The 57,671-nt window shown below is 66.7% G+C and carries 51 protein-coding genes and 1 pseudogene (1 of these 52 running past the window's edge); 18 read left to right on the top strand and 34 right to left on the bottom strand.

Annotated features, from left to right (window positions below):
• The 3 genes and pseudogenes from ABD243_RS03460 to ABD243_RS03470 all read left to right on the top strand — a co-directional run.
• Positions 1–330 (top strand): annotated as a pseudogene (locus tag ABD243_RS03460) (lipoyl synthase); the annotation flags it as partial.
• Between the two features lie 91 nt (positions 331–421).
• On the top strand, positions 422–1,171 hold the full coding sequence (locus tag ABD243_RS03465; protein ID WP_344362124.1) for a DUF4191 domain-containing protein: 750 nt from the start codon (positions 422–424) through the stop codon (positions 1,169–1,171).
• 174 nt (positions 1,172–1,345) lie between these two features.
• Entirely contained in the window at positions 1,346–1,921 is a 576-nt protein-coding gene (locus tag ABD243_RS03470; protein ID WP_344362126.1) for a DUF3817 domain-containing protein, read from the top strand.
• Here ABD243_RS03470 and ABD243_RS03475 read toward each other — a convergent pair.
• A complete protein-coding gene (locus tag ABD243_RS03475) occupies positions 1,911–2,348 on the bottom strand; it encodes an RDD family protein (RefSeq protein WP_091255170.1) in 438 nt (145 codons plus the stop codon). The genes ABD243_RS03470 and ABD243_RS03475 overlap by 11 nt on opposite strands.
• Before the next feature lie 283 nt (positions 2,349–2,631).
• On the opposite strand from ABD243_RS03475, the gene glnA (ABD243_RS03480) reads away from it, so the two are divergent.
• Positions 2,632–4,056, top strand: a complete 1,425-nt coding sequence (gene glnA / locus ABD243_RS03480; protein ID WP_091255168.1) for a type I glutamate--ammonia ligase — start codon at positions 2,632–2,634, stop codon at positions 4,054–4,056.
• A gap of 345 nt (positions 4,057–4,401) precedes the next feature.
• A complete protein-coding gene (locus tag ABD243_RS03485; RefSeq protein WP_344362132.1) occupies positions 4,402–5,442 on the top strand; it encodes a sialate O-acetylesterase in 1,041 nt (346 codons plus the stop codon).
• An 82-nt stretch (positions 5,443–5,524) separates the two neighbouring features.
• On the opposite strand, the gene ABD243_RS03490 is transcribed toward ABD243_RS03485, so the two are convergent.
• From ABD243_RS03490 to glnA (ABD243_RS03505), 4 genes are all read right to left on the bottom strand, one after another.
• Positions 5,525–6,040 carry a GNAT family N-acetyltransferase gene (locus ABD243_RS03490; RefSeq protein WP_344362135.1) on the bottom strand — a complete coding sequence of 172 codons (516 nt, stop codon included), beginning with the start codon at positions 6,038–6,040 and terminating at the stop codon, positions 5,525–5,527.
• A gap of 61 nt (positions 6,041–6,101) precedes the next feature.
• Positions 6,102–6,518: a VOC family protein gene (locus tag ABD243_RS03495; RefSeq protein WP_116767488.1), complete on the bottom strand. Its 417-nt coding sequence runs from the start codon at positions 6,516–6,518 to the stop codon at positions 6,102–6,104.
• Positions 6,519–6,593: 75 nt separating this feature from the next.
• The gene (locus tag ABD243_RS03500; RefSeq protein ID WP_116767489.1) at positions 6,594–9,605 is read right to left on the bottom strand and encodes a bifunctional [glutamine synthetase] adenylyltransferase/[glutamine synthetase]-adenylyl-L-tyrosine phosphorylase; all 3,012 of its coding nucleotides are present in this window, start codon (positions 9,603–9,605) and stop codon (positions 6,594–6,596) included.
• A 9-nt stretch (positions 9,606–9,614) separates the two neighbouring features.
• Positions 9,615–10,955, bottom strand: coding sequence for a type I glutamate--ammonia ligase (gene glnA / locus ABD243_RS03505; RefSeq protein ID WP_018772372.1), 1,341 nt, complete (start codon positions 10,953–10,955; stop codon positions 9,615–9,617).
• Positions 10,956–11,218: 263 nt separating this feature from the next.
• Between glnA (ABD243_RS03505) and panB the strand changes: the two genes are divergently transcribed.
• From panB to ABD243_RS03520, 3 genes are all read left to right on the top strand, one after another.
• On the top strand, positions 11,219–12,145 hold the full coding sequence (gene panB / locus ABD243_RS03510) for a 3-methyl-2-oxobutanoate hydroxymethyltransferase (protein WP_344362142.1): 927 nt from the start codon (positions 11,219–11,221) through the stop codon (positions 12,143–12,145).
• 170 nt (positions 12,146–12,315) lie between these two features.
• Entirely contained in the window at positions 12,316–12,705 is a 390-nt protein-coding gene (locus ABD243_RS03515) for an SHOCT domain-containing protein (protein WP_344362145.1), read from the top strand.
• A 53-nt stretch (positions 12,706–12,758) separates the two neighbouring features.
• Complete coding sequence (locus ABD243_RS03520; RefSeq protein ID WP_344362147.1) at positions 12,759–13,517, top strand: MBL fold metallo-hydrolase; 759 nt, start codon at positions 12,759–12,761, stop codon at positions 13,515–13,517.
• A gap of 92 nt (positions 13,518–13,609) precedes the next feature.
• Here ABD243_RS03520 and ABD243_RS03525 read toward each other — a convergent pair whose 3' ends face one another.
• Both ABD243_RS03525 and ABD243_RS03530 read right to left on the bottom strand, forming a co-directional pair.
• Positions 13,610–15,643, bottom strand: coding sequence for a phage holin family protein (locus tag ABD243_RS03525; RefSeq protein ID WP_344362150.1), 2,034 nt, complete (start codon positions 15,641–15,643; stop codon positions 13,610–13,612).
• Positions 15,644–15,833: 190 nt separating this feature from the next.
• Positions 15,834–15,998, bottom strand: a complete 165-nt coding sequence (locus tag ABD243_RS03530; protein WP_116767494.1) for an SPOR domain-containing protein — start codon at positions 15,996–15,998, stop codon at positions 15,834–15,836.
• Positions 15,999–16,178: 180 nt separating this feature from the next.
• Between ABD243_RS03530 and map the strand changes: the two genes are divergently transcribed.
• A complete protein-coding gene (map, locus tag ABD243_RS03535) occupies positions 16,179–17,057 on the top strand; it encodes a type I methionyl aminopeptidase (RefSeq protein ID WP_116767495.1) in 879 nt (292 codons plus the stop codon).
• A gap of 95 nt (positions 17,058–17,152) precedes the next feature.
• Positions 17,153–17,956: a polyphosphate--glucose phosphotransferase gene (gene ppgK, locus ABD243_RS03540; RefSeq protein ID WP_116767496.1), complete on the top strand. Its 804-nt coding sequence runs from the start codon at positions 17,153–17,155 to the stop codon at positions 17,954–17,956.
• Positions 17,957–18,155: 199 nt separating this feature from the next.
• Here the strand turns inward: ppgK and nrdR are convergent, their stop codons facing one another.
• From nrdR to ABD243_RS03555, 3 genes are all read right to left on the bottom strand, one after another.
• Complete coding sequence (gene nrdR / locus ABD243_RS03545; protein ID WP_091255145.1) at positions 18,156–18,659, bottom strand: transcriptional regulator NrdR; 504 nt, start codon at positions 18,657–18,659, stop codon at positions 18,156–18,158.
• 126 nt (positions 18,660–18,785) lie between these two features.
• Entirely contained in the window at positions 18,786–20,171 is a 1,386-nt protein-coding gene (gene hisD / locus ABD243_RS03550; RefSeq protein ID WP_344362155.1) for a histidinol dehydrogenase, read from the bottom strand.
• 121 nt (positions 20,172–20,292) lie between these two features.
• Positions 20,293–20,874 carry a hypothetical protein gene (locus tag ABD243_RS03555; protein ID WP_344362158.1) on the bottom strand — a complete coding sequence of 194 codons (582 nt, stop codon included), beginning with the start codon at positions 20,872–20,874 and terminating at the stop codon, positions 20,293–20,295.
• Positions 20,875–21,070: 196 nt separating this feature from the next.
• On the opposite strand from ABD243_RS03555, the gene ABD243_RS03560 reads away from it, so the two are divergent.
• The 4 genes from ABD243_RS03560 to ABD243_RS03575 all read left to right on the top strand — a co-directional run bounded on the left by ABD243_RS03560 (position 21,071) and on the right by ABD243_RS03575 (position 23,957).
• Positions 21,071–21,529 carry a flavin reductase family protein gene (locus ABD243_RS03560; protein ID WP_202615888.1) on the top strand — a complete coding sequence of 153 codons (459 nt, stop codon included), beginning with the start codon at positions 21,071–21,073 and terminating at the stop codon, positions 21,527–21,529.
• 126 nt (positions 21,530–21,655) lie between these two features.
• Positions 21,656–22,372, top strand: coding sequence for a DUF4397 domain-containing protein (locus ABD243_RS03565; RefSeq protein WP_344362161.1), 717 nt, complete (start codon positions 21,656–21,658; stop codon positions 22,370–22,372).
• Positions 22,373–22,555: 183 nt separating this feature from the next.
• A complete protein-coding gene (locus tag ABD243_RS03570) occupies positions 22,556–23,128 on the top strand; it encodes an RNA polymerase sigma factor (protein ID WP_344362331.1) in 573 nt (190 codons plus the stop codon).
• Positions 23,115–23,957: a hypothetical protein gene (locus tag ABD243_RS03575; RefSeq protein ID WP_344362163.1), complete on the top strand. Its 843-nt coding sequence runs from the start codon at positions 23,115–23,117 to the stop codon at positions 23,955–23,957. Before ABD243_RS03570 ends, ABD243_RS03575 begins: the two co-directional genes overlap by 14 nt.
• 94 nt (positions 23,958–24,051) lie before the next feature.
• Here ABD243_RS03575 and dnaE read toward each other — a convergent pair whose 3' ends face one another.
• The 23 genes from dnaE to dinB all read right to left on the bottom strand — a co-directional run bounded on the left by dnaE (position 24,052) and on the right by dinB (position 52,102).
• Positions 24,052–27,609, bottom strand: coding sequence for a DNA polymerase III subunit alpha (dnaE, locus tag ABD243_RS03580; protein WP_116767502.1), 3,558 nt, complete (start codon positions 27,607–27,609; stop codon positions 24,052–24,054).
• A gap of 54 nt (positions 27,610–27,663) precedes the next feature.
• A complete protein-coding gene (locus ABD243_RS03585; protein WP_272914151.1) occupies positions 27,664–28,638 on the bottom strand; it encodes an RluA family pseudouridine synthase in 975 nt (324 codons plus the stop codon).
• 7 nt (positions 28,639–28,645) lie between these two features.
• Positions 28,646–29,224 carry a signal peptidase II gene (gene lspA / locus ABD243_RS03590; RefSeq protein ID WP_344362168.1) on the bottom strand — a complete coding sequence of 193 codons (579 nt, stop codon included), beginning with the start codon at positions 29,222–29,224 and terminating at the stop codon, positions 28,646–28,648.
• Between the two features lie 182 nt (positions 29,225–29,406).
• Positions 29,407–30,111 (bottom strand): DivIVA domain-containing protein, encoded by a 705-nt coding sequence (locus ABD243_RS03595; RefSeq protein ID WP_344362171.1) that lies wholly within the window; start codon positions 30,109–30,111, stop codon positions 29,407–29,409.
• Between the two features lie 187 nt (positions 30,112–30,298).
• Complete coding sequence (locus tag ABD243_RS03600) at positions 30,299–30,586, bottom strand: YggT family protein (RefSeq protein WP_116767505.1); 288 nt, start codon at positions 30,584–30,586, stop codon at positions 30,299–30,301.
• Positions 30,587–30,723: 137 nt separating this feature from the next.
• Positions 30,724–31,254 (bottom strand): cell division protein SepF, encoded by a 531-nt coding sequence (locus tag ABD243_RS03605; protein WP_344362173.1) that lies wholly within the window; start codon positions 31,252–31,254, stop codon positions 30,724–30,726.
• Positions 31,255–31,341: 87 nt separating this feature from the next.
• Positions 31,342–32,142, bottom strand: coding sequence for a YggS family pyridoxal phosphate-dependent enzyme (locus tag ABD243_RS03610; protein WP_344362175.1), 801 nt, complete (start codon positions 32,140–32,142; stop codon positions 31,342–31,344).
• Positions 32,135–32,920: a purine nucleoside phosphorylase YfiH/LACC1 family protein gene (locus ABD243_RS03615; RefSeq protein WP_344362178.1), complete on the bottom strand. Its 786-nt coding sequence runs from the start codon at positions 32,918–32,920 to the stop codon at positions 32,135–32,137. The genes ABD243_RS03610 and ABD243_RS03615 overlap by 8 nt, the downstream gene beginning before the upstream one ends.
• A 114-nt stretch (positions 32,921–33,034) precedes the next feature.
• The gene (ftsZ, locus tag ABD243_RS03620) at positions 33,035–34,252 is read right to left on the bottom strand and encodes a cell division protein FtsZ (RefSeq protein ID WP_344362181.1); all 1,218 of its coding nucleotides are present in this window, start codon (positions 34,250–34,252) and stop codon (positions 33,035–33,037) included.
• Positions 34,253–34,474: 222 nt separating this feature from the next.
• On the bottom strand, positions 34,475–35,437 hold the full coding sequence (locus ABD243_RS03625; protein WP_344362183.1) for a cell division protein FtsQ/DivIB: 963 nt from the start codon (positions 35,435–35,437) through the stop codon (positions 34,475–34,477).
• Positions 35,430–36,830 carry a UDP-N-acetylmuramate--L-alanine ligase gene (gene murC, locus ABD243_RS03630; RefSeq protein WP_344362185.1) on the bottom strand — a complete coding sequence of 467 codons (1,401 nt, stop codon included), beginning with the start codon at positions 36,828–36,830 and terminating at the stop codon, positions 35,430–35,432. The genes ABD243_RS03625 and murC overlap by 8 nt, the downstream gene beginning before the upstream one ends.
• A 4-nt stretch (positions 36,831–36,834) precedes the next feature.
• Positions 36,835–37,989: an undecaprenyldiphospho-muramoylpentapeptide beta-N-acetylglucosaminyltransferase gene (murG, locus tag ABD243_RS03635; RefSeq protein ID WP_344362187.1), complete on the bottom strand. Its 1,155-nt coding sequence runs from the start codon at positions 37,987–37,989 to the stop codon at positions 36,835–36,837.
• 9 nt (positions 37,990–37,998) lie between these two features.
• Entirely contained in the window at positions 37,999–39,519 is a 1,521-nt protein-coding gene (gene ftsW, locus ABD243_RS03640; RefSeq protein WP_344362189.1) for a putative lipid II flippase FtsW, read from the bottom strand.
• Positions 39,520–39,521: 2 nt separating this feature from the next.
• Complete coding sequence (gene murD / locus ABD243_RS03645) at positions 39,522–41,123, bottom strand: UDP-N-acetylmuramoyl-L-alanine--D-glutamate ligase (protein WP_344362193.1); 1,602 nt, start codon at positions 41,121–41,123, stop codon at positions 39,522–39,524.
• Positions 41,105–42,214, bottom strand: a complete 1,110-nt coding sequence (gene mraY / locus ABD243_RS03650; protein ID WP_116767513.1) for a phospho-N-acetylmuramoyl-pentapeptide-transferase — start codon at positions 42,212–42,214, stop codon at positions 41,105–41,107. The genes murD and mraY overlap by 19 nt, the downstream gene beginning before the upstream one ends.
• Complete coding sequence (locus ABD243_RS03655; protein WP_344362196.1) at positions 42,211–43,821, bottom strand: UDP-N-acetylmuramoyl-tripeptide--D-alanyl-D-alanine ligase; 1,611 nt, start codon at positions 43,819–43,821, stop codon at positions 42,211–42,213. The genes mraY and ABD243_RS03655 overlap by 4 nt, the downstream gene beginning before the upstream one ends.
• A gap of 6 nt (positions 43,822–43,827) precedes the next feature.
• Complete coding sequence (locus ABD243_RS03660) at positions 43,828–45,501, bottom strand: UDP-N-acetylmuramoyl-L-alanyl-D-glutamate--2,6-diaminopimelate ligase (RefSeq protein WP_344362198.1); 1,674 nt, start codon at positions 45,499–45,501, stop codon at positions 43,828–43,830.
• Positions 45,502–45,633: 132 nt separating this feature from the next.
• Entirely contained in the window at positions 45,634–47,436 is a 1,803-nt protein-coding gene (locus tag ABD243_RS03665; RefSeq protein ID WP_116767516.1) for a peptidoglycan D,D-transpeptidase FtsI family protein, read from the bottom strand.
• Positions 47,437–47,477: 41 nt separating this feature from the next.
• Positions 47,478–48,188, bottom strand: coding sequence for a cell division protein FtsL (ftsL, locus tag ABD243_RS03670; RefSeq protein ID WP_116767518.1), 711 nt, complete (start codon positions 48,186–48,188; stop codon positions 47,478–47,480).
• On the bottom strand, positions 48,185–49,183 hold the full coding sequence (gene rsmH / locus ABD243_RS03675; RefSeq protein ID WP_344362203.1) for a 16S rRNA (cytosine(1402)-N(4))-methyltransferase RsmH: 999 nt from the start codon (positions 49,181–49,183) through the stop codon (positions 48,185–48,187). Before rsmH ends, ftsL begins: the two co-directional genes overlap by 4 nt.
• A 209-nt stretch (positions 49,184–49,392) precedes the next feature.
• A complete protein-coding gene (gene mraZ / locus ABD243_RS03680) occupies positions 49,393–49,821 on the bottom strand; it encodes a division/cell wall cluster transcriptional repressor MraZ (protein ID WP_116767521.1) in 429 nt (142 codons plus the stop codon).
• A gap of 402 nt (positions 49,822–50,223) precedes the next feature.
• Positions 50,224–50,589 carry a DUF3040 domain-containing protein gene (locus ABD243_RS03685; protein ID WP_344362208.1) on the bottom strand — a complete coding sequence of 122 codons (366 nt, stop codon included), beginning with the start codon at positions 50,587–50,589 and terminating at the stop codon, positions 50,224–50,226.
• 292 nt (positions 50,590–50,881) lie between these two features.
• The gene (gene dinB / locus ABD243_RS03690) at positions 50,882–52,102 is read right to left on the bottom strand and encodes a DNA polymerase IV (protein ID WP_344362213.1); all 1,221 of its coding nucleotides are present in this window, start codon (positions 52,100–52,102) and stop codon (positions 50,882–50,884) included.
• Between the two features lie 139 nt (positions 52,103–52,241).
• Between dinB and ABD243_RS03695 the strand changes: the two genes are divergently transcribed.
• Entirely contained in the window at positions 52,242–52,775 is a 534-nt protein-coding gene (locus ABD243_RS03695) for a hypothetical protein (protein WP_344362215.1), read from the top strand.
• A complete protein-coding gene (locus tag ABD243_RS03700) occupies positions 52,772–53,866 on the top strand; it encodes a polyprenyl synthetase family protein (protein ID WP_344362218.1) in 1,095 nt (364 codons plus the stop codon). Before ABD243_RS03695 ends, ABD243_RS03700 begins: the two co-directional genes overlap by 4 nt.
• A 204-nt stretch (positions 53,867–54,070) precedes the next feature.
• Here ABD243_RS03700 and ABD243_RS03705 read toward each other — a convergent pair whose 3' ends face one another.
• Positions 54,071–54,424 carry an Rv2175c family DNA-binding protein gene (locus ABD243_RS03705; RefSeq protein ID WP_091255100.1) on the bottom strand — a complete coding sequence of 118 codons (354 nt, stop codon included), beginning with the start codon at positions 54,422–54,424 and terminating at the stop codon, positions 54,071–54,073.
• 411 nt (positions 54,425–54,835) lie between these two features.
• Between ABD243_RS03705 and ABD243_RS03710 the strand changes: the two genes are divergently transcribed.
• Together ABD243_RS03710 and ABD243_RS03715 are read left to right on the top strand one after the other, a co-directional pair.
• Entirely contained in the window at positions 54,836–56,239 is a 1,404-nt protein-coding gene (locus ABD243_RS03710) for a LysM peptidoglycan-binding domain-containing protein (RefSeq protein WP_344362221.1), read from the top strand.
• A 106-nt stretch (positions 56,240–56,345) separates the two neighbouring features.
• Positions 56,346–57,671, top strand: the 5' portion of a protein-coding gene (locus ABD243_RS03715; RefSeq protein WP_344362223.1) for a Stk1 family PASTA domain-containing Ser/Thr kinase. It continues 843 nt past the right edge of the window; the window shows 1,326 of its 2,169 coding nt (coding positions 1–1,326); its start codon is at positions 56,346–56,348; the stop codon falls past the right edge of the window.

Genomic DNA, 57,671 nt, shown 5'->3' on the forward strand with positions numbered 1-57,671 from the left:
GACGAGATTTCCGAGGCCCTGCGGGACCTGCACGAGGCCGGCTGCGACCTCATCACGATCACCCAGTACCTGCGCCCGTCCGAACGGCACCTTCCGGTGGACCGCTGGGTCAAGCCGCAGGAATTCGTGGACCTGCAGCAGGAAGCGGACGAGATCGGCTTCCTGGGCGTCATGTCCGGACCCCTGGTGCGCTCCTCCTACCGCGCCGGCCGGCTCTGGGCCACCGCGATGCGCAAGAAAGGCTGGGAAATCCCGGCCCAACTCGCCCACATCGAAAGCTCCGGCAGCACCCGCCAGGAAGCCAGCTCCATCCTCGCCGCGCATTCCTGAATCCTGTTCTAGAACCCTTCCACTTAGGGGCCGGCACCGGATGATTCCGGCGTCCGGCCCTTAGCCATGAATCACGTAGAATTAAGGCACTATGGCGAATTCCCCTGACTCCAGCAGCTCCAGCCCGGCTTCCGATGCTCCGAAGCGCGGTCTTTTCTCCCGCAAGCCCAAGGAAGCAAAGGCCAAGAAGCCGAGCCGGCTGAAGCAGATCGGCGAGGTCTTCCAGATGACGCGCCGCCACGATCCCATGGTTCCGTGGCTCATGCTGCTGGCGTTCCTGGGCGTTGTCGCCGCCAGCCTCCTGGTTGGCTTCCTGCTCGATAACTGGATCACCGGCCTGATCATCGGCATCGCGCTGGGCGCCATTGCCGCAACCTTGATCCTGTCCCGCCGCGCCGAGCGCGCCGCGTTCGCGCAGATCGAGGGCCAGCCGGGCGCCTCAGGTGCCGCGCTGGGCACGCTTAAGCGCGGCTGGATCACCGAGGATCAGCCCGTTGCTGTCAACCCCCGCACGCAGGACGCCGTCTTCCGCGCCATCGGCCGTCCCGGCGTCGTGCTCGTCAGCGAAGGTCCCAGCAACCGGGTCAAGCCGCTGGTCGACGCCGAACGCAAGCGGCTCTCACGCATCCTGCCCAACGTCACAATCCACGTGATCGAAAGTGGCCGCGGCGAGGGCCAGGTGCCGCTCAGCCAGCTCGCCAAGAAGATGAACAAGCTCAAGGGCGAACTGACAAAGACCGAGATCAGTGCCGTGTCCAAGCGTATTTCCTCGCTCGGCGGTCGCCTCCCCATCCCCAAGGGCATCGATCCCTACAAGGCCCGCCCGACCCGCGGACGCTAGGCCCTGCCCGCAGCCTCATAGGCAGCACTGCACGCCGGCTGTACAGGATCGCCCCGGTTCGCGCCCCCTTCAGGCCGCCAGCCGGGGCTTTTCCATGACCGCCCGACGGCGACCGGCCACGACGCCCGCAACACGACCGTCAGCACCAAGCACTTCAGGATCCAGGAGACCCGCATGAAACTTCCATCGACCGCCGCCATGATCCGCGTTTTCCGGTGGCTGGCGATTGCCGAAGCGTTCAGCTGGGCCGCACTGCTGACGGGCATGGTCCTCAAGTGGGTGACGCGGACGACGGAACTGGGCGTGGAGGTTGCTGGTCCGATCCACGGGGCGTTCTTCATCGGCTATGCCATCGCGGTGTTGAGTCTGTGGGCGATGCTTCGCTGGCCGTTCAAGGTTGCCGTGCTCGCGGGCGTCTCCGCCGTCTTCCCGTTCGCGACGGTCTGGTTTGAACGCTGGGCCGGGCGCCGCGGCCACCTGGGGGTGCAGGTCGGCGAGGCTGCGAGGACGCCGGCCCAGGAGACGGCGGGCGTATGGTTCCGCCCGGGACCTCGGGTTCTATGCGCCCTGGCAACATCTCTGCGCCCATCTGACGCATATGGCCGCTATCCCGGGAAGTTTGACGGCCATTCGTGGAGAACCGCAGCCAAGAGGTGGCGGCCGACCGGCCATACGTCGCAAACGACGAGGGAACGCCCCGCACTGACAGCCTGGGACCGCCGTCGGACGCGGGCAGGAGCTACATCCTGACGAGCACGGTATTCATGGCTTTGTCGTGCAGTCCGCGCTGGTCCGGGTCGAAGATGACGGCCGGAATGACGAGGCACAGCAGAAGGGTGCGCACCAAGGCCGCGAGCGGGCCCGCCGGGCCGCCGCCCAAGCGCAGCACGTGGATGCTTACGATCCGGTGGCCGATGCTGTAGCCGAGGGTGCCGACGAGCAGGATCTGTTCGACGGCAAACACGGCCAGCGTGGCCCAGGAGTCGCCAGCGAAGGCGAAATTGCTGATCAGCAGCGCGATGCCCCAGTCGATGCAGATCGCCAAAATGCGGCGTCCCGCGCGGGCGATCGAGCCTGGCCCGGCCTCGGGCAGTCCAAGCCGTTCCCCCGGGTACTTGGAGATGCCGGATGTGTCCGGCCCGCTGAGCCATGAACCGATGTCTTTGCGATCTACCACCGTCCAAGCTTATCGGGTCAGGGCCGTCCACAGTGTGGGCGGCCCTGTGTCACACTGTGGAACTGGATAGGTCACACTGTGGACCGGCGACTAGCGTTTACCTGTCAGGGCGTTCTGTAACCTCCCCGAAACAATACGGACACTGCGGGGAAACCCCATGTCCTTAGGGTGGTAACAGTTGCTAGCGGTTCAGAAGCGGGGATGCTTTTTTGCCTTCCCGCTGTTGGACTGCCCTGGACCAATGTGCCTGACGGCCAGATCTTTCATATGCGTAAGGAGCATAATGTTCAAGACTGCGGACGAAGTCCTCAAGTTCATCAAAGACGAAGACATCAAATTCGTCGACATCCGCTTCACCGATCTTCCTGGCGTTCAGCAGCACTTCAACGTGCCCGCCAAGAGCGTTGATGCCGACTTCTTCGTCAATGGCCAGCTCTTCGACGGGTCTTCGATCCGCGGCTTCCAGGGCATCGCCGAGTCTGACATGCAGCTCATCCCGGACGTGACCACGGCATTCCTCGACACGTTCCGCATGGAAAAGACCCTTGCGCTGAACTTCTCGATCGTGAACCCCCGCACTGGCGATCCGTACCACCGCGACCCCCGCGGCGTGGCCGAGAAGGCCGAAGCCTACCTCGCCTCCACCGGCATCGCCGACACCGCCTTCTTCGCCCCCGAGGCCGAGTTCTTCGTGTTCGACAACGTCCAGTACCAGTCCTCCCCGCAGGGCAGCTTCTACAAGATCGACTCCGAGGAAGCCCACTGGAACACCGGCCGTGAGGAAGAGGGCGGCAACCTCGGCTACAAGACCCCGGTCAAGGGCGGCTACTTCCCCGTGTCCCCCACCGACAAGCAGGCCGACCTCCGCGACGCCATGTGTGTTGCGCTGGACGAGGCCGGCCTTGAGGTCGAGCGCAGCCACCACGAGGTCGGTTCCGCCGGCCAGGCTGAAATCAACTACAAGTTCACCACCCTGACCCACGCGGCCGATGACCTGCAGAAGTTCAAGTACGTCATCAAGAACACTGCCGACGCCTGGGGCAAGTCCGTGACCTTCATGCCCAAGCCGGTCTTCGGTGACAACGGCTCGGGCATGCACTGCCACCAGTCGCTGTGGACCGGCGGCGAGCCGCTCTTCTACGACGAGAAGGGCTACGCCGGCCTGTCCGACACCGCCCGCTGGTACATCGGTGGCCTGCTGAAGCACTCCTCCGCAGTGCTCGCCTTCACCAACCCGACGGTTAACTCCTACCGCCGCCTGGTCAAGGGCTTCGAAGCCCCGGTCAACATGGTCTACTCGCAGGGCAACCGCTCCGCCGGTATCCGCATCCCGATCACGGGCTCCAACCCGAAGGCCAAGCGCATCGAGTTCCGCGCTCCGGACCCCTCCTCCAACCCGTACCTGGCATTCGCTGCCCAGCTGATGGCCGGCATTGACGGCATCCGCAACCGGATCGAACCCCCGGCTCCGATCGACAAGGACCTCTACGAGCTCCCCGCCGAAGAAGCCAAGGACATCCCCAAGGCTCCGGGCACCCTCGAGGAAGCCCTGGAGGCACTGGCCGAGGACAACGAGTTCCTGCAGGCCGGCGGCGTCTTCACCCAGGACCTGATCGACACCTGGATCGAGTACAAGTATGAGAACGAGATCCGTCCGCTCTCGCTGCGCCCGAACCCGTACGAGTTCGAGCTCTACTACGGCGTCTAGCCAGATCACAGGGCTAGACAGCGTTTAGCCCGCAAGGGGTCCGCAAGACCCTGGACACATCAAAGGCCGGCACCAGGTTCACCACCTGGGGCCGGCCTTTTGTTGCGTGAGCTCTGCGGCGGTCCACAGTCGGCGTTGCCGGGAGGTTCAAGGAAAGCCGAAGGTTCTTGGGCCACAATGGCCTTCCCGGCTGGCCCGGGTCGCGTCGCTGTTGCCGAACGGTGGCTAGTTGTCGGTGCTGGCCGTCCCTGCCTAGCGTGGGAAGTGAGATCCGTGAAAAGACTTACAACCTGGATTCAAGGACTACTGGTCGGCCTCACAGTTTCTGCCCTTATGCTCGCGGGCGTGACGCCTGCGCAGGCAGCGACCAAGGTCACCGTCCTGGATGTGTTCTTAGCTGTCGGGCAGTCAAACGTGTCCGGCCGCGGCCTCCCCAGCGGCACCACAGATGATCCGGCGGACCCGAGGATATTCCAGTACGGCGCGAAGCTACGCACATTCCGGAATGCCACTATCCCCTTGGACATGCTCGACGTCGCCAAAGGCATCTCCCCCGCAACGACCTTTGCCCGCGGGTACGTGAAGAACCAGCCCGCCAACGTCGGAGTTCTCATCATCCCCGCGGCGCGCGGCGCCACTGCGTTTACCAACAGCGTGGGAACCCCGACCTGGAATGTAGGCACCGCCTCCGCCCCGGAATTCGACCTCCCCGCGCTGGCAGTTACACAGACCCGCGAAGGGATCGCGGCGGCCGTGGCGGCGGGCTACACCGTGAAGCTCAAGGGCATCCTCTGGCACCAAGGCGAAGGCAACTGGTGGATGTCGACCTCGGCATACAGTGCGAAGCTTGACGAGCTCATAGGGTACTTCCGATCCCAACTGGCCGCCCCTCAACTGCCCTTTGTGGTGGGGGGCCTGGCGCCGGAGGGAATCACGGCCCAACCGGGTTTGGCCAACGTTGACAAGTCACACAAGGGAACCCCCTCACGAGTCGCTTACACCGCGTTCGCACCGTCCATGGCCGGGGGTGTGAACGACGGTGACGCGTTCCATTTCTCCCGGACCGGCGACGAGTTCCTGGGGAGAACGTACCTCACCGCCTTTTGGCGGGCAGCCAAAATCACCTACGGCCCGGTACCGATCATCACCGGTACCGCGAAGGTGGGTTCCACCCTCACCGCCGTGCCCGGCGCTTGGGCCGTGTCCCCGGTTACCCTGAGCTACCAGTGGTACCACTCCGGGACTGCGGTCGTTGGCGCCACGGCTGCCACCTATGTGGTCCCCTCCGGCGATCTGGGACGGACCATCACCGTCAAGGTCACCGGCGCCAAGACCGGCTACACCACGACCTCCAGGACCTCCGCCGGCACCAAGGTGGCGCAGTAGCATCGTGCGGGGTGCGCACTCCCCAAATCAGCGCTTTCGATCAACTGACGCACCCGGCGTACCGGTCAAGGTGCGCTTCCGGTCAGAACGCCCGGTACATGATGCGTTGCGGGCCGGCGTCGCCGCCGTCGTAGCGGCCGCGGTCCTCGAAGCCGGCCTTGCGGTAGGCGGCGAGGCCGCCGGGGTTCCCTTCGTTGACGGAGAGCACGACGCCGGCCTGGCCGGTTCCGAGGCCCGCCGTCAGTTTGGCTGCCTCCCGCACGGCGGCATCGGCTGCGAGGGTGCCCAGCCCCCGGCCCTGATGTTGCCGGCCAATCAGGAAGCCCCGCAGGAGCCAGACAGAGTCGTCGTCGGGCCAGCCCGCCAGGGTCGCGGCGCCCCGCTGGAGCGTGAGCACGCCCACGGCCGTTCCGTTGACGTCCACGGCGAACGGGTACCGGGACTCTTCTTCCAGCGCAATCAGCATCATCCGCAACGGGTCGCCAACAAATTTTCGCTGGCCTTCGCCGAGTTCCAGCAGCGCGATCTCCCCCAGCTTGACGGCCCGGGCGTCGTCATCGAGGTTCTTGATGGGCAGCAGCCACACGTGTTCAGCCATGTAGCCAGCGTACCCATGCCGGCAGCGCCTGCCGCCTCGAGCGGCTTGCGGCTGAAGTCAGCTACAGTGCGGCGTCCTTCGGCGGGCCGGCCGGATCCATCCAGAAGACCTCCCAGAGGTGGCCGTCCGGGTCCTGGAAGCTGTGCGTGTACATGAAGCCGTAGTCCTGGGCCTCCTCCGATGCCTTGCCTCCGGAGGTCAGCGCCGTCCGGATGACCGCATCCACGGCCTCACGGCTCTCCAAGGAGAAGGACATGATGACCTCGGCGGCGTCCGCCGTGGGGGCCACCGACTTGGAGGTGAAGGTCTTGAAGTAGGACTCGACGAGCAACATCACGTACGCGCCGTCGTTGACGATCATGCAGGTGGCGTTCTCATCGGTGAAGTCCGGGTTGAAGGAGAAACCCAGTGCGGTGAAGAACTCAACGGTCGTATCGAGATTCCGGACGGGGAGGTTCACAAACAGTTGCCTGGCCATCCGCCCAAGGTAGCACCGGGCGGCGGCATGTGTCAGTACGGCGTGTGTCAGTGACCGGGAGGCCGCCGATCGGCGCTACTGACCATAGAAGGTCCGTTCGAAAACCGACCGTGCACGCCGGCTCAGCCGCAGGTAATCCTCTTCGAGCTCCGCGGCGTTGCCTTGCCCATAGCCGCACCACCGTGCCACGGCTTCGAGGTCGCGGCGGGAGGAGGGCAGCAGGTCCGAGGTCCGGCCGGTCCAGATGACATTGGCCGAACGGATCCGACTCGCCAGCCGCCACGCCCGGAGCAAAATCACGACGTCGCCGGCGTCGATCAGGTCCAGGGCCGCGGCCGCTTCGAGGGCCTCCACGGTGGAGGTGGTTCGCAGTTCCGGGTGTTTGCCGGCGTGCCGAAGCTGGAGCAGCTGGGCCAGCCATTCGACGTCGCTCAGGCCGCCGCGGCCCAGCTTCAGGTGCCGGGCCGGGTCGGCGCCGCGCGGCAGGCGCTCCGCCTCGACCCTGGCCTTGACCCGCCGGACCTCCCGCACGTCCTGGTCCGACAACGACTCCGGGTAGCGGATCGGATCGATCAGGGCGATGAAGTCCTCCGCCAGGGCGTCGTCGCCGGCCATCGGGCGCGCCCGCAGCAGCGCCTGGGCCTCCCAGACGAGAGACCACCGGCGGTAGTACTCGGCATAGGACTCCAGGGACCGCACCATGGGCCCGCTCTTGCCCTCCGGGCGCAGGTCCGCGTCGACGGACAGCACGCGTTCGGCCAAGATCGCCGGTTTGAGCGGCTGGGTCAGCAAGCTTGAGAGCTTGCCCACGATCTGCGAGGCCTGCGCCTGCGCTTCCTCTTCCGGGACGCCGGGCAATCCCCGGTGTACGTACATGACGTCGGCGTCTGAGCCGTAGCCGATCTCCCGGCCCCCTTGCCGGCCCATCGCCACCACCAGCACGTGCGTCTTAAGCGGTTCCTCGGCAGTGATGATCGTCTCCGCCACGCGCAGCGCCCCCAGGACGGCTGCCCGGTCGGTGTCGGCGAGGGCTTCGCCCACCTGGTCCTGATCCAACAGTCCGGCACTGTCCGCGATGGCGATGCGGAGGATTTCGCGGCGCCGGATCAGCCGGATCAGCCGCATGGCGCTCTCCGGGTCCGCGTGCCGGGACATCTTCGAGGCGATCTCGAGCCACTGCGATTCGAAGCTAAGCGGGACAAGCTCTTTGTCGGTACCGAGCCACGCCACAGACTCCGGCGAGACCTCCAGCAGGTCCGCGATCAACCGGGAGTTGGCGAGCACATGGCAGAGCCGCTCTGCCGCCGCCGTCGAATCGCGGAGCATGCCCAGGTACCAGTGCGTCGTGCCGAGCGCCTCGCTGACGCGCCGGAAGGCGAGCAGACCGCCGTCGGGATCCACGCCGTCGGCGAGCCAGTCCAGGAGGATCGGCAGCAGTTGGCGCTGGAGCGCCGCGCGGCGACTGACCCCGGCGGTGAGGGCCTCGATGTGCCGCATGGCGCCGCGGGGATCGAGGTAGCCCAGGGCCGCGAGCCGGCCTTGGGCGGCTTCCGGAGTGAGGCGGGCCTCTTCGCTGCTCAGCGTCGCAACCGTGTTGAGCAGGGGGCGGTAGAAGATGCGTTCGTGGAGTTCGCGGACGGAGCGCTTGGTCTTTCGCCACGCGCCTACGAGGGCGTCCGGTTTGGGCCGCTCGGTGGAGAACGGACCCAACACGGCCTTGGCAAGGGAGCGCAGCGACGCTTCATTGACCGGCATGAGGTGTGTCCGGCGCAGCTGGAAGAGCTGGATCCGGTGCTCGAGGAGCCGCAAGTAGCGGTAGTCGCGGTCGAATTCCGCGGCGTCCGAGCGGCCGATGTACCCGCCGGCGGACAGCGCGGCGATGGCGGACGTGGTGTCCCGGCAGCGCAACGATTCATCGGACTTGCCGTGCACAAGCTGCAGAAGCTGCACCGTGAATTCGACGTCGCGCAGTCCCCCGCGGCCCAGCTTGATCTGCCGCTGTTCTTCATCGGCCGGGATGTGCTCGGTGACGCGGCGGCGCATGGCACGGACGGATTCGACAAAGCCTTCCCGGCCGGCCGAGGACCAGATCAACGGCGTCACGGCGGCCTCGTAGCGTGCCCCCAGCGCGGCGTCGCCGGCAATGGTCCGGGCCTTCAGCAGGGCCTGGAATTCCCAGCTCTCGGCCCAGCGCGCATAGTAGCTCTCGTGCGAGGCCAGCGTCCGGACAAGTGGGCCGGACTTGCCCTCGGGCCGCAGGTTCGCGTCCACTTCCCACAGCCCTGGTTCGCGGCTCGTGGACATGATCGCCCGCGAAATACCCGAGGCGAGGGCCGTGCCGATCATGGTTGCCCGGACGTCCTCCAAAGTGCCGGAATCGATCACGTAGATGACGTCGACGTCGGAAATATAGTTCAGTTCGCGGGCGCCGCACTTGCCCATGCCGATCACGGCAAGCCCGACGTCGGCGACCTCCTTGGCGTCGAACTTCTCCGCCGCCTCGGCCCGGGACACGGCGAGGGCCGCCTCCAGGGCGGCGCCGGCAAGGTCCGCGAGTTCCGCACCGGCAGCCGGCATGAAATCGAGGGGATCGGCCGCGCACAGGTCCTTGATGGCGAGTTCCACGAGCCCGCGCCGGTATGCCGTCCGCAGGGCGGCGTAGGCTTCCTGCCCGCTGAGGGCCGCCACCGGCCGGGCAGACTTCGGATCCGCCCGCACTGACTGCAGCAGCCGGGCCCGGAGGGCTGCCGGGTCCGCGGCCAGCGGTTCCGGGCTGACACGGGCGGCGAAGGCGTCAAGGTGCTCGGGGTGGCGGATGAGGAATTCGCCCAGCGCCTCGGAGGCACCCAACACCCGGTACAGCGGTTCGCTGGCTTCCGGATCCGCGACGGCGAGCTTGCGCAGCTGCGGGTGCTTCTCGATCAGCCGGACCAGGGACTGCAGGGCCGTGTCCGGGTTAGCCGCCAGCTGCAGCCCGGCAAAGAGGGCGTCCTGGTCGAGCCCCTCCAGTTCCCGGGCTGCCAGGAACCGTTCCCCCTTGTCGAGATCACTGAAGCCGGCGGCTATGAGGCGTCGTGCCAGGCTCACCGGGGCCGCCTACAGAATGCCGAGATTGCGCTGCAGCTCGTAGGGCGTGACCTGGAGGCGGTAGTCCTGCCATTCCGCACGCTTGTTGCGCAGGAAGTGCTCGAAGACCTGCTCGCCGAGGATCTGCGGCATGAGTTCGGAGTCTTCCATGGTCCGGATGGCGTCGTGCAGGCTCGCCGGCAGCGGATCGTGCCCCATGGCGCGGCGCTCGGCCGAGCTCAGCGACCAGATGTCGTCCTCCGCCGCGGCGGGGAGCTGGTAGCCCTCTTCGATGCCCTTGAGGCCGGCGCCGAGGAGCACGGCGTAGGCCAGGTAGGGGTTGGCGGCGGAGTCGATGCCACGGTATTCGATCCGCGCGGACTGGCCCTTGCCGGGCTTGTACAACGGGACGCGGACCAGCGCGGAGCGGTTGTTGTGGCCCCAGCTCAGGTAGCTCGGCGCCTCACCCCCGCCCCACAGCCGCTTGTAGGAGTTCACGAACTGGTTGGTGACGGCCGTGAATTCGGGCGCGTGCTTGAGGATGCCGGCAATGAACTGGCGCGCGGTCTCGGAGAGCTGGAACTCGGAACCGGCCTCGTAAAAGGCGTTCGTGTCGCCTTCGAAGAGCGAGAAGTGTGTGTGCATGCCGGAGCCCGGGTGGGCCGTGAACGGCTTGGGCATGAAGGTGGCATAGGTGCCCTGCTGCAACGCGACTTCCTTGATTACCGTCCGGAACGTCATGATGTTGTCCGCGGTCTGCAGGGCGTCCGCGTAGCGGAGGTCGATCTCGTTCTGGCCCGGGCCGGCCTCGTGATGGCTGAATTCCACCGAGATGCCCACGGATTCGAGCATGGTCACGGCGGTCCGGCGGAAGTCCTGGGCGACGCCGCCCGGGACATGGTCGAAGTACCCGCCCTCATCCACCGGGACGGGAGAGCCATCGGGGCCCGGTTCCTGGGACTTGAGCAGGTAGAACTCGATTTCGGGGTGGGTGTAGCAGGTGAAGCCCATGTCCGCGGCCTTGGCGAGGGTGCGCTTGAGGACGTTGCGCGGATCCGCGGCGGAGGGCTCGCCGTCGGGCGTCAGGATGTCGCAGAACATCCGCGAGGTCGCCTCCGTCTCACCGCGCCAGGGCAGGATCTGGAACGTGGCCGGATCAGGCTGGGCGAGCATGTCCGATTCAAAGACGCGGGCCAGGCCCTCGATCGAGGACCCGTCAAAGCCGAGTCCTTCTTCGAAGGCGCCTTCCACCTCGGCCGGGGCAAGAGCCACGGACTTGAGCGATCCCACGACGTCGGTAAACCACAGACGCACAAACCGCACATCGCGCTCTTCGATCGTCCGCAGGACAAACTCTTGCTGGCGGTCCATACTGGCCTCTTTCCGGTTCTTCCATCCGTGCCCCAGGCCCGCCTTTCATGGGCCCCGCGGCTGCTCACGGTTCACTTTACTAAGCATTGGCACCGATTGCTGAAGCCGGCCCTCCGCGTAACACGCCGTTAACACAAAGTCGGAGAATTTGGCGCCGCCTGGCGGGAGTGCGCAGTCGCCACGGCGGCCCGTGTGACGTGATTCACCGGCGTCGGCCGGTTGCCCGGTAGCTGTGGTGCCCGGTATCGCATTACGCTCGTGGCATGGCCACCAGCAACAGCTCCGATTCCAGCACGCCCGCAGAACTTCCCGCCCCTTACGGCAGCGGCCCGACGGCGGCTTCCGCGGGCGCCGCGGCCGGCGTTGCCGGGGCACCGGAGGTTTCCCGGAAGCCGGTGGCACGGATCCGCATCCACCATCTGCACCAGGCCAAGGCCAAGGGTGAGCATTTCGCCATGCTCACCGCCTATGACCAGTACACCGCGGAGATCTTTGACCAGGCGGGCATCGAGGTCCTGCTGGTGGGCGATTCGGCGTCCAACAACGTCTTCGGCAACGAGACCAGCCTGCCCGTGACGGTGGACGAGCTCCTGCCGCTGTGCCGGGCCGTGGCCCGCTCCGCGCGGCGCGCCCTGGTGGTCGCGGACCTGCCCTTCGGCAGCTACGAGGTCTCCGCCCAGCAGGCCGTCGCCACCGGCGTGCGGTTCCTTAAGGAAGGCCTGGCCCATGCCGTCAAGATTGAAGGCGGAAAGTTCTACGCCGACACCGTCCGCGCCATGGTCCAGGCAGGGATCCCGGTCATGGCCCATATCGGTTTCACCCCGCAGAGCGAGCACGCCCTCGGCGGCTACCGGGTCCAGGGCCGCGGCGATGACGCCGCACGCCTGATCGAGGACGCCGTCGCGCTGGCCGACGCCGGCGCGTTCTGCGTGCTCATGGAAATGGTCCCCGCCGCCACGGCGGCCGCCGTCGACGCCGCCGTCGACGTCCCCACCGTCGGCATCGGCGCCGGCAACGCCACCACCGGGCAGGTCCTGGTCTGGCAGGACATGGCGGGCCTGCGCGGCGGAAAGATGGCGAAATTCGTCAAGCAGTACGCCGACCTTCGGACCTCGCTCACCAACGCCGCCAAGGCCTACGGCGACGACGTGCGCTCCGGCCACTTTCCCGGCCCCGAGCACTCCTTCTAGGCCGCTGCAGCCGACACCTCATCCTTCGCAGGTGATGTGTCGCGTCTCCACTCCGGGCAGGCTGACCATTGAGGTCTGCATCAGACCTCAGTGGATGTTCCGCCGTTCCGGCCGTAGTCGTGCCGGAAGAGCTGCGTCAGGCTCCGGCGGACACGATGGGAGGAGTATCGATGGGCACCACTAGCTTCTGGGACATCTTGGTGTGGAGTTTCTGGTTCTTCATCTGGGTCGCCGCACTGACGGTCTATTTCCGTTGCTTGTTTGACATGTTCAGCGACCACACGCTCAGTGGCTGGGCCAAGGCCGGCTGGGCGATCTTGATGATCTTCTTGCCCTGGCTCGGCGCCTTCATCTACCTGATCGCCAGGGGGCGCAGCATGGCGGAGCGGCAGATGGCGCGAATGGCCGAGCAACAAGCTGCCCAGCAGGAGTACATCAAGCAGGCCGCAGGCACAACATCCACCCCGGCCGCCCAGATCGCAGATGCCAAGGCGCTGTTCGATTCCGGTGCCATCAACCAGACCGAGTTTGACTCCCTCAAGGCAAAGGCTCTGGCCTGAGGCGACCAGACCTCGCCTGACAACGCACTACGCCCGGGTGGGGGCCGATCCGTGTGAGAATCACCTGGCTGGGTCACTCCTCGGTGGTTCTGGATCTCGACGGGGTTCGGGTCCTGACGGATCCGTTGCTCCGCCCTCATGCCGGGTTGTTACGACGCCTGGCACCGCGGCCGGACCCGGTGTCGTGGAGCCACCCGGACGTGGTGCTGGTCTCGCACCTGCACCACGACCACGCCGAGTTGGGCTCCCTCCGCATGCTGCGCGGAGCAACGTTGATGAGCGCCCCGGCGAATGTCGCCTGGTTGCGTCGCCGGAGGCTGCCGGACACGGCCCCCTTGGGGGACGGCTGGACCCCGGTAGGCGCCGGTGTCGAGATTCGCCAGGTCCCCGCCGAGCACCGCAGCCGTCCCATGCCGCATCGTCCCAACGACGCCAACGGCCAGCTGGTTCGAGGGCCGTCCGGCAGCGTCTGGATAGCCGGTGACACTGGGCTGTATCCGGAGATGGCCGCGATGTCCGCCATGGCGGGCGGGACGATCGACGTCGCCCTGGTGCCGGTCTGGGGGTGGGGACCGAGGCTCTCGGCGGGACACCTGTCTCCGGAGACTGCCGCCCGGGCCGTCGCTATGAGCGGCGCGAGATTCGCCGTGCCGGTGCACTGGGGAACGCTGCACCCTCCGTTGATCGCACACTTTGCCCGGAACTGGCTCGAACAGCCCGGGCTCCGGTTTGCGGCCGCCGTGGCGGAGCAGGCTCCCGACTGCACAGCGGTGGTCCTCGCCCCCGGCGAGTCCTGGGTAGAGCCTGTGTGAGCCGAGGACCCGAAACTGCGCCCCCCAACGGGGCGTCCTCAGCGATGCGGCATGTTGCCACTCACCCAGTCCAGGTGCCTAATTCCAGTCGCTTAACCGCGGGACGCCGTCGTGGCACGCTGCCCACAGGACTCGAGCATCGCCACCAGCAACCGATGGAGTTCATCGGCACCTTCTATCCGCTCCGGCAGCGTCGCCATGAGATCGGCCGGGCCGAGCAGCACGGCCCGGTCCTGCCAACCGCCGAGGCCCCCGTGGGATCCGACGAGTCCTTCGAACGCCGCGACGTCGTCGGTCACGGGGCTGATCGTGCTGTTGACGTAGAGATCCGGTGCCTCGGGATGCTTCAACGCCCGTCGGAGCACCAGCGCCGCGTGCGGCCCGAAGGGGGCCAGCGGGTCGGTGCCGTGCACTGCGCCGCTGGCCAGGTTGAGGCGTCCGCCGATACCGATCGCCCATGCCCGGCCGTCTTCATCGACGCCGGCGACGAACCCGACGCCGGGATGGCCCGCCAGGCCCGGGACTAGGGCCGGCCACCGACTCTCGAGGGCCTCGAGAGTCCATCGCCGGTCGCCCCGGACGTAAACCAAGCCCAGATTCCCCGAGCCCAGCACCACAACCGGCTCCTCGGCGGCGTCGCCGGGCGCCGAAGTCTGCTGTGCCTTGGTTAGAACCTCGTCGGCACGGCCGGCGAGCTTCCCGGTCATCCCCCGGGCCGAGATGTCGCCGGCGATGGAGTCCGCGCGCCCCAGCCCTTCGACCGAAGCGTCCACGTTCTGGACGTGGGCGTGGATGAGGTCTGCACACAGGTCACCGAGCGTCTGGCCATACCGGTCGGCGAACGGGGTGCCCTGGGACTGGCCATGGTCCGAGAGCACGATCAGCCGGTAGCGGCGGGGAGCGGACCCGGCCAGCTGAGCCAACGATCCCAGCGTGCGGTCCAAGCCATCCAGGGCGGCGAGCGATTCGGGCCGGAACATGCCTGCGTGGTGCGCGATCTCGTCGTAGTCGACGTAGTCGACATAGATGCTCCTCGTGCCTCTCCGCAACTCCTCTGCCACCAACGCCGTGTTCAGGTCACGCAACAGACTGTTAGTGACCGCCCGCAGCAGGGCGAAGGTCCAGTCCCGATGCACTCGCGGGTCAAGGTCCCGCTTGACCTGTCGTCGGGCCTGCCAACGCTCCTTAAGAATCTCCCCGACCGTTCGTGTGAAGCTGCGCATAAACCCGCTCGGCGAGGTGAAAAACCAGGCGAACGCCCGGCGGGTCTGGGCGGAGCCGCGCCCGACCCCTACCCGGCTCATCGTCAATAGCGATCGGGGCGCGTCCCCGGTGAACAGGTTCGAAATGGAGACGCCGTCGTCGTAGAGCAGGCCCTTGCCGGTGCTGTGCCTCTCCTCGATCACCCGGGCGTCTGCCGGGCGGTTGGCCACCAGGACCCGGTTAAGCTCACGGTCGTACCACCGGAAGGCCGGGATCCCGTCCACGGTGCCGTGCAGAATGCCCAGCTGGCTGGCCGGCGTGGTGCACGGCAGCTGGGGCGTCCATTCGCGGAGCTGGTAATCCCCCGTCGCCAGCCAGCGCCGGATATTGGGCACCGCCCCGGACTGGACCGCCCATTGCAGCACCGGGAAGGGAACACCGTCGAGTTGGACGAACAAGATGCCGTCAACCTCCGGATCGGGCACGCTTTCCTGCCGGCGTGCCCTGCCGGCCAACGAGCTGATCAGGCCGTCATCTGTACCGGCTGTAGTAGCCCACGAGATGATCGTGCCCACGGCCGCGCTGATCCAGGTTGCCGCCAGGGCGGTCCATGCGGTCGACTCGATGCCGGGAACCAGTCGGATGGCGACGTACATGATCAGGGCCTGGCCGACCAGCGCGGTAAGCAGCACCGCCAGCCAGCCCACCCGGGCGGAGATCTCCACCAAGGCCGGGCGGAGGACGAGGCCGACGATGCCGGCCACTGCTGCGACGGCGGCATAGGCCCACCAACTGCTTGCAGAGAACCCCGGCAGCAGCGCGCCGGTGACGATCAAGGCTACAGTCGAACCGCCCCAGGCAACGGCCAGCCTCGCCAGGTCGGCGATTCGGACGCCGCGGGTGCGGGTATCGCGCGTCGGCATTGTCCCAGTATGGCCGGACGGACCTGTCCGGCACTCACCCTCACGGGGTGAGAATGACGGTGAGAAGGATCAGTCCGCCAGCCGCGGCGTCCGCTCAGCGATTGCCACGGGACGCTCTCGGCGATTCAACGCGACGCGACGCGGCTGCGGAGACGGCAGGGCACGGCTGCCGCGCACCCGCCGGGACGGGCTAGTCGTCCTCGCCCTTGTCCCACGCCTCGTTGCGCGCCTTGACCTTTTCGAGCGCGTGTTCGGCTTCCTCGCGGGTCTTGTACGGTCCGATCAGCTGGCTCCAGTCGGACATCGCGTCTTCCTCGATCTCGTGAGTATTGACGTTGTACCAGTATTCGGGCATTGGTGCTCCTTCGTGCCCCGGATAGTCCCTGGGCTCTAGTCCCGGTAGAAGCTCCGGAAGATAGCCCGGCGTCGTTCAGTTTGTTCTCCGGGCTCCATATTTTTCCGACTGTGTTCTACGGTCTCTGTTTTTCTGGGCTGTGTTTTACGGGCTTCGCCCGACGGCTTATATGATCAATCTATGCCTTCTCTAGCCTCAACTGCACCCATCGGCACGCTTGTCCCGGGGACAGTGAGCCCGCAACTTCCAGTACCGCCGTCCATCCCGCGTCCGGAGTATGTGGGCAAGCCGGGTCCTGCAAAGTTCACGGGATCCGAGGTCAAGTCGCCGGAGACCATCGAGAAGATCCGGATCGCCGCCAAAATCGCGGCACAGGCCATCGTGGAGGTCGGCAAACACATCGCCCCCGGCGTCACCACCGACCAGCTGGACCGGGTGGGCCACGAGTTCCTCCTGGACCACAAGGCGTATCCCTCCACCCTCGGCTACCGGGGCTTTCCGAAGTCACTATGCTCTTCGCTCAATGAGGTCATCTGCCACGGGATCCCCGACAGCACGGTGGTCCAGGACGGCGACATCCTGAATATCGACATCACGGCGTTCATCGGCGGTGTGCACGGCGACACCAACTACACCTTCGTGGTCGGCGATGTCGACGAGGAATCCCGCCTCCTCGTCGAGCGCACCCAGGAATCGCTCAACCGCGCTATCCGGGCTGTAGCCCCGGGACGCGAAATCAACGTGATCGGCCGGACCATCGAGTCCTACGCAAAACGCTTCGGCTACGGCGTGGTCCGCGACTTCACCGGACACGGCGTCGGCGAGGCTTTCCACACGGGGCTGATCATTCCGCACTACGATGCCGCCCCCGCATACAACACCGTCATGGAAACGGGTATGGTGTTCACGATCGAGCCGATGCTGACCCTGGGCACCGTTGACTGGGACATGTGGGCCGACGACTGGACTGTTGTGACCCGCGACCACAAGCGCACCGCACAGTTCGAGCACACCCTGCTCGTCACGGAGTCCGGCGCCGAGATCCTCACATTGCCCTGACCCTGCTCCACACGGCATTTCCCCGGAAGATCCACATCTTCACCCGCCGGCCCTGGCCGGTCCCCTAGCCCGCCCCTGCCACGAACGGAATGATATTGGCCAAGAAGGACGAGAAGTCGAAGAAGAACGCCCCCCTGATCGGCATTGACATCGGCGGGACCGGTATCAAGGGCGGGATCGTGGACCTGAAGAAGGGCAAACTGATCGGCGACCGCGTGCGCTTCCCCACGCCGCAGCCCTCCACCCCCGAGTCCGTGGCCGAAGTCGTCGCGCAGGTCGTCGCGGAGCTCACCGCCCGTCCCGACGCGCCCGACGCCAGCAGCCCCGTGGGCGTCACCTTCCCCGGCATTATCCAGCACGGTGTGGTTCACTCGGCCGCGAATGTGGACAAGTCGTGGCTGGAGGCCGACATCGACGCCATGCTCACGGCGCGTCTCGGGCGCCCCGTCGAGGTCATCAACGACGCCGACGCCGCCGGCCTCGCCGAGGCCCGCTTCGGTGCCGGCGAAGGGGTCGCCGGCACCGTGCTGGTGATCACTCTGGGCACCGGCATCGGTTCGGCCTTCATCTTCGACGGCAAGCTGGTTCCCAACGCCGAACTCGGTCACCTGGAGATCGACGGCTTTGACGCCGAGACCAAGGCATCCGCCGTGGCCCGTGAGCGTGACGGCCTCAGCTGGGAACAGTACAGCGTGCTGCTGCAGCGCTACTTCTCCCACGTGGAGTTCCTGTTCTCCCCCGAGCTCTTCATCGTCGGCGGCGGCATCTCCAAGCGTGCCGACGAGTATCTGCCGCACATGAAGCTGCGCACGCCGATCGTCCCGGCCGAGTTGAAGAACGACGCGGGCATCGTGGGCGCAGCCATCGAGATTGCGCTGAAGCACAAGCTCGCCAAGTAGCACATCGCCGGATAGCCAAAATGAGCTATCACTCCGGGTCGTTCTGAACGCTGGGAACGACCCGTAGTGATAGCTCATTTTTGGTGGAGCCGGTGGTGGCTGTGGCTTCCCCTCCGCTGCCACCACCGGAGTCTGTGGCGGGTTATAGGACCTGGTGAGAGGGACGCCAACACCGGGCCAAGAATTTACGACGACAAATTTACGACGGCGCTTGGAGCGGGCTCTTCTTCGGGTTCTTGCCGTCCCTGCCCTTGGACTCGGCCTCATGGCGAAGCAGGGAAATCGCGGCTTCGAAATCCTCCAGCGATTCGAAGGCCTGGTAGACGCTGGCGAACCGCAGGTAGGCAACCTCGTCCAGGCGCTGCAGCGGTTCCAGAATTGCCAGCCCGACTTCGTGGGCTTCAATTTCGGCGGCGCCGGAGCCGCGGATTGCCTCCTCGACCTCCTGCGCCAGCATGGCGAGGTCGTCTTCGGTGACCGGACGCCCCTGGCAGGCTTTGCGGACGCCGTTGATGACCTTGCTGCGGCTGAAGGGCTCGCCGACACCGGAGCGTTTGATAACGGTAAGGCTGGTGGTTTCCACCGTGGTGAAGCGGCGGCCGCATTCGGGGCACTGCCGGCGGCGACGGATGGCGGAGCCGTCGTCGGCGATCCGGCTGTCCACCACGCGCGAATCAGGGTTACGGCAGAACGGGCAATACATGTCGGTTCCTCCCCGGTCGCAAGCCTGAACGGAGCACAGCGCCGTGTGCCCCCGCGATCAGTTTACGACTAGATATAGCTGAATAACAAGCCTGTAATTACTACATGTAGTGGTCTGGGCGGGTGGTTACCGGGCGGCGAAGCGCGCCGTGACTGCCTCGCCGTGGGCCGGCAGGTCTTCCGCGCCGGAGAGGCTGACGATGTGCCCGCTGACCTGCTCCAGCGCGGAGCGGGAGTAGTTGATCACCTGGATGGCCCGCAGGAAAGTGGTTACGTTCAGGCCGGAGGAGAACGCCGCCGTGCCGCTGGTCGGCAGCACGTGGTTGGATCCGGCGCAGTAGTCCCCAAGGCTGACGGGGCTGTAGTCCCCCACGAAGATCGCCCCGGCGCTGCGGATCCGGGCCGCCACGCGGGCGGCATCCGCGGTCATGATTTCGAGGTGTTCCGCGGCGTACGCGTCGCAGGCGGCAATGCCCTGCTCCAGGTCCTCCACCAGGACGACGCCGGACTGCGGGCCGGAGAGGGCCTCGAGGACGCGGCTGGAGTGCTTGGTGGCAGCGGCCTGGCGTTCGAGTTCCACGCGGACTTCGGCCGCAAGGGCCTCGGAGTCGGTGAACAGGACCGATGCCGCCTTGGGGTCGTGTTCGGCCTGACTGATGAGGTCCGCCGCCACGAGGGCCGGACTGGCGGTCGAGTCGGCGAGGATCGCGATCTCGGTGGTGCCGGCCTCGGAATCGATCCCCACGACCCCCTTCACCAGCCGTTTGGCGGTGGCCACGAAAATGTTGCCCGGACCGGTCACAACGTCCACGGGATCGATCCCGGGAAGGTCACCGGCGTCGGAGGCCCCGGCGGGGATGCCATAGGCGAAGGTGGCGATGGCCTGCGCCCCGCCGATCGCGTAGACCTCCTCGATGCCCAGCAGGCAGGCGGCCGCCAGGATCGTGGGGTGCGGGAGGCCGCCGAAGTTCTTTTGCGGCGGCGAGGCCAGCGCAATGGAGTCGACGCCCGCTGCCAGGGCCGGGACGACGTTCATGATCACCGAAGACGGGTAGACCGCCAGTCCGCCGGGGACATAGAGCCCCACGCGCGCCACCGGCACCCAGTTCTGGCTGACGACGGCGCCTTCGCCGAGTTCGACGTCGACGTTCGCCGGGCGCTGGGCATCCGCGAAGCTGCGGGCCCGCCGGATGGATTCCTCGAGTGCCGCGCGCACAGCGGGGTCCAGGCCTTCCAAAGCCGCGCGCAGCGCCTCGGCCGGGACACGGGGGTGGGCCTGTTCGACGCCGTCGAAGGACAGTGCCAGTTCCCGCAGTGCGGCGAAGCCCCGCGTGCGGACGGCGGAGATGATGTCCTGGACCTTGTCCTCGGCATCTGCCATGGTGCCGGACTGTGCCCGCGGTACGGCAGCGCGCAGCCCGGCGAGGGACAGGTGCTGGCCGCGCACGTCCACCGTGCGGAAGTTGAGGGCGGCGGGAATCGGGGTCACAGGGCTGTCAGGAGTTAGGCTCACCCGATCATTTTACGTGCCCCGCCGGGGCACTCCGACGCTGTGACGCGGCCCGGGCGCGCGGCCGCCGGCCTGAAGCCTGGCCGGGCGCCAGCCGCCGGGCACCAGGCGCCAGGCGTGGGGTTTAGGAGCGGGCTGTGCCGCCGGAGCCCGGAAAGAGGCTGTTCAGGAAGATGGCCAGGGCGATCGCCGCCGGCCAGATGGCGAGGACCGCGTAGGAGCGCAGAGAAAAGGCGACGCTGGCGCTGGCCGAGATATCGGCCGGGGCTCCCCACCACTGGGCGCTGAGCAGACCGGTTCCCCACGCGAGGAGCGAGCCGGCAGCGCCGGCCAGGACCACCAGGATTACGGTGCCGGGCGCCGGCTGTGCATGTTTGGAGCCTGCGACGAACGACCCGGCAATGCAGCCGGCGAGCAGGCACAGCCCTGCCAGCACGAGGTCCCGGGGCAGCCAGGTTGACGTATTGGTGCCGGCGGCAAGGTCCGGGTTCCGGGTCAGCAGGTTCAGTCCCGACGGCGCCAGAAGCCACCAAAGCAGCCCCACCGGAATGCCGGCCGCGGCGATGACCGCCGCTTTCCGCCACGGGGTTCCGGCGTGTCCGGGCTGCTGCACGGCTTTCATCTCGGCGGGCAAGGGCAGGGGCCGGTCCGGGTGCGCGGGCTCCCCGGTGTGCTGAACGGGGCCGTCTACTGCGGGCTGTGTCATGCAACAAACGGTAACAAGGATTCCCCGGCCCGGCACATGACGCCGCGTGGCAGCACATGACGGCGGGGGTAAACAAATCTCCCACTTGATCGGAGGCGGAATACGCTGGCAGTAGGAACCATGACACATACGTGCAGCAGGGAGTTGGATCGCAGTGGCCACAGATGACGGAATCTTCGAGGGGACATTCAAGGAAATGTTCCGCCGGCACGCGGCCGGCGTGGCGATTATCACCGCCAACTACAACGGCGTCCCCTTCGGATTCACCGCGACCTCCGTGGCTTCCCTGTCTGCCAAGCCGCCGCGCTTCACGTTCAACATGGCCAGGACGTCAAGTTCGTGGCCGGCCGTGGCGAACACGAGCTACATCGGGGTCCACATGCTCGGGCTGGAGAACCAGGAGCTCGCAGACCGCTTCGCCCGGGCCGGCAACCGGTTCGACGGGGACCACTGGGAGCTGGGACCCCACGAAGTGCCCGTGCTGAAGGGCGTCACGGGCTGGTTGATCGGGCAGGTCCAGATGCGGTTGTCGTTCGAGAACAACGCCGTGGTGGTGGTCGAAGTGGTGGAAGGTCAGGTCGGCGAAGACGGCGCTCCCCTGCTTTATCACTCCGGGGCCTACAGCCAGCCGGTTCCGCTCGACTACGAGATCTGACAGAGGCCGCGACGGGCCACGGCACATTAAAACTTCCCTGGTGGTGCATCCGGATACGGCCTTTGGCCGGTAGTAAGGGTGTAAGCACAACCACCGCCCCATGTGGGCCTCGATGAGGAGTTGGAAATGCGCAAGACACTTTCTGCAGCCGCCGGAGCAATGACGCTACTGTCAGCACTGGCCCTGGCCGCCCCGGCCCAGGCCGCGACCTGGCACCACCGCGACGATGGAACAGCAAAACTGTCCGTCCTCCACGGCGTTCCGGGCCTTACCGTCGACGTCTGGGTCGACGGCAAGCTCACCCTGGATAACTTCACACCGGGCACATTGGCCGGGCCGTTGAACGTCCCGGACGGAGACCACAAGATTGCGATCACCGGTGGCGACGCCACCAGCGCCGACAACCCCGTGATAGGCCCGGTCACAGTGGACCTCGAAGCAGGTCGGGACTATACAGCGGTCGCTCATCTGGCCGCTGACGGGACCCCCACGGCCACCCTTTTCACCAATGACACCTCCACCAGCCCGGATGGAAAGGGCAAGCTGACCGTCCGGCACGTCGCTGCGGCCCCCGCCGTCGATGTCCTGGCCGGTGGGACCGCGGTCATTGAGGGACTTACCAACCGGCATCAAAAGATCCTCACCCTCAAGGCCGGAAACGTCTCCGCGTCGGTCGCAGCAGAGGGAACCACTGACCCGCTGATCGGCCCCGCCGACGTCAAGGTCACCGAGGGAAAAAACACCATCGTCTACGCCTGGGGAAGCCTCGCGGACAACAACCTTGGGGTCGCCGTACAGGTAGTGGACTCCTCATCGCGTGGACACAAAGGCCACCACGAGTAAGCCATCCGTAGCTCCAGCAGACGTCCTGTTCTGTCGACCGGTGGGGTCACATCGACCGTGGCCCCACCGGCACGCGCACCGTGACATCCCGGAGAGCTGACCCCGTTCGACCATGGCGGAGTCCCCCGCCGGAGCGGCATAATGTGGTTCAACAAGGCCCATTGCCGCTCAAAGGAGCACCTGATGGAGGCTGCCGCATCGCATGATTGGGACGCCCATCTCGATCACGCATTTGCCGGCGGCGACGAACGCGTCCTCGCGGAGGCGTACCGACGGTTTAGTCCGCTGGTCTACACGCTGGCGCTGAGATCCCTGGGAGAGCGTGCCGCTGCCGACGACGTCACCCAGGAGGTTTTCATTAGGGCCTGGAAATCACGGACCACTTTTCGCCCCGAGGCGGCGCGGCTGCCGGCGTGGCTGATCGGGATTGCCCGCAACGCAGTCTCCGACGCTTTGTCCGCCCGCTCCCGCCAGCGCCATCTCGAACAAGCGGCCATTCTCCTGGCGGTTGCCCCCGTTTCCCGCCCAGATGCTGGGGACGTCGAAGAGGTCGCCGACCGCCTGACGTTGGACGAAGAACTGGAGCACTTAGGGGATCCACAGCAGACAATAATGCGGCTGGCGTTCTATGAAGATCTGACTCACGACCAGATTTCGTCCCGTCTTAACCTGCCGCTCGGGACCGTCAAAAGCCACATCCGGCGCAGCCTCACCCGCTTACGCACCCGCCTGGAGGTGGAGCATGGAACACCTTGACGCCGAACTTCTCAGTCTGCTGGCCCTTGGCGAGTCCCTCGGCACAGACACCGACGCCGACCACCTCGCCAGCTGCCCCGTGTGCAGCGAAACCCTCCGAGGCCTGCAACATGCGGTGCACATTGCCACCCTCGACACCGCAGGCATCGAACTCGAGAAACCCGGCAGCCAGAACTGGGCCGCCATCCATCAGGCCCTCGGCCTGTCGCCGACCCTCGCGACGGATCCCCTGACCCAGCCCAGCGCTGGGCCCCCTGTCCCACCGACGAAGCCAGCCAGGGCGCAAGCGCCCCTGAACCACGGCAGCGGCACAGAGTCGGCACCGACACTACTGCGGCCCAGCGCCAAAGACAGGCACGCCCGTCCCGGTCTCTGGATTACCGCGGTTGCCGCCGGAATCGTTCTCGGCACGGCCGCCGGATGGACCGCCGCCGGAGTTCTCGGACACAACGGCACTACTGCGCCCACCTCCACCCAGTCGGGTCCGACATCGACAGTCGTCGCCCAAACGTCCCTGACTCCACTGCCCGCGCACACCGGGAGCGGAGATGCCCTGGTGGAGCAACTCCCCGATGGAACCCGGCACCTGATCATCCGACTCTCCAACGACCACATCACCGGATTCCGAGGAGTGTGGGTCGGCTCTGCCGACCTATCCAAGATGGTCAGCCTGGGTGTCCTCGACAATGAATCCGGCACCTTCACCATCCCCGCCGGCGTCGACCTTGCCCAATACCCCATCGTCGACGTGTCCAACCAGCCCTACAACGGGAACCCGGCCCATTCCGCCGACAGCATCGCCCGGGGAACCCTCAACCCTCAAAACTGATCCTCGGATACCATGCGTGAACCCTGAGGTGGCGAGCGGCCCCAGGGTGTCCTGGACCTCTCAGCCTTGCCTAGTGGCTACCCGCACCTGCAGTTCAGTTATCCAGGCACGTCGGGCCGAGCAGCACCTTAAGGTCGCCAAACAGGGACGGACTTGGGTTCACGCGCAGGTGCACCGGCAGGCCCATGACCTCCACCCGGGTGTCACCTTGCAGGTGCAGCCGGACCTCGGAGTTTCCGCGGTGGGTGCGCAGGACGTCGCCAAGTTCAGTGACGACGGCCTCGGTGGCCTTGTGCGTGGCCATGGTGATCACCACCGGCCCGTTCTGGCTGTCGCTGAGGTCCGGCACGGACAGTTCCATGCAGTTCAAGGTGACGGCGCCGTCGTCGCGCCGTTGCAGGCGGCCCTTGACCACCACGATCAGGTCCTCCGCCAGCACCGAGGCGATGGGGCCGTAGACCTGCCCGAAGAACATGACCTCCATGGAACCGGCGAGGTCCTCGATTTCGGCGCGGGCGTAGGCGTTGCCGCTGGCCTTGGCGATCCGGCGGCTGAGCGAGGTGATCATGCCCGCGATGGTCACGATCGCGCCGTCCTGCGGGCCGTCTTCGGCGATGATCGAGGTGATCGACCGGTCCGCGTGCTGGCTCAGGAGCCCTTCGAGCCCCTGCAGCGGGTGGTCGGAGACATACAGGCCGAGCATGTCCCGTTCGAAGGCCAGTTTGTCCTTTTTCTCCCATTCGGGAAGATCGGGGATTTCCGTGCTGAGTGAGGCCTCCGGCTCCTGGTCCTCAAAACCGGCGAAGAGGTCGAACTGGCCGATCGCCTCGTTGCGCTTGAGGGTGATGACGGAGTCGATCGCTTCTTCGTGGATCATGGCCAGGGCGCGGCGATGGTGGCCCAGCGAGTCGAAGGCACCTGCTTTGATCAGGGATTCAATGGTGCGCTTGTTGCAGACCACCGCGGGGACCTTCATGAGGTAGTCCTTGAAGGACGTATACGCGCCTTCCTTCTCGCGCGCCGCCACCATGGCCTCGACGGCGTTCACACCGACGTTGCGGATGGCGCCCATGCCGAAGCGGATGTCGTTGCCGACCGGGGTGAAGTTGAGCGCCGACTCGTTGACGTCCGGCGGTAGCACGGTGATGCCCATGCGGCGGCATTCGTTGAGGTAGATCGCCGACTTGTCCTTGTCGTCGCCCACGGACGTGAGCAGGGCGGCCATGTACTCCGGCGCGTAGTGCGCCTTCAGGTACGCGGTCCAGTACGAAATGACGCCGTAGGCGGCCGAGTGCGCCTTGTTGAAGGCGTAGTCGGAGAACGGCAGCAGGATGTCCCAGAGGGTCTTGACCGCGGCCATGGAATAGCCGTTGTCCTGCATGCCCTGGGAGAAACCGGCGAACTGCTTGTCCAGCTCGGATTTCTTCTTCTTGCCCATGGCGCGGCGCAGGATGTCGGCTTGGCCGAGGGTGTAGCCGGCGAGCTTTTGCGCCACGGCCATGACCTGCTCCTGGTACACGATCAGGCCGTACGTGCCGCCGAGAATTTCGGAGAGCGGCTCCTCGAGCTCCGGGTGGATCGGAATGACTTCCTGGATCTTGTTCTTGCGCAACGCGTAGTCGGTGTGCGCGTTCGCGCCCATGGGACCGGGCCGGTAGAGGGCCAGCACCGCGGAGATGTCTTCGAAGTTGTCAGGCTTCATCAGTTTGAGCAGGGACCGCATGGGTCCGCCGTCGAGCTGGAAGACGCCCAGCGTGTCGCCTCGGGCCAGCAGTTCGTAGGACTCCGTGTCGTCCAACGCCAGGGTTTCGAGGTCGAGATCGATGCCCCGGTTCATCTTGATGTTTTCCAGGGCGTCGGAAATGATCGTCAGGTTCCGCAGGCCCAGGAAGTCCATCTTGATCAGGCCGAGGCCTTCAGACGTCGGATAGTCGAACTGGGTGATGACCTGGCCGTCCTGGAAGCGGCGCATGATCGGAATCACGTCGATGATGGGGTCCGAGGACATGATGACGCCGGCGGCGTGCACGCCCCATTGCCGCTTCAGTCCCTCAATGCCCAGTGCCGTCTCGAAAACCTTGGCGGCTTCGGGGTCGGTGCTGATCAGCTGGCGGAAGTCGCCGGCTTCGCTGTAACGCTTGGCCTCGGGGTTCTGAATGTCGGCCAGCGGAATGTCCTTGGCCATCACAGCCGGGGGCAGTGCCTTGGTCAGCTGCTCGCCCATGCTGAACGGGTAGCCCAGCACGCGCGAGGAGTCCTTGAGGGCCTGCTTGGTCTTGATGGTGCCGTAGGTGACGATCATCGCCACGCGTTCGTCGCCGTATTTCCGCGTGACGTAGTCGATCACTTCGGAACGGCGCCGGTCATCGAAGTCGACGTCGAAGTCAGGCATGGAAACGCGGTCAGGGTTCAGGAAGCGTTCGAAGATCAGGCCATGGTGCAGCGGATCGAGGTCGGTGATGCGCATGGCATACGCCACCATGGAACCGGCGCCGGAGCCACGTCCGGGACCCACGCGGATGCCGTTGTTCTTGGCCCAGTTGATGAAGTCAGCCACCACGAGGAAGTAGCCCGGGAAGCCCATGGAAGTGATGACTTCCAGCTCATAGTCGGCCTGCTTGCGGACCTTGTCCGGGATGCCCTGGGGATAGCGGTACTGCAGTCCCTTGTCGACTTCCTTGACCAGCCAGGACGTTTCGTCCTCGCCCTCGGGGCAGGGGAAGCGTGGCATGTAGTTGGCGCCGGTGTTGAACGACACTTCGCAGCGCTCGGCGATCAGAAGCGTGTTGTCGCACGCCTCCGGGTGGTCGCGGAAGAGCTCCCTCATTTCCTGCGGGGATTTCAGGTAGTAGCCGCTGCCGGAGAAGGCAAAGCGGGAACCGCCGTTGTCATAGGTCGGCTCCAGGAGCGTGGAACCGGACTGGATCGCCAGCAGGGCCTCGTGCGCCTTCGCGTCGTGCTCGTGCGTGTAGTGGAGGTCGTTCGTGGCCACGAGCGGCAGGTTCAGTTCCTTGGCCAGGCGCAGCAGATCGCCAGTGACCCGCCGCTCGATGTCCAGGCCGTGGTCCATGAGCTCGCAGAAGTAGTTCTCAGCGCCGAAGATGTCGCGGAACTCGGCCGCGGCCTCCACGGCTTCCCGGTACTGCCCCAGCCGGAGCCTCGTCTGGACTTCGCCGGACGGGCAGCCGGTGGTGGCGATCAGGCCTTCGGAGTACGTGTTCAGCAGTTCCCGGTCCAGCCGCGGCCACTTGCCGAAAACCGAGTCCAGGGAAGCGATCGAGGAGGCCCGGAAGAGGTTCCGCATGCCCACGTTGTTGTAGCTGAGCAGGGTCATGTGCGTGTACGAGCCGCCGCCGGAAATGTCGTCCTTGCGCTGGTGCTCCTCGCCCCACCGCACGCGGCTCTTGTCCGTGCGGGCGGTTCCGGGAGTCACATACGCCTCGACGCCGATAATCGGCCTGATGCCCTTGTCCGTTGCCCGCTTCCAGAAGTCGAAGGCGCCGAACAGGTAGCCGTGGTCCGTCGTGGCGAGGGCCGGCATGCCGAGCCGCTCGGTTTCGTCGAACAGTTCACCGAGCCGGGCGGCGCCGTCCAGCATCGAGTACTCGGTGTGGTTGTGGAGATGGACAAACGAGTCGTTGCTGGAAGTCACCGCACCATTCTAGTGCCGTGCCGCGGCAGCGGCGTGCAGCCGCGACGGCGGGGCTCAGGCCTGCCCGGATTCCAGGACCTCGAGGGCATACTTCAGATCCTGCGGGTACTCGCTGGTCACGGTGACCCGCTCCCCCGTCCGCGGGTGATCGAAGGACAGTGACCGGGCGTGCAGCCATTGCCGGGTCAGCCCCAGGGTGGCGGCCAGCCGCGGGTCCGCGCCGTAGGTGAGGTCACCGGCGCAGGGGTGGCGCAGCGCGGAGAAGTGCACGCGGATCTGATGGGTGCGGCCCGTTTCGAGGTGCACCTCCACGAGCGAGGCCTTCCCGAAGGCTTCCAGGACCTCGTAGTGGGTAACGGAGTCACGGCCGTCCTCAATCACGGCGAACCGCCAGTCGTGGCCCGGGTGGCGGCCGATGGGGGCGTCAATGGTGCCCGCCAGCGGGTCCGGCAGGCCCTGGACGACGGCGTGGTATACCTTGTCCACGGTTCGTTCTTTGAAGGCCCGTTTGAGGACGGTGTACGCGTTTTCGGTCTTGGCCACCACCATGACGCCGGAGGTGCCGACGTCGAGCCGGTGGACGATCCCGGCGCGTTCGGGGGCGCCCGACGTCGAAATCCGGTAGCCGAGACCGGCGAGGCCTCCCACCACCGTGGGACCGACCCAACCGGGCGACGGGTGGGCTGCCACGCCGACCGGTTTGTCAATGACAACGAACTCGTCATCGTCCAGCAGGATCTTTAGGCCGTCCACTACTTCCTCCACGATTTCCAGGGGGTCCCGGCGGTCCGGCACCACGACGTCGAGCACGGTGCCGGCGGTGAGCTTGAGGGATTTCCCGACCCTCTTGGCGTTGCTGCTGACATGGCCTTCGGCGATGAGGACAGCAGCTTGGGAGCGGGAGATGTCCATCATTTTGGACAGGCCGGCGTCCACCCGGGCGCCTGCGAGGTCCTCCGGGACGGTGAATTGCCGGTGCCCTGCAGGTGCAGAACCGGACTCCCCGGCCGGGTCCTCGGGGTTAGACATCTCGGGGTCAGACATCCTTGGCCACCGCTTCCTTCGTGTGGCGCGAACCGTCCAGCGAGATCCCGCGCAGCGTGAGCAGGCAGATGATCACGACGGCGGAAACGACGGCGGAGTCGGCGATGTTGAAGATCGCGAAGTTCGGCAGCTGGATGAAGTCCACCACATGGCCCATCGCGAAAGACGGCTCGCGGAAAAGCCGGTCCGTCAGGTTGCCGAGTGCACCGCCGAGCAGCAGCCCGAGCGCCAGCGCCCACCACAGCGAGCCAAGCTTGCGAAGCTGCATCAGGATCGCGACGGACACCGCCGCCATGATGATCGTGAACACCCAGGTGACGTTTTCGCCGATCGAGAACGCCGCCCCGGAGTTGCGGATGTAGAACCAGTGCAGCAGCGGCGGAAACACGGGGATCCGCTCGCCCTCTGTCATGGTGGTGGTGACCCAGAGCTTGGTCAGCTGGTCAAACACGTACGCGAACACCGCGAAGGAAGCGAACAGGACAAACAGCTTCGCCCGGCGCCGCCGGGTAGGCACGGGCTGTACGGCCGCGGCAGGCTGTGTGGCGTCTGGTGATGGTGCGTCAGTCATAGGGCTTTCGTTCGGGAGCCAGTACGGAGACCGGGGTGTGGTGCCCGGCACGCCGGCACCGGAACCGGTGGCGGCACCGTGCGGGAATGAACCGTGCAGGAATGAAACAGTGCGGGAAAAAGGAAAAGCCGGCGGCCGAGGAGTCCCCAGCCACCGACTTTCAGAATACTTGGCTTTTTGCCTTAGTTGGCTTCGCCAACCTCAGCGGCGGCAACAGAGCCGCGGGCATCGAGGTCACGCAGCTGGCCTTCGATGTAGGCCTTCAGGCGTGAGCGGTAGTCACGCTCGAAGCCGCGCAGCTGCTCGACCTTGCGTTCCAGCACGGAGCGCTGCTGCTCGAGGGCACCAAGGATCTTGCGGGACTTTTCCTGAGCATCGTTGACGAGGCTGCTGGCCTCGATCTGTGCTTCAGCGATGATCTTATCCCGCTGCTGCTCGCCGTCGGCGATGTGCTTGTCGTGCATCTGCTGTGCCATGGCGAGCAGGCCGGCGGCCGACTCGGAAGCCGGGGTGACCGCGGTGCGGGCCGGTTCGACTGCCTGGGCTGCCTGGGCGGCCTTGGCGGCCTGCTCGGCTTCCTTCTTCTTGGCGGCTTCAGCGGCCGCCTTTGCCTTGGCCTCAGCCTCAGCCTTGGCGGCGTCTTCCTTTTCGGCCTTGACGGGCGCCGGGACCTTTTCCACCACGGGGGCGGCGGCTGCGGAGCTGGCAGGCGTGCCGGCGCCGAGTTCGGCGAGCTTCTTGCGGAGCTCGTCGTTCTCCTGGTTCAGGCGCCGGAGTTCGACGACGATCTCGTCCAGGAAGTCATCTACCTCGTCCTGGTCGTAGCCTTCGCGGAACTTGGTCGGCTGAAAGCGCTTGTTGACAACGTCTTCTGGCGTCAAAGCCATCTGGTCACCTCGTTGGTCTAGTTAGTCAGTAGGCCTTCCGGCCGTCAAAACTACGGTACCTAAATATGGTCTGGTTCCTCTAATTCAACACCGCAGTGTCAAACCGGAGTTTCTAGCAGTTCGGGCCTTGGCCCGGGTCAGTCGCCTGCGTGGCCGCGGCGGCTGCTGATGCTGCGGTCGGCCGGGCCTACACCAGGCTCTTCACGATCCCCATCGCCAGGCTCACGACAACGAACAGCAGCAGGAACCCGATGTCGAGCGAAACGCCGCCCAGCCGGAGTGGCGGGATGAGCCGGCGAAGGAGCCCGAGGGGCTTGTCCGTGACCGAATACACGGCATGGGCAGCGACGAGCGCCACACCGCGCGGCCGCCAGTTCCGGGCAAACATCTGTACCCAGTCGTAAACCAGGCGGATGATCAGGGCCACGAAGAAAAGCAACAGTGCGATATAGACGAGCCCGAAAACAATTCCCATGAGCTAACTCATATCTCCATGTTCATTCCGGATACCGCAGTGTCCTAAGGAAAGTACCGCTTCTATTTCAACACGAATAATTCCGCACGGATGCCAGGCGGGTGTCCCCGCCTGGCATCCGTGCGGAATTATCGTCTCTAGCTTTGGTTGAAGAAACTGGCCTGCGTCTCGCTGACCTTCTTGTCATCGCCAATGACTTCGATGTACGACGGCGAGAGCAGGAAGACCTTGTTCGTCACCCGTTCGATGCTGCCGCGCAGACCGAAAACAAGGCCGGCGGAGAAGTCCACGAGGCGCTTGGCATCGGCCTCGCCCATGTCGGTGACATTCATGATGACGGGGATGCCGTCGCGGAAGCTTTCGCCGATGAGCTTGGCGTCGTTGTAAGACCGCGGATGGATCGTGGTGATCTGCCGGAGGCCGGTGGTCTCTTCGCGGCTCGATGCCGCACGCTTGATGGGTGTCACAGGTGCGCGATATTCCTCTTCAGCGGCGTAGGGCTCTTCCCGGGGGACCTCGCGGACGGGCGCGGGCGCACGTCGTTCCTCGCGGTCCTGCTCCATGGATTCGTCCTCATCCTTGTGCGGTGTGGGGTGCTCAGACTCGTAGTGTTCTTCGCCGTCGGCGAGCCCAAGATAGATCATTGTCTTGCGCAGAGCGCCAGCCATGCTCGACTCCTAATCTTGTCCGTAAGCGGGCCGCTTAATGACTAGACAGCCTTGGAATCCCCGCCGATACCTTCCAATACGTCGAACTTACCGCAGGCCCGGACGCGGACCGAGAATATCGGAGCCAATGCGCAGGTGTGTCGCCCCGAACCGGATCGCCTGCTCGAGGTCCTGGCTCATGCCGGCGGAAATTCCCGCGGCTTCCGGAAATTGTTCTCTCAGCCTCCCGGAAATGCCGGCCAGTTTCTCGAAGGCGGCGGCCGGGTCCGCACCGAGCGGGGCCACGGCCATGACGCCCGCGAGCCGGAGTCCAGCGGCTCCGGCCAGTTGTTCGGCCAGTGCGGGAACGTCGTCGGGGGCTGCGCCGCCGCGGTGCACGCCGGCGTCGTCCTCAAGACTGACCTGGATGAAGCAATCCAGGGGCGGCCGCCCTGTGCGATCGCTTTCGACCGCCATCGCCTTGGCCAGGGCCGTGGCGAGGCCGGCCCGGTCCACGGAGTGCACGGCCCCGGCGTATCTAACCACGGACTTGGCCTTGTTGCTTTGCAGCTGGCCGATGAAATGCCAGTTCAGGCTGAGGTCTTCCAGTTGCGCTGCCTTCCCGGCGGCTTCCTGGTCCCGGTTTTCCCCGACGTCGGTGACCCCCAGCGACGCCAGCCGCCGGACGTCCTGCGCCGGGTGGAACTTGGTGACGACAATCAGACGGGGCGGCGTCGACTGCCGGCCCGCGGCCGCAACAGCGGCGTCGATCCTGCGGCGGACGGCAGAGAGGTTTGCCTCAAGCTGAACCAGCCGGGGACCTTCCAGCGCATCCTCACGGTTCTCCCCCGATATTTCCCCCGGAGGACCAGCCAGCCCTGTGGGACGGCCCTCAACCGGCTCAGTCATGGCCCTGTGCTCTCTTTCCGTGTGTCGTGTCCGTCCACACCAGCCCGGCGAAGCGGCCGGTGCGGGGGTCTCGGCGGTAGGAAAACAGGTTCCCGTCCTCGAGGGTGCAGCCCCCGGAGTATTCCACCGCGACATCCGCCGCCTCCAGCTGGCTCCGGACGCCTGCCGGCAGGTCCAAGCCCGGCGTGCCGGTGGAGGTGGTGCACCACGTGGCGGGGACGGCCGCGGCAACGTCGGAGCGCAGACCGTCGGGGACCTCGTAGCAGCGGCCGCAGACGGACGGGCCGATCCAGGCGCTGATATTGTCCGCGCCGAGCTCACGCAGGCGTGCGACGGCGGCCGGCACCACTCCGGCGGCCACACCGGGGCGCCCGGCGTGGACTACCCCGAGGACGGGGGCGCCGGCCGGACCGTCGCCGACCAGTATCACCGGCACGCAGTCCGCCACCATGACCGCCAGCGGCTCGGTCAGGGAGACCATCGCGTCGGCGGTGGGGGCGGCCGGTTTGTCCGCTGCGGTGTCCGATCTGCTGTCCGCTGCCGCGGGGCGGGCATCGCCCGCCGCGGTGCCGCCGCTGATGGTGGCGACGTCGGCGCCGTGGACCTGGTTCATGTACCGGAAGACGCGCCCGCCGAGTCCCGCGGCCGCTTCGAGCTCCTTGCGCCGGCGGCGGACCGCGCGGGGGTCGTCACCAACGTGAAGTGCCAGGTTCCCGGCTCTGGCGTCGGTGAAGGCCACCCAGACCCCGGGCCGGACTTCAGCCTGCCAGGAAAACAATCACACCACCGCCGTCAACGTGTCCGGAATTCTTGCGTTCATACGTTCCACCGTAACCCGGCGAAAAGCAGCATGGCACCGCCGGACGGCAGTGCCATGCTGAAGCCGAACGACTTACTTGAGGAAGTCGGGGACATCCAGGTCATCGGAGTGGCGGCCGGACAGGTCCGGCTCCACGACGGCCGGGAGGTCGACGTCGAAGCCTGAGTCGGCCGGTACCGCGGAGGGACGCTGCTGGCCCCAGCCGCCGTAGCCGGAAGCGCCGACGGTGGCGTGCAGCGGCTGGACCTGGGCGGAGGCGGGTGCCTGCGCCGGAGCCGGAGCCGGGGACGTGGGTCGCTGCGGCGCGGCCGGCAGGGACTGGTCCATGGACGGCGAGGTGGCCTTGACGTCGTCGAAGCCGGCGGCGATGACGGTGACGCGTGCCTCGTCGCCGAGGGCGTCATCGATCACGGCGCCGAAGATGATGTTGGCCTCGGGGTGGGCGACTTCCTGGACCAGGCGGGCTGCTTCGTTGATTTCGAAGAGGCCGAGGTCCGAGCCGCCCTGGATGGACAGCAGGACGCCGTGCGCACCGTCGATCGATGCTTCGAGCAGCGGGGAGGCGATGGCGAGCTCCGCGGCCTTGACGGCCCGGTCTTCGCCGCGGGCCGAACCGATGCCCATGAGCGCGGAACCGGCGCCCTGCATGACGGACTTGACGTCGGCGAAGTCGAGGTTGATCAGGCCCGGGGTGGTGATGAGGTCGGTGATGCCCTGGACACCGGAGAGCAGGACCTGGTCGGCGGAGCGGAACGCGTCCAGGACGGAGACGTTGCGGTCGCTGATGGACAGCAGACGGTCGTTCGGGATCACGATCAGGGTGTCGACTTCGTCGCGCAGGGCGTCGATCCCGGCTTCCGCGGAGCCGGCCCGGCGGCGGCCTTCGAAGGTGAAGGGACGCGTCACGACGCCGATGGTCAGGGCGCCCAGGGAACGGGCGATCCGGGCTACGACGGGCGCGCCGCCGGTGCCGGTGCCGCCGCCCTCGCCGGCGGTGACGAAGACCATGTCTGCGCCCCGGATGACCTCTTCGATCTCATCGGCGTGGTCCTCCGCGGCCTGCCGGCCCACCTCAGGGTTCGCGCCAGCACCGAGTCCACGGGTCAGTTCACGCCCGACGTCGAGTTTGACGTCGGCATCGCTCATCAACAATGCCTGGGCATCGGTGTTGATGGCGATGAATTCGACGCCGCGAAGACCGACCTCGATCATGCGGTTGACTGCGTTCACGCCACCGCCGCCGATGCCGACGACCTTGATGACGGCCAAGTAATTCTGCGGAGCTGCCACGTTACGTGTCCCTTGTTCGTGTACTAATGCGAAAACTGATCGAGCGGTGCTTGAAGCTTTGAACCTTAACCTTCGAGTTGAAGGTTATAGTTATGTCAAGTAACTCATGTCTGTGACGGTATTTCCTATGCCGGGGACATTCAATAACCGGGGCCGCGTGTCGCGGTAATACCGGGCAAATAGCCCCTGTATGTAGTCCTGCCGGGTGGAAGCGATGGCTGGCTATCGCGTGACAGGGTGCCGGGGGACGCTGACATCGTAGACCTTCACGGGGTTCGCCGGGTCTGCCGGGACCTTCAGGAGGGCTGCAAGGACCCGTGCCTTCAGCTCCTTCTCCCCCGCGTTGCCCCAGACAATCGTCTGCCCGTCGACGAGTCTGAGCTCGACCGCGTCGGCGGAGGGGGCGGAGGCGTTGGAGAGCCGTGCGAGCACATCCGCCGGCAGCGCTCCCAGCACCGCGGTGATGGCCTGGAACAGATCCTTGGGCAGGGTGCCGCTGCCGCCGTCGATCACCGGGAGCGAGACCGAGGTTGGATCCTTGGTGGTGCTGAGCTGGACGCCGTCCACGTCCACCAGCTGGAAGGTGTCGCCCTGCTTGACCAGGGCCACCGGAATGCGTTCGGTGACGTGCACCTGCAGGGTGGAGGGCGGCAAGGCCTTCACACTGACGTCCTTGATCTGGACCAGCGGCTTCAGGAGTGCGACGACGTCATCCTCGCTGATCTGCGGCAGCGGCTTGCCCTGGAGCGGCGCCAGGGCAGTCTGGACCTGATCCGCGCCCAACAGCCTGGTGCCCTCGACGGTGACCGTCCGCAGGGCAAGCACGGGCGAATAGATGGCGGCCGCGACGATCCCGGCGATGAGCACGGCGATGATGCCAATGGTGCTGAGCAGGATGCGTTTGCGCCGTTTGCCCTTGGGTTCCGGGAAGGACAGCACCTTGCCTGCGCCGATGTCCGGCATGCCCTGCGGGCTCTGGGGGGACTGTGGGTTCTGAGGATTCCGGGAATTCTGGGGGGTCTGCGGCTTCGGTGCGTATCCGCCCGCCGTGTCGCCGGCGCTCTTGGACGCCGAAATGACGTCCGTGCCGGCCCCGCCGGACGGCGGCCGGGAACCGGATCCGGAGGCATTCGGCCCGGAGGCATTGGTCCCGCCCCGGTAGGTGGGGCGCCGCGTGCTAGCCACCGGCGGCCTCGACCGTCAGGGCATCGACGATCTGCGGCCCGTAGGCCGTGACGTCGCCCGCGCCGGCCGTGAGCACGATGTCTCCCGGCGCGGCGGCCGCCAGCACCGCCTGCACCGCTTCCGCGCCGGGACCGACGAGGCTGCCGCCGGAGCCCAGGTGTTCGGCGATCAGCCCGCTGGTGACGCCGGGAATGGGATCTTCCCGGGCCGGGTAGATGTCCAGGACCAAGGCCGTGTCCGCCGTGTTGAGCGCCTCGGCGAATTCGCGGGCGAATTCGCGGGTCCGGGAAAACAAGTGGGGCTGGAAGAGCACGTGGACTTTGTGCCGCCCGGCCACGGAGCGTGCGGCGGACAAGGCGGCGCGGACTTCCGTCGGGTGATGGGCGTAGTCGTCGTAGACGCGGATGCCGCGCCCCTCCCCTTTGAACTCGAAGCGGCGCGAGGCGCCGGAAAAGTGCGCGAGTGCCCCGGCAGCGGTTTCCGGTGCGACGCCGAGTTCGATCGCCACGGCGAACGCTGCGGCGGCGTTGAGCGCGTTGTGCCGGCCCGGAACTTGGAGTTCGACGTCGAAGGTGCCCGCCGACGTCGTAATTCCGATCCGGCCCGGTCCGGTGTCGTGCAGCCGGACAGCGGCGTCCGCCCCCGTCCCGTACAGGACCACACGGGTGTTGCCGCGGGCCGCAGTGCGTTCGGCGAGGGCCCTGGCGCCGGGATCGTCCGCGCAGGCCACCAGCACGCCGTCAGCGGGGAGCAGGGCCGTGAAGCTGTCGAAGGAGGCATAGACGGCGTCCGCGGTGCCGTAGAAGTCCAGGTGGTCCGGCTCGACGTTGGTCACCACGGCGATCGCCGGGCGGTAGTTCAGGAAGGAGCCGTCCGACTCGTCCGCCTCGGCCACGAAGATCCCGGAGTCGCCGTTTGCCGCGTTGACGCCGAGGGCCGGAACGTTCGCGCCAATGGCGAAGGACGGGTCGAGTCCCGCACCCTGCAGCAGCACGGTGATCATGGAGGTCGTGGTGGACTTTCCGTGGGTTCCGGCGACCGCAACCACGGTGTCGTCCGCCATGGTGGCGGCCAGGGCCTCGGAGCGGTGCAGCACGGGGAGCCCGGCGGCTCGGGCGGCGACGAGTTCGGGGTTGTCGGGCCGGATCGCGGAGCCGGCCACCACTGTCTGGGCGTCGCCAAGGTTGCCGGGCGCGTAGCCGACGGCGATCCGGGCACCGGCGGCTGCGAGGTCGGTCATGACCGGGAGCGCCTTCGCGTCGGAGCCGCTCACCGGGATTCGGCGGGCCACCATGATGCGGGCGACGGCGGACATGCCGACGCCGCCGATGCCGATGAAGTGCACGCGGCCGAGCGATGCCAGGGAAGGCGTGCCGTGTTGGGGCTGGGTCATAGCTTTACCGCTTCCTGCTGTGCTGGTTCATGCCGTGCTGGTTCTTGCTGTGCTGGTTCGACGTCGCGACCTCGAGGACGAGATCGGCCATGCGCCGGTCCGCATCCCGGATGCCGAGGCTTTCGGAGCTGGCGGCCATCCCGGCCAGCCTGTCCTTGTCCAGCAGCAGGGGGATGATGTTGTCGCGGATCCAGTCAGCGGAGAATGCTTTGTCGTCCACGATCAAGGCGCCTCCGGCGGCGACGAGGCCCGCGGCGTTCAGTGCCTGCTCGCCGTTGCCGATGGGCAAGGGGACGAAGACGGCGGGAACTCCCACGGCGGCGACCTCGCTTACCGTGGCGGCGCCGGCCCGGGCCAGCAGCAGGTCCGCCGCCGCGTACACGGTTTCCATGCCGTCCACGTATTCGACCTGCCGGTAGCCGGTGGCCTCGAGCGGTTTGCCGTCGGCGTCGTGCACGGACTTGCCGCGGCCGGTGATGTGCAGGGTCTGCACGCCGGCCTCGGCGAGGGCCCCGACCGCCGCGGCGAGGGACCGGTTGATGCTCTGGGCGCCCGAGGAGCCGCCCGTGACGATCAGCGTCGGTTTGTCCGGGTCCAGTCCGAGCGCCTGCCGCGCCCCGGCCCGCGCAGCAGCGCGGTCCAGGCCCGAGATCTCCGGACGCATCGGCATGCCCACGTGGCGGGCGCGGCCCAGTTTGGTCGCGGCGAAGGCAACCGCCACGTGGCCTCCAAGGCGGGCGCCGACCCGGTTCGCCAGGCCGGGGCGGGTGTTCGCCTCATGGACCACGATCGGGATCTTCCGGCGCCGGGCCGCGAGGTACATCGGCGTGCACACGTAGCCGCCGACGCCTACTAGGACGTCGGCCCCCGCCTCGTCCAGGATGGTGCCCGCCTGCTTCACGGCGCCGGCCATCCGGCCGGGAAGCCGGAGCAGGTCCACGGAGGGCCTGCGCGGGAGCGGGACCCGGCTGATCGTGACCAGATCCAGCCCGGCTGCCGGGACCAGCCGTGCTTCCATCCCGCCGGGGGTGCCGACGGCCAGGAGCTGCACCCCCGGCCGGGACTGGCGGAGGGCGCCGGCGATGGCCAGCAGCGGGCTGATGTGACCGGCGGTTCCGCCGCCGGCAAGGACCACGGACAAAGGCGACTCGGTGTTCATGAAGGGCTGTTACGCTTTCGTGCGGTTCTTGGGGGCGGGTGTCTTGGGGGCCGGGTTCTTGGGAGAAGGGTTCCGGGGTGCACTCCGCGCCGGGCTCCTGGTGCTGTTCGGCTTGGCGTTCGCGGGTGATTTTCCGGCGGCCTTCGCGGCCGGACGCGCGGCGCCCTGGCTGGATGCCTTGGTGGCCGCCCGGGCAGCGCGGGCGCGCCGCACCGAATTTGCGAAGGCGGCCGGGCCGAACCTGAGCATCTTCTTGGGCTGCATGCCCGGGTCCATCTGGGCCCGGGCCAGGGACAGGACGACGCCGATGGCGCACAGCGACATCAGCAGGGCCGAGCCGCCGTAGGAGATGAACGGCAACGGGACGCCGATCACCGGCGCCAGCCCCGTGACCACGGCCATGTTGACGCTCGCCTGGCCGAGGAGCCAGACCATGATCGCGCCGGCCAGGACGCGGTGGAAAATATCGTGCTGTGCGACGACCACGCGGTAGATGGCGGTGCCGAGGATGGCGAAGAGGACCAGGACGACGAGTGTCCCGACCAGTCCGAGTTCCTCGCCGATGATCGCGAAGATGAAGTCGTTGTGGGCTTCTGGAATCCAGCTGTACTTCTGCCGGCTCTGGCCGAGTCCGACGCCGAACCAGCCGCCGGAGGCAAGCCCGTACAGTCCGTTGGTCGACTGGTAGTTCAAGTCCGAGCCGTCGGCGCAGGTCTGGCCGGTCCATGACAGGATGCGGCACATGCGGTTCGGGTTGGTGACGGCAAGGATCGTCGTGAAAACGGCCAGCGCCGCACCGGCAATCGCGAAGAGGTAGAGCCGGACGCCGGCGAAGAACAGCGCGGCCGCCACGATGATCATCACGATCATCGCCGTGCCGAGGTCGTTTCCGGCGAGGATGAGCCCCAGGACTACCGCAGCCCCCGGAACCGCGACGGGAATGAGCGCATGGCGCCACTCGTGGAGGAGCTTGGCTTTGCGGTCCAGCACCGTGGCCATCCAGAGCGCCAGCGCGAGTTTGGCTGCTTCGGAGGGCTGGAAGGTGAACGGGCCGACGTCGATCCAGTTCTGGTTGCCCAGGGCGCTGCGGCCTACCAGGAGGACCAGGCCCAGCAGGGCAACGGCCAGGAACATGGCCGGCCACGCGAAGCGCCTGAGCCAGACGACGTTGACGCGCGAGAGGACAAACATCGCAAAGACGCCGAACGCGGCGAATCCGCCCTGCTTGAGCGCGGCGGAGTAGGGTGACTCCCCCGCCGCGATGGCTTCGACGCTGGAGGCGGAGAGGACCATCATGATGCCGATCGCCGTCAGGGCCAGGGTGGAGCCGAGGATCAGGTAGTACGTGGATCCGTTGCGGGACTTGCCGTTGCCTTCCAGCGCAGACCAGAATCGGCGGTACCAGGCCCGCACCCTCGCTGCGGGAGTGACGGCGTGCACCGGGAGGGCGCCGGTGCCGGCGAACTTGCCGCTGGTGGCCCCGCCCGCGGCGGGCCGGGCCGCCGTCGTACGTGTGGGCGTGCTGACCATTGTTACTCCTCGCTGGTCTGAGCCTGCCCTTCCACGAGCTCGCGGACAGCTTCGATGAAGGCATCGCCACGGTGAGCATAGGAAGAGAACTGATCCATGGAGGCAGCCGCCGGGGCCAGCAGCACAGTGTCACCGGAGGCGGCCAGCTGCGCCGCCGAGGCAACGGCCTGGGCCATCACAGTCTCGCTGAAAATCGGCGAAGGGCCTGCGGCGGCTTTGGCCGTTCCGGCAGTCTGCACGTCTTCAGTCTCACCCTTCGTCGGCCCGATCACGGGGACATCCGGCGCGTGTCGCTTCAGGGCGGACTGCAGATCGCTGGAGTCCGCACCGATCAGGACCACGGCTTTGAGCCGGTTGGCGTGCTCCTGGATCAGGGAGTCGTAGTTCACGCCCTTGGAAAGGCCTCCCGCGATCCACACCACGTTGTGGAATGCGGACAGCGACGCGGCGGCGGCGTGCGGGTTGGTGGCCTTGGAGTCATTGATCCAGAGCACACCCTCGTGGCGGGCCACGAGCTGGATCCGGTGGTCTCCGGGGAGGTAGTTCAGCAGGCCCTTGCGGACCGCCTGCGGTTCCACCCCGTAGGCGCGAACCAGGGCTGCCGCCGCCAGCGCGTTGGCCACCATGTGGCGCGGAGCCACCGGGCCGAGGTCGGCGGTGGAGGCAAGTTCGGCTGCGCTGTCCTTGCGTTCGGCGATGAACGCGCGGTCCACCAGGAGCCCCTCGACGACGCCGAGCATGCTGACGGCCGGCGTCAGCGTGGTGAAGCCCACGGCCCGGCAGCCCTCCACAACATCGGCGTCCTCGACCATGCGTTCGGTCTCGATCTGCTCGGCGTTGTAGATGCAGGCCTTCTGCGTGTTCTCGTAGACCTTGGCTTTGTCCGCCAGGTAGGAGGCGTAGGAACCGTGCCAGTCCACGTGGTCTTCGGCGACGTTGAGGCACACGCTGGCCACCGGCGACACGGAGTGGCTCCAGTGCAGCTGGAAGCTGGAGAGTTCGACAGCAAAGACGTCGTAGTCCACGGGGTCGCGGAGCGCGTCCAGGATGGGGGTCCCGACGTTGCCGACGGCGATCGCCTTGAGCCCGGCAGCCTGGAGCATGGACTCGGTCAGGCCGACCGTCGTCGTCTTGCCGTTGGTGCCGGTGATGGTCAGCCAGTCGGCCGTCTTGCGGCCCTTGCGTTCGCGGAGCCGCCAGGCGAGTTCGACGTCGCCCCACACCGGGATGTGGGCGCGCGCCGCGGCGGCGAGCAAGGCCTGGTCCGGGCGCCAGCCTGGCGAGGTGACCACCAGGTCCGGCTTCTGCCCGTCGATCTTCGGAACGGACTCCACTGCCTCCTCGCCCAGCAGGACGTCGGCCGCGCCAACAATCCGCAGGGTGTCAGCCTGTGCCAGCGCCTTGGGGCTCGTGGCGGCGTCAACCACCACCACCCGGGCGCCGAGCTCGATCAGGGTGTCGGCGGCCGCGAAGCCGGAGACGCCGATCCCGGTGACCACGACGCGCAGGCCGGCCCAGTCGGAGTCCCAGGTGGTGAGCTCCTGCAGCCGGGGTGAAGTGGTGAGCGGGACGGGGATAGGACTGGTCACAGGAGCACCACCCATTCAGCGTAGAAGATGCCAAGGCCGGCGGCGACGAACAGGCCGCACAGGATCCAGAACCGGACCACCACGGTGACTTCGGCCCAGCCCTTGAGTTCGAAGTGGTGCTGCAGCGGCGCCATCTTGAAGAAGCGTTTGCCCTTGGTGAGTTTGAAGTAGCCCACCTGGATGATGACCGAGAGGGTGATGAGGACGAAGAGCCCGCCGATGAAGGCCAGCAGCAGCTCGGTCCGGGACAGGATGGCGAAGGCTGCGACGGCGCCGCCGATGGCCAGGGATCCGGTGTCGCCCATGAAGATCTTCGCCGGGGAGGTGTTCCACCAGAGGAATCCGACCATTGCCGCGCTGAGGATGGCTGCCAGCAGGGCCAGGTCCATGGGGTCGCGGACCGAGTAGCAGCCGCCGCCGGCCTGCCGCGGGGAGCCGCAGGCCTGGTTGCTCTGCCAGATGCCCATGAGCGTGTATGCCCCGAACACCATCACCGAGGCGCCGGCGGCCAGGCCGTCGAGGCCGTCGGTGAGGTTCACGCCGTTGGTCGCAGCGGTGACGATCAGGTTGGACCACAGGACAAAGAGGATGGCGCCGAGCACGGTTCCGGCGAAGGCCAGGTTGAGCCACGGGATGTCGCGCACCAGCGAGATCTGGGTGGAAGCCGGCGTCAGGCCGGCGGCATTCGGGAAGTTCAGCGCCAGGATGGCAAAAATAATGCCGACCGCCGCCTGGAGGATCAGCTTGGCCTTGGCATTCAGCCCGAGGCTGCGCTGCTTGGTGATCTTGATGAAGTCATCCAGGAACCCGACCAGGCCCATGCCCACCATGAGGAACAGCAGCAGCAGCCCGGAAGCGCTCGGCCCCGGGGAGTGCGGGTTCATCATCCACATGACCAGGTGCGTCAGCCCGTAGCTGACGAGGACCGCCAGGACCACGACGGCGCCGCCCATGGTGGGCGTGCCGCGCTTGGTGTGGTGCGAGGTGGGTCCGTCGTCCCGGATGAATTGCCCGTAGCCCTTGCGGACCAGGAACCGGATAAACAGCGGGGTGCCCGCGAACGCGAGGAGCAGCGCCATTCCAGCGCCCATCAGCAGTGCAATCACAGCTGTGCCCTCCCTTCGGTGGCGGTTGCGGCAGGTCCCTCAGCAGGTCGCTCGGGAGAGGTCTTGGGGGCTTGTGGAGGTAATGCTATCCGATCCCCCAGGTGGCGCAGCCCGATGCCGTTCGAGGACTTGAACAGGACCAGGTCACCCGGTTGGAGCTCGGCCTGGAGAAGGTCGTAGGCCTCGTCCACTGTCTCGGCGAAAACGCATTCATCGCCCCAGGAGCCTTCGTTGACGGCAGAGACATAGAGCGAGCGGGCCTCCCGGCCCACCACCACGAGACGGGAGATGTTGAGCCGCACCACCTGGGTGCCGACCGTCATGTGCTCGCGGATGGAGTCCGGGCCAAGCTCCAGCATGGCGCCGAGGACCGCCCAGGTGCGGCGGCCGCGGCCCAGTTCGGCCAGCGTCCGCAGCGCCGCGCGCATGGACTCCGGGTTCGCGTTGTAGGCGTCGTTGATGACGGTCACGCCGTCGGGGCGCTCCGTGCGTTCCATCCGCCACCGGCTGGCGGCGGTCTGGGCGCTGAGTGAGGCGGCGATCTGCGCGCCGGGAATGCCGGCGGCGTGCGCCGCGGCCGCGGCCGCGAGGAGGTTGGCGATGTGATGGGCACCAATCAGCTTGGCGCTGACGTGGTACCGGGTGATCCCCTGCCCTGTTGTGCCCTGCTGTGCTGGTTCCTGCTCTGCTGTTCCTTGCGGGGCGCTGTCGCCGGGCAGGTAGAGCTCAAACTCTGGGTGACCTTCGGCATTGAGTTCGATGGCCTCGGCCCTGACCACATCGGATGGGGCCACGTCCGGCTGGCTGCCGTTGTCCTGGCCTATGTCGGCCGGGCGGGAAGTGTAGCCGAGCACACGGGCCCGGGTCCGGGCGGCCATCGCGGCGACGCGGGCGTCGTCGAGGTTCAGCACGGCTGTGCCTTCGGCAGGGAGCGCCTCCACGAGTTCGCCCTTGGCGACGGCAATGTTGTCGATGCCGCCGAATTCTCCGGCGTGCGCGGAGCCGACGCCGAGGACCACACCGATCTCCGGCCGGACCATGTCCGCGAGGTACCGGATGTGGCCGATGCCCGTGGCGCCCATCTCGATGACGAGGTAGCGGGTGCCGAAATCGGCCTTGAAAACGGTCAGGGGCACGCCCACTTCGCCGTTGTAGGACCCCTGCGGCGCAACGGTGGCGCCGTCGGCATCCGACGCGGCGAAGATGCCGGCCAGCAGGTCCTTCGTGGTGGTCTTGCCGGCCGATCCCGTGATGCCAATCACGGTGAACGCGGCGCCGGCGGCCGCGCGGTGGGCGCGGATCCGGCGGACCGATTCAGCGGCCAGGGCGCCCATCGCAAGGACAGCGTCCTCGACGACGACTGCCGGGTACATTGCCCCGGCGGCGTCGGCGACCTCGCGCTCCACGAGCGCAAGGACGGCGCCCCTGTCAAAGGCGGCGCCGACAAAGTCGTGCCCGTCGGCGCTCTCCCCGGGCTTGGCCACATAGAGGGAACCCGCCGTGGCCTCGCGGGAGTCGGTCACCACGGAGACGGGGGTAAGGCCCGGTTCCGCGGCCAGCCGGCCGTTGGTTATGTCGGCGATTTCCGCCGCTGTAAGTGCAATCATCTCGGTTTAGGACTCTATCCGGTGGTCTTCAAGAACGGTGAATCCCCGTGCTGTCAAGGCGTTCCGGAGCTCCACCCGGTCATCCAGGGCCAGGTTGACGCCCTTGACCTCTTGCCAGACCTCGTGGCCCCGGCCGGCGACGAGGATGGTGTCGCCGGCTCCGGCGAGCTCCACGGCCTTCAGGATGGCGGCGTCGCGCGGGAAAACCTCCAGGACGGTGCAGTCCAGGCCTTCGCTGTCCTTGGCCGCCAGGGCGCCGGCGAGGACGTCCTGGCGGATGGCCGCCGCGTCCTCGTCGTGGGGGTCGTCGTCGCTGACAATCACGGTGTCGGCCAGCCGGGCCGCGATGGCCCCCATGGCGGGCCGCTTGCTTTGGTCGCGCTGCCCGGTGGCGCCGAAGACGATGATCACTTTGGACCCGGGTTCCGGGGAGCGGACGGCCTCAAGGGCGCGTTCCAGGGCGTCGGGGTTGTGGGCGAAGTCCACCACGGCTGCCGGGGCCGTGGACACGAGCTGCATCCGGCCGGGAACGGCCACCGTGAAGGGATCGCCGGCGTCGAGGGCGGCCTGCACGTCGGCGGGCTCGTGGCCGCCCGCGAGCACCATGACGGTGGCCAGGGCTGCGTTGGCGACGTTGAAGCTTCCCGGCAGGCCGGTGTGGACGCGCAGCTCGGCGCCGTCGCGGTGGCGCAGGATGAAGTCGGAGCCGAGTCCCCGCGGCGTGGTCCGGACCACGGTCCAATCGGCGGTCCAGCCGGTGTCCGCGGGACCGCTGGCAGTACCGCCGGTCGGGGCAGTGCTGGTGGCGAGGGTCGTCACGGGGATGCCTGCGGCGGCAGCAAGCCTGCGGCCCCAGTCATCGTCCACGGTCACGACGGCGGCGCGGGCGCGTTCCGGGGTGAACAGCTGGGCCTTGGTCTGGAAGTACTCCTCCATGGTTCCGTGCAGGTCCAGATGGTCCTGGGTGAGGTTGGTGAACCCGGCGACGTCGAAGACCACGGCGTCCACGCGGTGGAAGGAGATCGCGTGCGAGGACACTTCCATGGACGCGGCATCGAGCCCGCGCTCACGCATCAGGGCGAGCAGGGCGTGCACATCCGTGGATTCCGGGGTGGTGAGCAGGCTCGGGATCGGCTCGCCGCCAGCCAGGATCTCGATCGTCCCGATCAGTCCGGTCCGCTTGCCCAGTGCCCGCAGGAGGGCATTGATGAAGTACGTCGTGGTGGTCTTGCCGTTGGTGCCCGTCACCCCGAAGAGGGCCGGAGCGCCGGCGCCGTCGGGCCGGCTCCGGTAGATCAGCGCCGACAGCCGGCCGACCACGTTGCGCGGCTCGGCGGCGAGCAGCACGGGAACGGGGATGTCGTTGGAGAGCGCCAGCAGGCGCGCCCCGGCGTCGTCCGTCAGCACCGCCACGGCACCGGCGTCGACGGCGTCGGCCACAAAGTCGGCGCCGTGCCGCGTGGCGCCTGGCAGGGCCACGTACAGGTCGCCGGGGCGGACCGCCCGGGAGTTCAGGGAGATCCCGGTGACCGGGACGGCGCTGGATGCCCCGGGAACGACGACGCCGATCGACTCACCGATGGCTGCCAGCGGCACTGCCGCAACAGCAGCGGGCCGGAAGCCCGGGGTGGCGTCGTGGCCGGACGGCGCGGAAGCGTCGGGGGCGGTGAGCTCAGACAAGTGGATCTCCGTTGTGGTGCTAGTGGATCGGGCGCTTTTGGATCGGGCGCTGCGCACGGAGACGAACTCCGGCCCGCAGGCACTGGGGTGTGGCGCCGGACGGGGACGTCCGGGTGCCGGGTGGAACAGGGGCTACTTGGCGTACTGCGGCAGCCGGGCGGGTTCGCCGGTGGAGGGCTGGACGTTGAACGTGCGCAGCGTCTGGCTCATCACCGAACGGAACACCGGTCCGTTGGTGATTCCGTAGATGCTTCCCTTGGGCCGTTGCAGGACCACCTCCACAATAAACCGCGGATCGTCCATGGGCGCCATTCCGATGATGGAGGCGGTGAAGCCGCAAAAGCCCGATTTGCCGTCGTCGCAGGGCGATTCAGACGTACCCGTTTTGGCGCCCACCCGGTACCCGTCGATGGCGGCTTCCTTGATCTCGCCTTCGGTCACGGCGCTTTCCAGGATGTCGCGGACCTGCTTTGCGGTGTCCTTCGAGACGACCTGCTGCGGGTCCTTGGCAGGGACTTTTTCCTCGGTCCCGTCCGGGTCGATGTAGCTGTCGATCAGCCTCGGCTGGAGCATCACGCCGTCGTTGGCGATGCTTTGATAGGCCCGGACGGTCTGGAGGGTGGATTGGGCGACGCCCTGGCCGAAGAGGACGGTGTACTCCTGGCGGCCGTCCCACTGGTCGGCCGGGGTCAGGATGCCCTTGGACTCCGCCGGCAGGCCGATGTCCGGCGCCTCTCCGATACCGAACTTCCGCAGCCAGTCATAGCGCTGGTCCTTGCTCAGGCGCTGGCCCACCATGACGGTGCCGGTATTCATGGAATATCCCACGATTCCTGCCAGTGTGCGTTGCTCGGTGCCGTGCTCGAACGCGTCGCTGAAGGTTTGCCCGTCCACGGTGTAGGTCGGCGGAATCGTGAAGGTATCCAGCGGGCTGGACTTGCCTTCCTGTATCACGGCCGCGGCGGTGATCATCTTCTCCACGGAACCGGGCTCGTACGCGGCGGTGACGGCCCGGACGCCGCGGTCCTGGGGGCCGACCTTGCCGGGGTCGTTGGGATCCGGGGCGTCGGTGTCCGCCATGGCAATGATGTTGCCGGTCTTGACGTCGGAGACAACGATGACGCCCCACTCGGCGCCGAGTTTGTCCTTCTGGCTTTGGATCGCCTGCTGGGAGAAGTACTGCAGGTCCGAGTTCAGCGTGAGCTTGATGTCCTTGCCGTTGACCGCGGGCGTCAACTGGTCCACGCCGACGGGGATACGCAGGCCGTCCGCCCCTATTTCGAAGACGCGCTTGCCGGGCGTGCCTTTGAGGATGTCGTCCTGGGTCTGCTCGAGCCCGGCCTGTCCGGTGGTGCCGTCCTGGAGAAACCCGACGATCCCGCCGGCCACGGAGCCGTTGGGGTAGACCCGCTTGCTGGTGCCTTCGGTGACAATGCCGGGAATCTGCAGCTTCGATATCTTGTCTTCGACATCGGGTTTCAAGTCCTTGGCCACGATGTAGTAGCGCTTGGTGCCGGTGAGGGCATCGCGCAGGGCATCGCGGTCCATGCCGAGCACGGACGCGAGTTCGGAGATGCCCTGATCCCGGGTGACTGTAACGAGTTCGTCCTTGCCGTTGACCGTTTGGAGCCGGCGGAAGGAATCGGTCTTGGTGTTGACGGTCTGGTCCACCACGATGTTGTAGCGGATGACGCTACTGGCCAGGACTGTGCCGGACGAATCGAGGATGCTGCCGCGCTCGGCGGGCAGCTCAACGGAGGTGAGCCGGTTATTGAGGGCAGCCTCTGCCATGCCCCCGACGTCCAGCCCCTGGACCATGAACAGCTTCCCGCCGACCACCAGCAGCAGCGTCAGCATGATGCCGAGTCCCACGCGGAGCCGCCGGGTGGCGTTTGGGGCTTTCGCCTTGCTTGCCTTGCCGGAGTTCTGCGCCACGTTGAATCCTTGCTGCTTGCCTTGCTGGTGGTCAGTGAACGTTACTGTCCGGGAACCTTCTGCGCGGGGGCCGGAACCGAACCTCCGTGGAGTTCCGCGGCCGGAGCCGGTGCGGCGGGTGCGGCCGCCCCGGCCGCCGGTGCCTGAGCTGTGCCAGCCGGGACTCCATCGGCCGTCTTGGTGTCAGCCGGGACTCCGTCCGTCGTTTTGGTGTCGGCCGGTTTGCGCTGGGCGAGCGGTTCCTTGTCCGAGACCGGCGGAACGACCGTGAGCTGCCCGGCGACGGCCGGCGCGGCGATGACGGCGCCGGTGGCATCGCCCTTGACGGCCGGCTTGGCCTTGCCGGTGACGCTGAGGGTAGAGAGGTCGATCTGGCCCTTCGCAAGGGAAGCAACCATGCCCAGCTCGGTGGCTTTGGCCGCGAGGTTTTGCGGGGCGTCGAAGTTCTGCACCTGCTGCGTCAGGTCCTGGTTCTGCTTCGTCAGGGTGGTCTGCTCACCGCGGAGCTGGACCAGCTGGTACTGGGCGGAGGAGACGGAGATGTTCAGGACCAGAACAGCCATGAGGGCAATCGCCAGGAAGCCGAAGCAGAGGACCACGAACGGCGCGCGGCGCTTGCGGGGGGAGGAGCGGACCACCGACAGCGGAGTGCGCGACTTCCGGGTCTGGTCTTGGCCGGGCCGGAGGCCCGGCAGGGCGCGGGCGGTGGCGCCCTGGGCAACGGGGTAGCTGTTGACGGCGGCGTTGCTCATGCTGCTCTCCTGGCTTTGATGCGTTCGACGGCGCGCAACCGGGCGGAAGCTGCGCGTGGGTTTTCAGCGATTTCAGCGGGGGTGGGCACCTCGGTGCCCTTTGTGAGGGTCTTTAGTTCGGCTTTGTGCTCTTCGAGCTCAACCGGGAACCCAAGCGGGGCAGAGGACTTCGAACCGGATTGGAAGAACCCCTTGACGATCTTGTCCTCCAGCGAGTGGTAGGACATGACGACGACCCTGCCACCCAGGGCGATGGCGTTGATGGCAGCCGGGATGGCGCGCTCCAGGACATCCAGTTCCTCGTTGACCTCGATCCGGAGCGCCTGGAAGGTGCGCTTTGCGGGGTGGCCTCCGGTCTTGGCTGCGCCGGAAGGCACCACGGACCGGATCTGCTCGACGAGTTCACCGGTGGTGGTGAAGGGCTTCTCGGCGCGTGCGGCCACGATCCTGTTCGCGATGCGGCCGGCAAACTTTTCTTCGCCCCATTTCCGGATGATCCGGACGAGGTCTTCTTCGCTGTAGTTGTTGACGACGTCAGCGGCGGTCTGGCCGCGGCTGGTGTCCATCCGCATGTCCAGGGGTGCGTCGAACGAGTAGGCGAAACCCCGCTCCCGCTCGTCCAGTTGCAGGGAAGAGACGCCCAGGTCCATGAGCACGCCGTGGACCTCGTCGAAGCCCAGATCCTCAAGGACGTCAGGGATTTCGTCGTAGACGGCGTGAACGAGGTCGGTCCGGTCCGCGAAGGGCGCCAAGCGCTCCCCCGCCAAGGCCAGGGCTTCCTCGTCACGGTCAATGCCGATCAGGTGGAGGTCCGGGAAGCGCTGCAGGAGGGCCTCGGAGTGGCCGCCCATGCCAAGAGTCGCATCGATCACCACAGGGGTCTCGCCGCGGCTCCGGGCAGCTTCGATGCCGGGGGCCAACAAATTGATGCACCGGTCCTTGAGGACCGGCACATGGCGTTCGGACGTAGGCTTCGCCTGGTCGGGATCAGTCATACCTTCGTCCTTTCGTTGACCTTCTTGGTTGCGCGTTGCTGGTTGCTCGTTGCCAATTGCGGCTCTTACGCAACGTTCCTTGGTCCAGATCCCCATCCGCGCCTACCCTGCGCCGGCCTGGCTCCGGGGAAGTGAGCCAGGACAACAACCGGATGGGCGGCTGGAGATCTCGATCAAGGAACGTTGTGAACTGTAGGTCTATTGGGGGTTCAGAGAATCCCCGGGATGGCGTCGTCGGTTTCCGAGAAGGCGGTTTCCTTTTCGGCCAGGTACTCACTCCATGCCTGGGCGTCCCAGATCTCCGCACGGGATCCTGCGCCGATGACGGCGAGTTCCCGGCCAAGACCTGCATACTCCCGGAGCGCCGGCGGAATCGTCACGCGCCCCTGCTTGTCAGGTACCTCGTCCGAGGCTCCAGAGAGGAAAACACGGATGTAGTCACGTGCCTGCTTGGAGGAAATTGGAGCCTCCCGCATCTGCTCGTGAACCCGGCCGAATTCCGCCTCACTGAAGACGTAGATGCAACGTTCCTGGCCCCTTGTGAGAACCAGCCCGCCGGCAAGTTCCTCACGGAACTTCGCGGGGAGGATAATTCGACCTTTTTCGTCCAGACGTGGCGAATGTGTGCCGAGAAACACGGCCCACCGCCTGTCTGTTCTAGGAAGCCCAACGTCCCCTGTGCTGCCACTACCCTCTTACGTCCTCCACATTACTCCACATCGCTCCACAGTCAACGACACGCCCGGGATGTTTGCACAAATATGCGGATGTTTATCCCCTTTCTTCCCAGCATTTGCAGGGAAACAAGATTGGTGGGTGAAAGTGGAGGGATTTTGCTTGGAGTACCTCGGGCGGCGTTGGAGATTAAGGCCACAGGCCTGGCTCCGGCCCGAAACAATTCCGGGGACCCCGTTTTGCATCCCGGCCACAGGGAAATTGCCGCTTTAAATGGCGAAAGACCCGCCGAAGCGGGTCTTTCGCCGTCCGCCCGCAGACCGGTGGCGGAAAGTGGAGGGCCTACGCAGCCCTCACGGAGCAGTTCAGGATTCTCCCCGGTGCCGTTCGTCCCAGCGCTGTTCGAGATTGCTCATGAACGAACTCCTGGGTTTGCCCTGCTTACCGGCGCCCCTGCCCTTGCCAACACCCGTACTGCGCATCGTGGCGTAGTACACACCGGCGCCCATGACCACAAACCCCACTACGCCGACGAGGATGATTTGCGTCCAGACTCCCGTCAGCAACAACAGGACGCCCGCAAGAGTCGCGAGCACTCCGATGACGAGGTGACGGGTGGACCAAGAGCGGCCGGAGACTGATCCCATCGAACTGGCGAATTTGGGATCGTCCTCATTCAGCTGCTTCTCAAGTTGCTCAAGCAACTTCTGTTCGTGCTCCGAGAGCGGCATCACGACCTCCTCAAGTCTGCCAACGTCGGGACTTGACGTGGCCATTGCCCTAAACCCCTAACGCCCGGGATTCCGAAGTGGTTCCCGTTCACCGCCATTGGTGAAAGGGGCGACTCAAAAGTCCCGTGCCGGCCTCAGGCGGCGAGGTCGTCACCCCAACGATCGATCCAGTCGTCCTAAACCCTAGGTATTAATAAGGATAGATTGTTGCGGCCCGTTCTGAAAGACAGTCTTAAGGCCCTGTCTGCGCTCTCAAGGCCATGGGCGTTGGTGCCGCGACGGGCCGGATGGCTCATTCGGTCGAACCCCCGGGATCAAGGAGCCGCGCGGGTAGAACCGACTTATTGCCGAATTTGCGGGTGACCGCGTCGAGGGCTTGTTCGGCGGCGCGCCAGTTGTCGTCGCGGCGGTCCAGGCTGAGCTGGAGGGGCGCGTGGGCGGCCTCTTCCAGCTGTTCCGCCCGGATGCCGATGAGCCGGACTGTCATGGGCCGCTCGCCTACCGATTGCAGGAGCTGCACCGCCACAGCGTAGAGCAGCTGGGCGCTGTCGATTGGGGTGTTCACGGTGCGGCTGCGGGTAATGGTGGAAAAATCCGCGTAGCGCAGCTTCAGGGCCACGGTGCGGGCGTGCATGCCGGCGCCACGGAGGCGTTCCGCCGTCCGGTGCGAAAGCCGCAGCAGTTCGCGGTGGAGCAGGACGTCGTCGGCGGTGTCCGTGACGAACGTCTCTTCAGCCCCGATGCTCTTTTCCAGCCGGACCGGTGTCACGGGCCGAGGATCGATGCCCCAGGAGAGCCGGTAAACGTGCTCCCCCGAGGCTCCCAGCAGTTTCCGCAGCGTGGGCAGGGGTGCCGCCGCGACGTCGGCCACGGTCCGGATACCCTTCCGGGCAAGGACCTCGACGGTCTTGCCGCCGACTCCCCAGAGCGCACTGACCGGAAGGCTGTGCAGGTACGGGACGGTGTCTTCGGGCCTGATCAGCAGCAGCCCGTCCGGTTTGCAGCGGGTGGACGCGATTTTGGCCACAAACTTGCTGGCGGCGATGCCCACCGAGGCCGTGATTCCCAATTCCCGGGACACACGGGCGCGGATCAGTTCGCCGATCTCCCGCGGCGGGCCGAGGCGACGGATGGCTCCCCCGACGTCCAGGAACGCCTCGTCCACGCTGAGCGGCTCCACGAGGTCGGTGATGGAACCGAAGATGGCCATGATCTGGCCGGACACCTCGTAGTAGAGCTTGTGGCGGGGCTCGATGATGACCGCCGAGGGGCACATGCGTGCCGCAACCGCCATGGGCATCGCTGACCTGACGCCGAACGCCCGGGCTTCATAGGAGGCGGAGAGCACCACGGACCGGTCCGCCGGATAGCCGACAATCACGGGCTTTCCCTTCAGCCCGGGACGGCTGCGCAGCTCCACCGAGACGAAGAATGCGTCCATGTCAACGTGCAGGATGCTGGTGCGCCGGAGGTCGCGCAGTGATTCGTCGCTAAGACGCGCCTGGGGCTGCATATTGGCGTGCACCGTTGGCTGCACTCCGCCCCTTGCTCCCTGGTGTTTGTCTGCGTCCGGCCCCACGTCTTCAATCCTATGCCCGGGGACTGACTAAACTGGAGGCTGATTCCGCGTCGACACCAGGAGGAAAGTCCCTGTGAAGGTATTTGGACAGCGCAAACGTGCCACGGCGGCCATCGCGGCGGCGGGCACGTTACTGGCCTTGGCCGCATGCACGCCGGCCAGCACCGGGACTCCGGCGGCGTCGTCGACGTCGACGTCGAGCTCTGCGGCATCGCCGCAATCCTCCACTACGGCTCCGCCCAGCCCCTCCGCGGAGCCTGGCACCTCAGCCACCGTCGGCGCGCTGGTTCCCGGCTTCCCGCAGACGCTCCTGCCGCTCATGCCCGCAGCCAAGGTGGTGTCCAGCAGCTTCGACAAGACCACCGTGCCGGCCACCGTGGCACTCGTCGGAAGCATTACGGCGCCGGCCGCCGACGTCTTGGCCTTCTACACCAAGGGGCTGGAGGCGCAGGGCTTCAAGGCCGTTCCCGGTGAAACCGTGGGCACGCTGCCTTCCAAGGACTTCCTTCGCGGCGACAACGAGACCGTGAACATCTCCGTCATGGAAACCGGTGGCGTGTCCACGTTCACCATTGGCGCGAACGTCGCTGCCGAGTCCGTCAAGTGACCCTCGCCGAACAGCTGCGACTCGAGCAGACGGCCTTCGTGGCCGCCGTCGCCGGCAAGCTGACGGATTTCCTGACCAGCCGCCAGGCGGTCATGTCCTCGATCTCGCAGGACATCGATCCGCTCATGGGCTCGATCTCCAACCTGGTCACCGGCGGCAAGCGCCTCCGGGCCCTCATGTGTTATTGGGGTTGGCGCGGCGCCGGCGGGGAGGCCGGCGCGGCCGAGGTGGTGACAGCGGGCTCGGCCCTGGAATTGTTCCAGGCCGCGGCCCTGATCCACGATGACATCATTGACCGCTCCGATACCCGGCGTGGCGGCCCCAGCGTCCACCGCCGATTCAGCGAACTGCACGAGACCCAGGGCTGGGCGCTGGACAGTGAGCGGTTCGGCCATGCCGCCGCCATCCTGACCGGCGATCTCTGCCTGTCCTTCAGCGAGGAATCGTTCACGGAAATCGGACACCGCGCCGCGTCCGGTAGCCCCGCGCGGCTGATCTTCAACCTCATGCGCGCCGAAGTGATGGCCGGGCAGTATCTGGACATCCTCGAAGAGGTCGCCGGGCCGCGGCGGGACCGCGCCGGTGCGGTCAGCCGGGCCCAGTCCATCATTCGGTTCAAGTCGGCCAAGTACTCCACGGAGCACCCGCTCGCGCTGGGGGGCGCCCTTGCCGGTGCCGGCGACGAGCTGCTGCGCGGCTATTCCGCTTTTGCCCTGCCGCTCGGCGAAGCGTTCCAGTTGCGCGACGACGTCCTTGGCGTCTTCGGCGACCCTGTCACCACCGGCAAACCTGCCGGTGACGACCTGCGCGAGGGCAAGCGCACGGTCCTGGTCGCGTTCGCCCTGGACCAGGCCTCGCCGGCCGAATCAGAGTTCATCGATGCCAAGCTCGGCAACCCCGAGCTCAGCGATGCCGACATTGCGGAGATCCGGCGGATCATCGTGGACTGCGGTGCGCTCCAGGCCACGGAAGTACTCATTGAGGAGTTCGGGAAGGCGGCCTTTGCCGCCCTGGACCTCCTGCCGCTGGAGGAGCTGCCCAAGACGGCGCTCCGCAAGCTGGCGGAAGCCACGGTCAGCCGCGCCGCCTGACCCGGGCCCGGCTCCGGACCCCCGGCCCGGGAAGATGCGAAGCGGGCCGTGCACAGCGACATGCGCTGTACACGGCCCGCAAACGCCAAAACACGACGTGTTAAATACGCGTTAATTACGTGTTAAACAGGACTGGCAGTGATGAAGACGACCCGACCTCGTTGAGGCTGCCGGTGCGATCAGTTCATGACTGCCAGGATGCTCCTACCAGGCCAGGGACTGTGCCCGGCGGCGGATTTCTGTCTTGCGGCCTTCACGGAGGGCATCGATCGGCCGGCCCCGCAGGGATTCGTCCGGAGTGAAGAGCCAGCTGATCAGTTCCTCGTCCGAGTATCCGGCGTCCGAGAGGACAACAATGGTGCCCTTCAGGCTCTCCACTGCGTGGCCGTCCTGGATGAAAGCCGCCGGTACGGACCGGATGCGCCGGTCGCCGATTCTCACGGCCGCCAGCGCACGCTCGTCCAGAAGTGCATGGACCTTGGTAATAGACACGTTCAGAAGCTGTGCGACATCGGGCAGGGGCAGCCATTCGCCCACGAGGCTTTCTACATTACTCACGGATAAAGATTGCCACGGCGGGGGGCCCGCCGCCTAGTCGGGGTCCGGGTAAATGCCAGCCCGTCATAGCCCACCGGCCACGCCGGGAATGCTGCTCCGCTCCACCCGAAGGCCCGCCGGGACTCTCCGGAACTCCGCCGGACTGCCTGGGCGCTCCCGCAGCACCAACAGGATCCGTATAAGGGACTGACAAGGGGCTCCCCTGGGTCTCCGACGCAACTGCGTGCGGAGGCCGACGTGCCGACACGGCGAAAATCGCTTTGCGGAATATCAAACAGTTCTTGTGCTAATTGCCAATTCATGAGACATTCACATAGATCACATTTGTAACAGAAATAACTTTTGTCACACTGGTAACACCAGTTGTACCGGCCTGACCGCAGCGTTGCCGCTGAGAAGAGGATCTTTCCAATGACAACCTCACGTGCGCCACAGCACCACCCGAGGCCCAGCCTGCCGCTGATCGCGGCGACGACGGCGGCGCTTCCCGCCGTCGTGCTTTCCTCCCTGGCGATCGCCCAGCCTGCGGCTGCCGAACCCCGTGCGCGTGCGGTCCCGGCAACCCTCGCGGCCGCCATGCGTGCACAGGCGAAAGCTGAGGTGGCCACGTCCCTCAAGGCGGCAGTGATTCCCGCCGCTTCCGTGCCGGTCACGCTGCCCAGCGCCCTGCGGCCGGCGCAGTCGGCGGTTCCCGCCCAGTACACGATCGCCCGCGGCGACACCATCAGCGCCGTTGCCGGCCGCTACGGCCTGGACACCTACGCCGTGCTCAAGCTGAACAATCTGCAGGCCAACACCATCATTTACCCCGGGCAGAAGATCAAGCTCACGGGGTCCACGGCAGCCACACCGACCGCTTCAAAGCCGGCCGCTTCCGCCTCAGTGACGTCGGCCCAGGCCAGCGTCTACGTCGTGAAGTCCGGCGACACCCTGAGCGCCATCGCCGCCCGCCACGGCGTTGGGCTGTCCGAGGTCTTCAAGTGGAACGGGCTCGGCATGGGCTCCGTCATCTATCCCGGCCAGAAGGTCAAGGTTAGCGGCGGTTCCAGCACGCAGGCGCCGTCCGCTCCCGCGGCACCGGCCCCGGCAGCCCCGTCGAAGCCCGCAACGGCGCCGGCCAGCTCCGGTTCCTACACCATCAAGTCCGGCGACACCCTCTCCGGCATCGCGGCTCGCAACGGCGTCCGGCTCTCCGACGTCCTGTCCGCCAACCGGCTGACGATGTCGAGCATTATCTACCCGGGCCAGAAGCTTGTCATCCCGGGCGCGTCCACCCTCTCCCCGGCCTCGACGACGCCTGCCGCGACCCAGCCTGCCGCAACGACGCCGCTCGTGCCCAGCACGTTCCTCGGGTTCACCTACCCGGCTGCGGTGGTCAGCTCGGCCAACCAGAACAAGGCGCTGCTCAACGCTTCCCCCGTCCCCACCCGCGAACAGATGAAGTCGATCGTGGCGGACACGGCACGGCGCATGGGCGTCGATGCCAGCCTGGCCCTCGCCTTTGCGTACCAGGAATCAGGCTTCAACCAGCGCGCAGTGTCCCCGGCCAACGCGATCGGCACCATGCAGGTCATCCCGTCCTCGGGCGAGTGGGCCTCGGAGCTGGTGGGCCGCAAGCTGAACCTGCTGGATCCGTACGACAACGCCACGGCAGGCGTTGCGATCATCCGTCAGCTGGTGCGCACCAGCTCTGATCTGGACAATGCGATCGCCGGTTACTACCAGGGCCAGTACTCGGTCAGCCAGAACGGCATGTACGAGGACACCAAGGCCTATGTCGCCGCCATCAACGCCAACCGGACGCTGTTCAGCTAAGTAACAGGGTTTCGCTAAATACAGGCTCCCGCACGGCGGACCTCTTCGCTACGGGCCCGGATCGCATGTTGGTCCGGGCCCGTTTCTGTCCACCGACTAGGATTGTATGGTGCAGGAATACGTGTCGGACGCTCTCGTCGGGAACCTGGTGGACAACCGCTACCGGGTTCAATCCAAGCTTGCCCGCGGCGGGATGTCCACCGTGTACCTCGCCACGGACCAGCGCCTCGAGCGCGATGTCGCCCTGAAGGTGCTCCATCCCCACCTGGCCGACGATCCGCAGTTCCTGGACCGGCTGGGACGCGAAGCCAAAGCCGCAGCCCGGCTCTCCCATCCCCATGTGGTGGGCGTCCTGGACCAGGGCGAAGACGGCCCCCTTGCCTACCTCGTCATGGAGTACATCAAGGGCCACACCCTGCGGGACGTCCTGAACGAGAAGGGCGCCCTCTCACCGCGGCTGGCCCTGGCGCTGATCGACCCTGTGGTCGAGGGGCTGGGCGCCGCGCACGCCGCCGGCATGATCCACCGCGACATCAAGCCGGAAAACGTCCTGATCGCCGACGACGGGCGGATCAAGCTCGGCGACTTCGGCCTGGCACGCGCCATTTCGACGTCCACCAGCACCGGCGCCTTGATCGGGACTGTCGCCTACCTCTCCCCCGAGCTCGTGCTGGGCAAACAGGCGGACGCCCGCAGCGATATCTACTCCGTCGGGATCATGCTCTACGAAATGGTCACCGGCCGGCAGCCGTTCGACGGCGAGGTGCCCATCCAGGTCGCCTACCAGCACGTCAATTCCACTGTGGAGGCACCGTCCATTCAGGTGCCGGGGCTGGCCGCAGAGATCGACGAACTCGTCCAGTGGTGCACGGACCGGGACCCGGACAAGCGCCCCGTCGACGGGAACGCGCTGTTGTCCGAACTCCGGCACATTAGGACCAACCTCAGCGACGCCGAACTCGACCTCCAACCGCCGGCGGCCGTCCACCGCCCGCTGCCGGCCGTCGCCGCCCCGCCGAGCCGCCCGCCAGCCGGTACCGTACCGGCGTCGGCCGTGCAGGACACTGCCTACGTGAGGCCCCCCAACGACATGCCCACCGAGGTGTACGGCGGCCTCCAGCAGCCCACGGAGATGATCTCCCGCGGCGGCAACCCGACCACCGTGATGACGAACGGACCGAGGCGTCCCGCCTACGGGCCGTTGTCCACCCCGGAAGACTCGTCCACTCCGGAAGACGGGGCTTATCAGGGCGCCGCAGGGTACGGCGAACCCGGCGACGTCGGCACCGCCACCAGCAAGCGCGCCCAGCGCAAACTGGACCGGGACGAGGAAAGGGCGCGCCAGCGCGCCGCGGCCACGCCCACCAAGACCCTGCATGAGGGAAACCGACGACGCCGCGGGCTGGTCTGGATTGTCCTCCTTGTGGTCGCG

The sequence above is a fragment of the Arthrobacter humicola genome, assembly GCF_039531445.1.
Taxonomy (GTDB): Bacteria; Actinomycetota; Actinomycetes; order Actinomycetales; family Micrococcaceae; genus Arthrobacter; species Arthrobacter humicola.

What these genes read in the sequence shown, in the direction of transcription:
- dinB (WP_344362213.1), bottom strand. Translation starts at nt 52,102, where the DNA reads ATGCAGCCCCAGGCGCGTCTTAGCGACGAATCACTGCGCGACCTCCGG.
- panB (WP_344362142.1), top strand. Translation starts at nt 11,219, where the DNA reads ATGGCCACCAGCAACAGCTCCGATTCCAGCACGCCCGCAGAACTTCCC.
- ftsW (WP_344362189.1), bottom strand. Translation starts at nt 39,519, where the DNA reads ATGGTCAGCACGCCCACACGTACGACGGCGGCCCGGCCCGCCGCGGGC.
- rsmH (WP_344362203.1), bottom strand. Translation starts at nt 49,183, where the DNA reads ATGACTGATCCCGACCAGGCGAAGCCTACGTCCGAACGCCATGTGCCG.
- ABD243_RS03490 (WP_344362135.1), bottom strand. Translation starts at nt 6,040, where the DNA reads ATGGCTGAACACGTGTGGCTGCTGCCCATCAAGAACCTCGATGACGAC.
- ABD243_RS03515 (WP_344362145.1), top strand. Translation starts at nt 12,316, where the DNA reads ATGGGCACCACTAGCTTCTGGGACATCTTGGTGTGGAGTTTCTGGTTC.
- ABD243_RS03470 (WP_344362126.1), top strand. Translation starts at nt 1,346, where the DNA reads ATGAAACTTCCATCGACCGCCGCCATGATCCGCGTTTTCCGGTGGCTG.
- ABD243_RS03685 (WP_344362208.1), bottom strand. Translation starts at nt 50,589, where the DNA reads ATGCCGCTCTCGGAGCACGAACAGAAGTTGCTTGAGCAACTTGAGAAG.
- ABD243_RS03610 (WP_344362175.1), bottom strand. Translation starts at nt 32,142, where the DNA reads ATGACTGAGCCGGTTGAGGGCCGTCCCACAGGGCTGGCTGGTCCTCCG.
- ABD243_RS03655 (WP_344362196.1), bottom strand. Translation starts at nt 43,821, where the DNA reads ATGATTGCACTTACAGCGGCGGAAATCGCCGACATAACCAACGGCCGG.
- ABD243_RS03585 (WP_272914151.1), bottom strand. Translation starts at nt 28,638, where the DNA reads ATGTCTAACCCCGAGGACCCGGCCGGGGAGTCCGGTTCTGCACCTGCA.
- ABD243_RS03575 (WP_344362163.1), top strand. Translation starts at nt 23,115, where the DNA reads ATGGAACACCTTGACGCCGAACTTCTCAGTCTGCTGGCCCTTGGCGAG.
- murC (WP_344362185.1), bottom strand. Translation starts at nt 36,830, where the DNA reads ATGACCCAGCCCCAACACGGCACGCCTTCCCTGGCATCGCTCGGCCGC.
- murG (WP_344362187.1), bottom strand. Translation starts at nt 37,989, where the DNA reads ATGAACACCGAGTCGCCTTTGTCCGTGGTCCTTGCCGGCGGCGGAACC.
- ABD243_RS03465 (WP_344362124.1), top strand. Translation starts at nt 422, where the DNA reads ATGGCGAATTCCCCTGACTCCAGCAGCTCCAGCCCGGCTTCCGATGCT.
- ABD243_RS03555 (WP_344362158.1), bottom strand. Translation starts at nt 20,874, where the DNA reads ATGACACAGCCCGCAGTAGACGGCCCCGTTCAGCACACCGGGGAGCCC.
- nrdR (WP_091255145.1), bottom strand. Translation starts at nt 18,659, where the DNA reads ATGTATTGCCCGTTCTGCCGTAACCCTGATTCGCGCGTGGTGGACAGC.
- ftsL (WP_116767518.1), bottom strand. Translation starts at nt 48,188, where the DNA reads ATGAGCAACGCCGCCGTCAACAGCTACCCCGTTGCCCAGGGCGCCACC.
- map (WP_116767495.1), top strand. Translation starts at nt 16,179, where the DNA reads ATGCCTTCTCTAGCCTCAACTGCACCCATCGGCACGCTTGTCCCGGGG.
- glnA (WP_091255168.1), top strand. Translation starts at nt 2,632, where the DNA reads ATGTTCAAGACTGCGGACGAAGTCCTCAAGTTCATCAAAGACGAAGAC.
- ABD243_RS03560 (WP_202615888.1), top strand. Translation starts at nt 21,071, where the DNA reads ATGTTCCGCCGGCACGCGGCCGGCGTGGCGATTATCACCGCCAACTAC.
- ABD243_RS03710 (WP_344362221.1), top strand. Translation starts at nt 54,836, where the DNA reads ATGACAACCTCACGTGCGCCACAGCACCACCCGAGGCCCAGCCTGCCG.
- ABD243_RS03595 (WP_344362171.1), bottom strand. Translation starts at nt 30,111, where the DNA reads ATGGCTTTGACGCCAGAAGACGTTGTCAACAAGCGCTTTCAGCCGACC.
- ABD243_RS03605 (WP_344362173.1), bottom strand. Translation starts at nt 31,254, where the DNA reads ATGGCTGGCGCTCTGCGCAAGACAATGATCTATCTTGGGCTCGCCGAC.
- ABD243_RS03565 (WP_344362161.1), top strand. Translation starts at nt 21,656, where the DNA reads ATGCGCAAGACACTTTCTGCAGCCGCCGGAGCAATGACGCTACTGTCA.
- ABD243_RS03525 (WP_344362150.1), bottom strand. Translation starts at nt 15,643, where the DNA reads ATGCCGACGCGCGATACCCGCACCCGCGGCGTCCGAATCGCCGACCTG.
- ABD243_RS03570 (WP_344362331.1), top strand. Translation starts at nt 22,556, where the DNA reads ATGGAGGCTGCCGCATCGCATGATTGGGACGCCCATCTCGATCACGCA.
- ABD243_RS03600 (WP_116767505.1), bottom strand. Translation starts at nt 30,586, where the DNA reads ATGGGAATTGTTTTCGGGCTCGTCTATATCGCACTGTTGCTTTTCTTC.
- murD (WP_344362193.1), bottom strand. Translation starts at nt 41,123, where the DNA reads ATGGGTGGTGCTCCTGTGACCAGTCCTATCCCCGTCCCGCTCACCACT.
- lspA (WP_344362168.1), bottom strand. Translation starts at nt 29,224, where the DNA reads ATGACTGACGCACCATCACCAGACGCCACACAGCCTGCCGCGGCCGTA.
- ABD243_RS03495 (WP_116767488.1), bottom strand. Translation starts at nt 6,518, where the DNA reads ATGGCCAGGCAACTGTTTGTGAACCTCCCCGTCCGGAATCTCGATACG.
- glnA (WP_018772372.1), bottom strand. Translation starts at nt 10,955, where the DNA reads ATGGACCGCCAGCAAGAGTTTGTCCTGCGGACGATCGAAGAGCGCGAT.
- ABD243_RS03530 (WP_116767494.1), bottom strand. Translation starts at nt 15,998, where the DNA reads ATGCCCGAATACTGGTACAACGTCAATACTCACGAGATCGAGGAAGAC.